Source organism: Thioalkalivibrio sp. ALJ1, from assembly GCF_000745395.1.
Lineage (GTDB): Bacteria > Pseudomonadota > Gammaproteobacteria > Ectothiorhodospirales > Ectothiorhodospiraceae > Thioalkalivibrio.
Genome location: NZ_KN050684.1, coordinates 1469214 through 1526172, shown reverse-complemented (window position 1 = coordinate 1526172; position 56959 = coordinate 1469214). Strand labels below are relative to the sequence as shown.

The 56959-nt window shown below is 63.3% G+C and carries 57 protein-coding genes and 4 tRNA genes (2 of these 61 only partly in view); 11 read left to right on the top strand and 50 right to left on the bottom strand.

Features of this window, described 5'->3' with window-relative positions; genetic code table 11:
• Nucleotides 1-370: the start of a DNA helicase RecQ gene (gene recQ, locus F462_RS09580; protein ID WP_038053646.1), read on the bottom strand. It extends 1520 nt beyond the left edge of the window; only the first 370 of its 1890 coding nucleotides appear in the window; it begins with the start codon at nucleotides 368-370; its stop codon lies beyond the left edge, outside the window.
• Nucleotides 371-617: 247 nt separating this feature from the next.
• On the opposite strand from recQ, the gene F462_RS09575 reads away from it, so the two are divergent.
• Entirely contained in the window at nucleotides 618-2438 is a 1821-nt protein-coding gene (locus F462_RS09575; protein WP_038053644.1) for an ABCB family ABC transporter ATP-binding protein/permease, read from the top strand.
• 250 nt (nucleotides 2439-2688) lie between these two features.
• On the opposite strand, the gene arfB is transcribed toward F462_RS09575, so the two are convergent.
• The 13 genes from arfB to F462_RS09510 all read right to left on the bottom strand — a co-directional run bounded on the left by arfB (nucleotide 2689) and on the right by F462_RS09510 (nucleotide 15666).
• Entirely contained in the window at nucleotides 2689-3108 is a 420-nt protein-coding gene (gene arfB / locus F462_RS09570) for an alternative ribosome rescue aminoacyl-tRNA hydrolase ArfB (RefSeq protein ID WP_038053639.1), read from the bottom strand.
• Nucleotides 3109-3114: 6 nt separating this feature from the next.
• Complete coding sequence (locus tag F462_RS09565) at nucleotides 3115-3420, bottom strand: hypothetical protein (protein WP_038053636.1); 306 nt, start codon at nucleotides 3418-3420, stop codon at nucleotides 3115-3117.
• A 166-nt stretch (nucleotides 3421-3586) separates the two neighbouring features.
• Nucleotides 3587-5182: a peptide chain release factor 3 gene (locus F462_RS09560; protein WP_038053633.1), complete on the bottom strand. Its 1596-nt coding sequence runs from the start codon at nucleotides 5180-5182 to the stop codon at nucleotides 3587-3589.
• Nucleotides 5183-5325: 143 nt separating this feature from the next.
• On the bottom strand, nucleotides 5326-6132 hold the full coding sequence (locus F462_RS09555) for a tetratricopeptide repeat protein (RefSeq protein ID WP_038053630.1): 807 nt from the start codon (nucleotides 6130-6132) through the stop codon (nucleotides 5326-5328).
• A 163-nt stretch (nucleotides 6133-6295) separates the two neighbouring features.
• A complete protein-coding gene (rimI, locus tag F462_RS09550) occupies nucleotides 6296-6775 on the bottom strand; it encodes a ribosomal protein S18-alanine N-acetyltransferase (protein WP_038053629.1) in 480 nt (159 codons plus the stop codon).
• Between the two features lie 101 nt (nucleotides 6776-6876).
• Nucleotides 6877-7593, bottom strand: coding sequence for a uracil-DNA glycosylase (locus F462_RS09545; protein WP_038053627.1), 717 nt, complete (start codon nucleotides 7591-7593; stop codon nucleotides 6877-6879).
• Between the two features lie 4 nt (nucleotides 7594-7597).
• Nucleotides 7598-8431: a CDP-diacylglycerol--serine O-phosphatidyltransferase gene (gene pssA, locus F462_RS09540; RefSeq protein WP_038053624.1), complete on the bottom strand. Its 834-nt coding sequence runs from the start codon at nucleotides 8429-8431 to the stop codon at nucleotides 7598-7600.
• Nucleotides 8428-9099: a phosphatidylserine decarboxylase gene (locus F462_RS09535; RefSeq protein ID WP_038053622.1), complete on the bottom strand. Its 672-nt coding sequence runs from the start codon at nucleotides 9097-9099 to the stop codon at nucleotides 8428-8430. The genes pssA and F462_RS09535 overlap by 4 nt, the downstream gene beginning before the upstream one ends.
• Before the next feature lie 62 nt (nucleotides 9100-9161).
• A complete protein-coding gene (ilvC, locus tag F462_RS09530; protein WP_038053620.1) occupies nucleotides 9162-10178 on the bottom strand; it encodes a ketol-acid reductoisomerase in 1017 nt (338 codons plus the stop codon).
• An 84-nt stretch (nucleotides 10179-10262) separates the two neighbouring features.
• On the bottom strand, nucleotides 10263-10757 hold the full coding sequence (gene ilvN / locus F462_RS09525; protein ID WP_038053619.1) for an acetolactate synthase small subunit: 495 nt from the start codon (nucleotides 10755-10757) through the stop codon (nucleotides 10263-10265).
• A 22-nt stretch (nucleotides 10758-10779) separates the two neighbouring features.
• Nucleotides 10780-12498, bottom strand: a complete 1719-nt coding sequence (ilvB, locus tag F462_RS09520) for a biosynthetic-type acetolactate synthase large subunit (protein WP_038053618.1) — start codon at nucleotides 12496-12498, stop codon at nucleotides 10780-10782.
• 271 nt (nucleotides 12499-12769) lie between these two features.
• Nucleotides 12770-14359 (bottom strand): endonuclease MutS2, encoded by a 1590-nt coding sequence (locus F462_RS09515; protein WP_038053617.1) that lies wholly within the window; start codon nucleotides 14357-14359, stop codon nucleotides 12770-12772.
• A 137-nt stretch (nucleotides 14360-14496) separates the two neighbouring features.
• Nucleotides 14497-15666, bottom strand: coding sequence for an aldo/keto reductase (locus F462_RS09510; protein WP_038053616.1), 1170 nt, complete (start codon nucleotides 15664-15666; stop codon nucleotides 14497-14499).
• Nucleotides 15667-15965: 299 nt separating this feature from the next.
• On the opposite strand from F462_RS09510, the gene F462_RS09505 reads away from it, so the two are divergent.
• The gene (locus F462_RS09505; protein ID WP_038053613.1) at nucleotides 15966-16463 is read left to right on the top strand and encodes a GlcG/HbpS family heme-binding protein; all 498 of its coding nucleotides are present in this window, start codon (nucleotides 15966-15968) and stop codon (nucleotides 16461-16463) included.
• Between the two features lie 426 nt (nucleotides 16464-16889).
• Here the strand turns inward: F462_RS09505 and F462_RS09500 are convergent, their stop codons facing one another.
• From F462_RS09500 to F462_RS09490, 3 genes are read right to left on the bottom strand one after another with little or no spacing between them, the layout of a single operon-like run.
• Entirely contained in the window at nucleotides 16890-18107 is a 1218-nt protein-coding gene (locus F462_RS09500; protein WP_038053611.1) for an acetoin utilization protein AcuC, read from the bottom strand.
• The gene (locus F462_RS09495; protein ID WP_038053609.1) at nucleotides 18104-20659 is read right to left on the bottom strand and encodes a nitric oxide reductase activation protein NorD; all 2556 of its coding nucleotides are present in this window, start codon (nucleotides 20657-20659) and stop codon (nucleotides 18104-18106) included. Before F462_RS09495 ends, F462_RS09500 begins: the two co-directional genes overlap by 4 nt.
• On the bottom strand, nucleotides 20656-21516 hold the full coding sequence (locus tag F462_RS09490) for a CbbQ/NirQ/NorQ/GpvN family protein (protein ID WP_038053607.1): 861 nt from the start codon (nucleotides 21514-21516) through the stop codon (nucleotides 20656-20658). The genes F462_RS09495 and F462_RS09490 overlap by 4 nt, the downstream gene beginning before the upstream one ends.
• A gap of 243 nt (nucleotides 21517-21759) precedes the next feature.
• Between F462_RS09490 and F462_RS09485 the strand changes: the two genes are divergently transcribed.
• Nucleotides 21760-22077, top strand: a complete 318-nt coding sequence (locus tag F462_RS09485; RefSeq protein WP_018140266.1) for a hypothetical protein — start codon at nucleotides 21760-21762, stop codon at nucleotides 22075-22077.
• 436 nt (nucleotides 22078-22513) lie between these two features.
• Here F462_RS09485 and F462_RS09480 read toward each other — a convergent pair whose 3' ends face one another.
• From F462_RS09480 to F462_RS09370, 23 genes are all read right to left on the bottom strand, one after another.
• Complete coding sequence (locus F462_RS09480; protein WP_018874458.1) at nucleotides 22514-23383, bottom strand: glycine betaine ABC transporter substrate-binding protein; 870 nt, start codon at nucleotides 23381-23383, stop codon at nucleotides 22514-22516.
• A 53-nt stretch (nucleotides 23384-23436) separates the two neighbouring features.
• Nucleotides 23437-24279, bottom strand: coding sequence for an ABC transporter permease (locus F462_RS09475; protein WP_038053605.1), 843 nt, complete (start codon nucleotides 24277-24279; stop codon nucleotides 23437-23439).
• A 1-nt stretch (nucleotide 24280) separates the two neighbouring features.
• Complete coding sequence (proV, locus tag F462_RS09470; RefSeq protein WP_038053603.1) at nucleotides 24281-25486, bottom strand: glycine betaine/L-proline ABC transporter ATP-binding protein ProV; 1206 nt, start codon at nucleotides 25484-25486, stop codon at nucleotides 24281-24283.
• A 57-nt stretch (nucleotides 25487-25543) separates the two neighbouring features.
• Nucleotides 25544-25927, bottom strand: a complete 384-nt coding sequence (locus tag F462_RS09465; protein WP_038053601.1) for a hypothetical protein — start codon at nucleotides 25925-25927, stop codon at nucleotides 25544-25546.
• Between the two features lie 44 nt (nucleotides 25928-25971).
• A complete protein-coding gene (locus tag F462_RS09460) occupies nucleotides 25972-27015 on the bottom strand; it encodes a lipoate--protein ligase family protein (protein ID WP_038053599.1) in 1044 nt (347 codons plus the stop codon).
• A gap of 3 nt (nucleotides 27016-27018) precedes the next feature.
• Nucleotides 27019-27447, bottom strand: a complete 429-nt coding sequence (locus F462_RS09455) for a hypothetical protein (protein ID WP_038053597.1) — start codon at nucleotides 27445-27447, stop codon at nucleotides 27019-27021.
• A 153-nt stretch (nucleotides 27448-27600) separates the two neighbouring features.
• Nucleotides 27601-28557, bottom strand: a complete 957-nt coding sequence (locus F462_RS09450) for a hypothetical protein (RefSeq protein ID WP_038053596.1) — start codon at nucleotides 28555-28557, stop codon at nucleotides 27601-27603.
• Between the two features lie 202 nt (nucleotides 28558-28759).
• Nucleotides 28760-30058, bottom strand: a complete 1299-nt coding sequence (locus F462_RS09445) for an OmpP1/FadL family transporter (RefSeq protein WP_018140274.1) — start codon at nucleotides 30056-30058, stop codon at nucleotides 28760-28762.
• A gap of 284 nt (nucleotides 30059-30342) precedes the next feature.
• Nucleotides 30343-31515 (bottom strand): radical SAM protein, encoded by a 1173-nt coding sequence (locus F462_RS09440; protein WP_038053593.1) that lies wholly within the window; start codon nucleotides 31513-31515, stop codon nucleotides 30343-30345.
• Nucleotides 31516-31570: 55 nt separating this feature from the next.
• Entirely contained in the window at nucleotides 31571-32653 is a 1083-nt protein-coding gene (locus F462_RS09435; protein ID WP_038053591.1) for a geranylgeranyl reductase family protein, read from the bottom strand.
• A 25-nt stretch (nucleotides 32654-32678) separates the two neighbouring features.
• Complete coding sequence (locus tag F462_RS09430; RefSeq protein WP_038053589.1) at nucleotides 32679-33770, bottom strand: lipoate--protein ligase family protein; 1092 nt, start codon at nucleotides 33768-33770, stop codon at nucleotides 32679-32681.
• Entirely contained in the window at nucleotides 33763-34944 is a 1182-nt protein-coding gene (locus F462_RS09425; RefSeq protein WP_038053587.1) for a radical SAM protein, read from the bottom strand. The genes F462_RS09430 and F462_RS09425 overlap by 8 nt, the downstream gene beginning before the upstream one ends.
• 106 nt (nucleotides 34945-35050) lie before the next feature.
• The gene (locus tag F462_RS09420; RefSeq protein ID WP_081911391.1) at nucleotides 35051-35488 is read right to left on the bottom strand and encodes a glycine cleavage system protein H; all 438 of its coding nucleotides are present in this window, start codon (nucleotides 35486-35488) and stop codon (nucleotides 35051-35053) included.
• A 35-nt stretch (nucleotides 35489-35523) separates the two neighbouring features.
• Nucleotides 35524-35931: a DsrE family protein gene (locus F462_RS09415; RefSeq protein ID WP_018140280.1), complete on the bottom strand. Its 408-nt coding sequence runs from the start codon at nucleotides 35929-35931 to the stop codon at nucleotides 35524-35526.
• 8 nt (nucleotides 35932-35939) lie between these two features.
• Nucleotides 35940-36386 (bottom strand): biotin/lipoyl attachment domain-containing protein, encoded by a 447-nt coding sequence (locus F462_RS09410; RefSeq protein WP_018140281.1) that lies wholly within the window; start codon nucleotides 36384-36386, stop codon nucleotides 35940-35942.
• A 110-nt stretch (nucleotides 36387-36496) separates the two neighbouring features.
• Nucleotides 36497-37408 (bottom strand): CoB--CoM heterodisulfide reductase iron-sulfur subunit B family protein, encoded by a 912-nt coding sequence (locus tag F462_RS09405; protein WP_018140282.1) that lies wholly within the window; start codon nucleotides 37406-37408, stop codon nucleotides 36497-36499.
• A complete protein-coding gene (locus F462_RS09400; RefSeq protein ID WP_018140283.1) occupies nucleotides 37401-38117 on the bottom strand; it encodes a 4Fe-4S dicluster domain-containing protein in 717 nt (238 codons plus the stop codon). The genes F462_RS09405 and F462_RS09400 overlap by 8 nt, the downstream gene beginning before the upstream one ends.
• A 49-nt stretch (nucleotides 38118-38166) precedes the next feature.
• Nucleotides 38167-39039: a hypothetical protein gene (locus F462_RS09395; RefSeq protein ID WP_208854134.1), complete on the bottom strand. Its 873-nt coding sequence runs from the start codon at nucleotides 39037-39039 to the stop codon at nucleotides 38167-38169.
• Nucleotides 38978-40006, bottom strand: a complete 1029-nt coding sequence (locus F462_RS09390; RefSeq protein ID WP_038054936.1) for an FAD-dependent oxidoreductase — start codon at nucleotides 40004-40006, stop codon at nucleotides 38978-38980. Before F462_RS09390 ends, F462_RS09395 begins: the two co-directional genes overlap by 62 nt.
• A gap of 23 nt (nucleotides 40007-40029) precedes the next feature.
• Nucleotides 40030-41436, bottom strand: coding sequence for a heterodisulfide reductase-related iron-sulfur binding cluster (locus F462_RS09385; RefSeq protein ID WP_018140286.1), 1407 nt, complete (start codon nucleotides 41434-41436; stop codon nucleotides 40030-40032).
• Between the two features lie 46 nt (nucleotides 41437-41482).
• Nucleotides 41483-42157, bottom strand: coding sequence for a 4Fe-4S dicluster domain-containing protein (locus tag F462_RS09380; RefSeq protein WP_017941141.1), 675 nt, complete (start codon nucleotides 42155-42157; stop codon nucleotides 41483-41485).
• Between the two features lie 187 nt (nucleotides 42158-42344).
• Entirely contained in the window at nucleotides 42345-42575 is a 231-nt protein-coding gene (locus F462_RS09375; protein ID WP_018144009.1) for a sulfurtransferase TusA family protein, read from the bottom strand.
• 136 nt (nucleotides 42576-42711) lie between these two features.
• A complete protein-coding gene (locus tag F462_RS09370) occupies nucleotides 42712-43041 on the bottom strand; it encodes a rhodanese-like domain-containing protein (RefSeq protein WP_038053586.1) in 330 nt (109 codons plus the stop codon).
• Nucleotides 43042-43285: 244 nt separating this feature from the next.
• Between F462_RS09370 and F462_RS09365 the strand changes: the two genes are divergently transcribed.
• The 3 genes from F462_RS09365 to soxB all read left to right on the top strand — a co-directional run bounded on the left by F462_RS09365 (nucleotide 43286) and on the right by soxB (nucleotide 47012).
• A complete protein-coding gene (locus tag F462_RS09365) occupies nucleotides 43286-43597 on the top strand; it encodes a hypothetical protein (RefSeq protein ID WP_018140289.1) in 312 nt (103 codons plus the stop codon).
• A 55-nt stretch (nucleotides 43598-43652) separates the two neighbouring features.
• Complete coding sequence (locus F462_RS09360) at nucleotides 43653-45095, top strand: M48 family metalloprotease (RefSeq protein ID WP_038053585.1); 1443 nt, start codon at nucleotides 43653-43655, stop codon at nucleotides 45093-45095.
• Between the two features lie 111 nt (nucleotides 45096-45206).
• A complete protein-coding gene (gene soxB / locus F462_RS09355) occupies nucleotides 45207-47012 on the top strand; it encodes a thiosulfohydrolase SoxB (RefSeq protein ID WP_018874467.1) in 1806 nt (601 codons plus the stop codon).
• Nucleotides 47013-47131: 119 nt separating this feature from the next.
• On the opposite strand, the gene F462_RS09350 is transcribed toward soxB, so the two are convergent.
• The 5 genes from F462_RS09350 to F462_RS09330 all read right to left on the bottom strand — a co-directional run bounded on the left by F462_RS09350 (nucleotide 47132) and on the right by F462_RS09330 (nucleotide 48178).
• Nucleotides 47132-47587 carry an RT0821/Lpp0805 family surface protein gene (locus F462_RS09350; protein ID WP_038053584.1) on the bottom strand — a complete coding sequence of 152 codons (456 nt, stop codon included), beginning with the start codon at nucleotides 47585-47587 and terminating at the stop codon, nucleotides 47132-47134.
• Nucleotides 47588-47757: 170 nt separating this feature from the next.
• Nucleotides 47758-47833: transfer RNA gene (locus tag F462_RS09345), tRNA-Lys, on the bottom strand.
• Nucleotides 47834-47852: 19 nt separating this feature from the next.
• Nucleotides 47853-47928 (bottom strand) — tRNA-His (locus F462_RS09340).
• A gap of 41 nt (nucleotides 47929-47969) precedes the next feature.
• Nucleotides 47970-48046: transfer RNA gene (locus F462_RS09335), tRNA-Arg, on the bottom strand.
• Nucleotides 48047-48101: 55 nt separating this feature from the next.
• Nucleotides 48102-48178 (bottom strand) — tRNA-Pro (locus F462_RS09330).
• 169 nt (nucleotides 48179-48347) lie between these two features.
• Between F462_RS09330 and F462_RS09325 the strand changes: the two genes are divergently transcribed.
• A complete protein-coding gene (locus F462_RS09325; RefSeq protein ID WP_038053582.1) occupies nucleotides 48348-49223 on the top strand; it encodes a GGDEF domain-containing protein in 876 nt (291 codons plus the stop codon).
• 116 nt (nucleotides 49224-49339) lie between these two features.
• The gene (gene folD / locus F462_RS09320; protein WP_018140294.1) at nucleotides 49340-50203 is read left to right on the top strand and encodes a bifunctional methylenetetrahydrofolate dehydrogenase/methenyltetrahydrofolate cyclohydrolase FolD; all 864 of its coding nucleotides are present in this window, start codon (nucleotides 49340-49342) and stop codon (nucleotides 50201-50203) included.
• A 40-nt stretch (nucleotides 50204-50243) separates the two neighbouring features.
• Here folD and gltX read toward each other — a convergent pair whose 3' ends face one another.
• The gene (gltX, locus tag F462_RS09315) at nucleotides 50244-51677 is read right to left on the bottom strand and encodes a glutamate--tRNA ligase (protein ID WP_038053580.1); all 1434 of its coding nucleotides are present in this window, start codon (nucleotides 51675-51677) and stop codon (nucleotides 50244-50246) included.
• Nucleotides 51678-51870: 193 nt separating this feature from the next.
• On the opposite strand from gltX, the gene F462_RS09310 reads away from it, so the two are divergent.
• The 3 genes from F462_RS09310 (at nucleotide 51871) to F462_RS13980 (ending at nucleotide 53783) form a co-directional block, all read left to right on the top strand.
• A complete protein-coding gene (locus tag F462_RS09310; protein ID WP_026181454.1) occupies nucleotides 51871-52386 on the top strand; it encodes a peptidylprolyl isomerase in 516 nt (171 codons plus the stop codon).
• A 7-nt stretch (nucleotides 52387-52393) separates the two neighbouring features.
• Nucleotides 52394-53149: a UDP-2,3-diacylglucosamine diphosphatase gene (locus F462_RS09305; protein ID WP_038053579.1), complete on the top strand. Its 756-nt coding sequence runs from the start codon at nucleotides 52394-52396 to the stop codon at nucleotides 53147-53149.
• A 409-nt stretch (nucleotides 53150-53558) separates the two neighbouring features.
• Nucleotides 53559-53783 carry a hypothetical protein gene (locus tag F462_RS13980; RefSeq protein WP_167549486.1) on the top strand — a complete coding sequence of 75 codons (225 nt, stop codon included), beginning with the start codon at nucleotides 53559-53561 and terminating at the stop codon, nucleotides 53781-53783.
• Nucleotides 53784-54076: 293 nt separating this feature from the next.
• Here the strand turns inward: F462_RS13980 and F462_RS09300 are convergent, their stop codons facing one another.
• The 4 genes in view from F462_RS09300 to alr are tightly spaced (at most 40 nt apart) and all read right to left on the bottom strand, a layout consistent with a single transcriptional unit that may run on beyond the window.
• On the bottom strand, nucleotides 54077-54919 hold the full coding sequence (locus tag F462_RS09300) for a ferritin-like domain-containing protein (protein ID WP_038053577.1): 843 nt from the start codon (nucleotides 54917-54919) through the stop codon (nucleotides 54077-54079).
• Nucleotides 54920-54938: 19 nt separating this feature from the next.
• Nucleotides 54939-55070: a hypothetical protein gene (locus tag F462_RS14020; protein ID WP_256378272.1), complete on the bottom strand. Its 132-nt coding sequence runs from the start codon at nucleotides 55068-55070 to the stop codon at nucleotides 54939-54941.
• A 26-nt stretch (nucleotides 55071-55096) separates the two neighbouring features.
• Entirely contained in the window at nucleotides 55097-56302 is a 1206-nt protein-coding gene (locus F462_RS09295) for an O-succinylhomoserine sulfhydrylase (protein WP_038053575.1), read from the bottom strand.
• Nucleotides 56303-56342: 40 nt separating this feature from the next.
• Nucleotides 56343-56959, bottom strand: the 3' portion of a protein-coding gene (gene alr, locus F462_RS09290) for an alanine racemase (RefSeq protein ID WP_038053572.1). 493 nt of this gene lie beyond the right edge of the window; the window shows 617 of its 1110 coding nt (coding positions 494-1110); its start codon lies beyond the right edge, outside the window; its stop codon occupies nucleotides 56343-56345.

Below are 56959 nucleotides of genomic sequence, written 5' to 3'. Positions count from 1 at the left end.
CCAGTTCACCGGCGTGCAGGGCCGCCAGAACGGAGCGCGCCTCATCCGCCTTCTGCCCGGAATCGAGGCTGGCCGCGGCCACCCCGTTCTGGCGCAGGGCCGCCACCTGATCCTGCATCAGCGCGATCAGCGGCGATATCACGATGCCACAGCCTGGACGCGCCAGGGCCGGGATCTGGAAGCAAAGCGACTTGCCGCCACCGGTGGGCATCAGCACCACAGCATCGCCACCGCCCGTCACGTGTTCGACGATGGCCTGCTGCTGGCCACGAAATTCCGTATAGCCGAAGGTCTCGCGCAAGATCTCCAGCGGCGCGGCCGCCGGAGCGCTTCCCTGCGCATGCCCGGCTGCAAGACCCGAGGGTTCCAATGGATGTACTCCCAACGAAAGGACAGGCCGGGAAGACTGCCGAATGCCCACCACCGCTGCAAGCTGCGCCAGGGCTCTTCACCGTCTGCCGCGGCGAGACCACATAATTTCAGGGCCCTACAGCGCGGCAAGGCCGGGTGCCGCACGCCTCATGGAGAGGGGTGACCGCACCCGCCGCTGACACAAGCCACACAGCAGGACCAAGGCCGAGTTACAGTAAGGCGCCATCTCAGCCCCGGATTCCTTCATGCGCGGTCACTCCAGCGTGCACGATGCGCCCGACGACGCGATCAACTGGCGCATCGTTCGCTCCCTGTTTCCCTATCTCGCGGAGTTCCGCGGCCGGCTGTTCCTGGCCCTGGGCCTGATGGGCCTGGCCAAGCTGGCCACCGTGCTGGTCCCGCTGGCGCTGAAGTACATCGTCGACCACTTCGAGGACTCCGGCACCGAGGGGCTGGTCGCGGTCCCAGTGGCGCTGGTGATCGCCTACGGCCTGCTGCGCTTCGGCAGTACCCTGTTCGGCGAACTGCGCGACGCGGTCTTCGTGAGAGTGGCCGAGCGAGCCATGCGGCGTGCGGCCCTGCGGGTATTCGAGCACCTCCACCGGCTCGAGCTGAGCTTCCACCTGGCGCGCGAGACCGGCGGCCTGGCACGCGACATCGAGCGCGGAACCAGCGGCATCAGCTTTCTGCTGCGCTTCATGGTGTTCAACATCCTGCCAACGATCATCGAGATCGCGCTGGTGGCGGTCATCCTGCTGGTGGCGGTGGGGCCGGTCTTCACTTTGACGGTGATCATCGCCGTGGCCGCCTACATCGCCTGGTCCGTGTGGATTACCGAGTGGCGCACCCGCTTCGTACGCGAGGCCAACCAGCGTGACAACGAATCCAACACCCGCGCCATCGACAGCCTGCTGAACTACGAGACGGTCAAATACTTCGGTAACGAGGGCTTCGAGGCGCAGCGCTACGACGAGGGGCTGGCCACCTGGGAACAGGCGCGCACCAAGAATGTACTGTCACTGGTCCTGCTGAACTCCGGCCAGGCCCTGATTATCGCCGCGGCCATCACCGTGATGATGCTGCTGGCCGCCAGCCGCGTCGCCTCCGGGGATATGTCCCTTGGCGACCTGGTCATGGTGAATGCCTACATGATCCAGCTGTTCATGCCGCTGAACTTCCTTGGCTTTGTCTACCGGGAGATCCGCCAGTCGCTGGCCAACATCGAGCGGCTGTTCGGCCTGTTGGAGAAGCCGGCTCAGGTCGAGGATCAACCAGACGCACCGGATCTGGAGGTCACCCGCGGTCAGGTTCGCTTCGAGAAGGTTTCGTTTCACTACCAACCGGAACGGCCTATTCTCGAAGACGTGTCGCTGGAAATTCCGGCCGGACACAAGCTTGCGGTAGTAGGCGCCAGTGGTGCCGGAAAATCCACCATCGCGCGTTTGCTATTCCGCTTCTACGACGTGACCGATGGCCGCATCACCATTGATGGTCAGGACATCCGCAAGGTCACCCAGCAGAGCCTGCGCCGCGCGATCGGGGTCGTGCCGCAGGACACGGTGCTGTTCAACGCCAGCATCCGCTACAACATCGCCTACGGCGATCCCGGTGCCTCCGAAGAGGCCATCCTGCGCACGGTACGCCTGGCGCACCTGGACGATTTCATTGCCCGCCTTCCGGACGGTCTGGACACGGTCGTCGGGGAACGCGGGCTCAAGGTCTCGGGCGGCGAGAAACAACGCATCGCGATCGCGCGCATGTTGTTGAAGGACCCGCCGATCCTGGTCTTCGACGAGGCGACCTCGTCCCTGGACTCGGGATCGGAGAAGGCGATCCTCCAGGCCTTGAACGAGGTTTCGGCCCGCCGCACCACGCTGGTCATCGCGCATCGGCTATCCACCGTCAAGGACGCCGAACAGATCGTGGTACTGGACCAGGGCCGCGTCGCCGAACACGGCACCCACCGCGAGCTCCTCGCCCACAACGGCGCCTACGCCCGCCTGTGGCAGCACCAGCAGGAACACGAGCCCGTCCCTGCCGACCCGAGCCCGAATGCCGGGGCCTGAACCCCTTGATTCACCACGAAGCACACGAAGGCACGAAGGAATTCAAGGGCGGTTAACAGGAAGGTACGAAGACGGGAAGATGATCAGGGTGCGTCTCCGAGAGCCCCTGATGCCCGGGCGCTCAGATGTGGCCAGCCGTTGCCCGGCGCCCCAACCAGAAATGCTTCCGACCTTCCCGTCTTCCTGTCCGCTTTTAAGCCGTTGACCTGGCCCTTCTTCGTGCCTTCGTGGTGAAAAAAGCCCTTAGCAATCAGTCAGGGGCGACGCGGCCGCGCAGGGCCTTCTTGCGGCCGCGGCGGGTCTTGGAGTCCAGCCGGCGGAGCTTGGAGCCACGCGTGGGGCGTGTCGGCTTGCGGGTCTTGATCGGGCGCCCAGCATCGCGTAGCAATTCCGCCAGGCGCTCGAGGGCGTCCTCGCGATTGGCCTCCTGGGTGCGGTATTGCTGCGCCTTGATCACCACGACACCATCCTTGCTGATGCGCTGGTCGCGGCGCCGCAGCAGGCGCTCCTTGTACACGTCGGGGAGACTGGAGGCACGGACATCGAAGCGCAGGTGGATCGCCGAGGCGACCTTGTTCACGTTCTGCCCACCCGCCCCCTGGGCCCGAATCGGAGTCAGCTCGATCTCCTGCTCGGGGAGGGTCACGCTATTGGAGATGCGAAGCCCCATGGACCGTCAGCGAAAGTCGCCGTCATGGATGCGGCCGTCGTCGTCCAGTTCGGCGAAGAAGCGGCTGTTATCCGTGCGGTATTCGTGGGTCGCGATGTCGCCGGGCAGCACCAGGGTCACGTCCGGATAAACGCGCTCGAACTCTTCGGGGCGGGGCCGGTTCTCCAGAAAGTGCAAAAACGGGTTCATCTGCTTGACCGTTCCCGGTCGCGGCTCCGGCCCGTCCCCGCGGGTCTCGGAATTGTGCACCGCGCAGCCGCTGACTGCCAGGGCCAGGACCACGCCGATCACAGACAAGAATCGAAACGCCATATTCTCCTCCTGCACTACACAATTGCACCGTCATTGCGAGGCGTCGCAGACGCCGTGGCAATCGCCTCAAGCTGGCATCAAGCCCGGGGCCGCTGGTTTCGGATGGAGTTCGCCACGTCGCTTCGCTCCTCGCGATGACGGTTCCAGTGCGCCCCGGAGCGGCGATCTACGCCATCGGTTGGCCGTGCTCACGAGTCGCCTCGAAGCGGATCTCCGGCCACTTCTCCTGCGCCATCTGCAGGTTCACCCGCGTCGGTGCGATGTAGACGAGATCCCCTCCGTGGTCGACCGCCAGATGGGTCGCCGCCTTCTCCTTGAACTCCTCGAACTTCTTCGGATCGCTGCTTTCGACCCAACGCGCCGTCTGGACGTTCACGTTCTCGAACTGCGCCTCGACTTTGTACTCGGTACGCAGGCGTTCGGCGACCACTTCGAACTGCAGCACGCCGACCGCGCCCAGGATCAGGTCGTTGTTGATCAAGGGCCGATAGAGCTGAGTTGCACCCTCCTCACAAAGCTCCTGCAGACCCTTCGCGAGCTGCTTCATCTTCAGTGGATCCTTCAACTGCGCGCGGCGGAACAGCTCCGGGGCAAAGTTCGGCACACCAGTAAAGGTCAGATCCTCGCCCTGGGTGAAAGTATCGCCGATGCGGATGGTGCCGTGGTTGTGGATACCGATGATATCGCCCGGATAAGCGGTCTCTACGTGCTCACGGTCGGAGGCCAGGAATGTCAGCGCGTCCGGGACCTTCACGTCGCGCCCGATGCGCACGTGGTGCAGCTTCGCACCCTTGTCGAAGGTGCCGGAGCAGATACGCATAAAGGCGATGCGGTCGCGATGCTTCGGGTCCATGTTCGCCTGGATCTTGAACACGAAGCCGGTAAACTTTTCCTCGGTCGGCTCCACCTGGCGTGAATGGGTCGGACGCGGCAGCGGGGCCGGGGCGTACTCGACAAAATCGTCTAGCAGCTCCTCAATACCGAAGTTGTTGATCGCGGAACCACAAAACACCGGTGTCTGCTCGCCCCGCATATAGGCCTCGGGGTCGAACTCGTGCGAGGCACCCTGCACCAGCTCCAGCTCCTCGCGCAGCTCCTGGGCCTGGTCACCCAGCACCTCGTCCAGGCGCGGATTGTTCAGGCCCTCAATGATCTCGCCGGTGGATTTCTTGCCGCCCTGCTCGGGGTCGTACAAGTGCACCGCATCGCGGCGGAGGTGGTACACCCCGCGAAAACGCTTGCCGGACCCAATCGGCCAGGTTACCGGAGCGCACTGAATCTTCAGCACCTCCTCGACCTCGTCCAACAGATCGATGGGATCGCGACCCTCCCGGTCCATCTTGTTGACGAAGGTCATGATCGGTGTGTCGCGCAGCCGGCAAACCTCCATCAGCTTGATGGTGCGCTCCTCCACCCCCTTGGCGGCGTCGATCACCATCAAGGCGGAGTCCACCGCTGTCAGCGTGCGGTAGGTGTCCTCGGAGAAATCGGCATGGCCTGGGGTGTCCAGAAGATTCACCATGCGTCCCTTGTAGGGGTACTGCATGACCGAGGAAGTCACGGAAATCCCGCGCGACTTCTCCATCTCCATCCAGTCGGAGGTCGCGTGACGCGAGGATTTACGCCCCTTGACCGTACCGGCGAGCTGGATCGCGCCGCCATACAGCAGGAGCTTTTCGGTCATGGTGGTCTTGCCGGCGTCCGGATGCGAGATGATCGCGAAGGTCCGGCGTCGGCGGGTTTCCTCAAGGAAAGACGACATGGATACGGGCCGCTTGGATAAGCCCGACAGTTTAACGTGAAAGCATTGGCCTTGCCCTCGTTTCCACTGCGCATCCCTCAACGCACACGGCCCTGGGGAATCCCCCGGGGCCGTGTGCGGCGACCATGGCGCGGAATACGCGCTTATCGGGCCGAGGCGGCCTGGATCGCAGCGCTTTGCTCTTCGAGGCGGCCCTTGGCCGTCACCAGATCCCGATTGTTCATCCGCGCCTCGAGGCTGGCGAGACGCTCCTGATCCTGAGCCAGGGTGTACCAGACATGCGCCTGCACCAGATCGCGCTCGACCCCGCGCCCGTTCTGGTGCAGACGTCCCATACCGACCTGGGCATGGCGGTAACCCTGCTCCGCCGCCTCGGTGTACCAACGCGCGGCCGCGGCCGGATCACGCGCCGTACCCTGGCCGTTCTCGTGCAGCAGACCGGCGTAATACTGGGCCGCGGGCAGACCCTGTTCCGCTGCCTTGACCAGCCATTTCAGGCCGGCCGCAGGGTCCTGTTCGCCACTCGCCAGATGGCTACCCAACCAGTACTGCGCTTGGGCATGGCCCAGTTCGGCGGCGCGGGTGTAGTGTTCGCGGCTACGCTCCGGGTCCGGCGCCGTGCCCTTGCCCGTCGCGAAGAGAAAACCCAGGTAGTAGTGAGCACCGGCATGGTCGGCATCCGCCGCGCGGGCGAACCAGCGAATCGACTCATCGTAGTCGACCGTGGTGCCACGACCGGAGTAGTTCGCCATGCCCACGTCGAACATCGCATCGGTATTGCCCTTCTGGGCATTGCTCTCGCGGATCTCATACCAGACTTCCAGCAATTCCTGCTGGCGATCAGCCTCGTCATAGCCGAAGGATTGCTGGGCCTGAGCCACCCCACCAGTAACCACCAACGGCAAGGCCAGAGGGAGCGAAATGAACAATGCACGCAGGGATCGGGACATGGGTTACCTCAACGGTTCCGGAACAAAGACCGGTCTTGATCATAGACCCAGGGGGTCCGCGCTACAACGCGAAGGGATCGAGGCGAGAACTGGAGGCGACAAAACCCCGCCAAAGTCCGGATTTTGCCCATATCCTGTGACCGGATTCACATCCTGGCATGGATCAGGCGCCCGCAGGTGCCGCGCAGCGGCGCGTGAGCACCCAGGCATCTTCGCGACCGCTAGGGAGCGGATAGTAGCGGGGCCGGGTACCGATATGTTCGAAACCCTCGGAACGGTAGAGCTGCACCGCCGCCACGTTCGAAGGCCGCACCTCGAGGCACACGGCCTCGGCCTCCTGCTGACAAACGTACTCGAACAATCGGCGGACCATGAACCGTCCCAGTCCGTTGCCCTGCCAGCGCGGGTCCACCGTCAGATTCAGGAGATGCGCCTCGTCCGCGGCCACGGTCAGGACGCAATGCCCCACCTGGCGCCCGTCCACCTCCAGAACCCAGCAGTCGTAACCGACCCGGATACAGTCCTCGAAAATGCGAGCGGTCCAGGGGTAGTCATAGGCCTCGCGCTCGATCCGCATCACACGCTCGACATCGGTCGCCTGCATGCGGCGCAATTCTGGCTGCACACGGGGCTCGGCACTCATGACAATGGGGTCTCCTGTGACAAGGGGGCAATTGCTCGTGGTTCCGATATTCCGAGCCTACCGGCGGCCGCGCAGTTCCCAAAACCCTAATACCAGAGGGCTTATGTCCGAAGACAAGCCCGGGCGCGCTGAAGGTCCTGCCAGGCGCGCGCCTTGTCCCCCGGCTTTCGCAGCAGGTAGGCGGGGTGGTAGGTCGCGATCAGTGGAACCCCTTGATAGCGATGTTCACTTCCCCGCAAACGGCCCAGCGGCTCCCCGGATTCGAGCAACCCCTGCGCCGCGATACGTCCCAGCGCCACGATGACCTCTGGCTGGATCAGATCAATCTGTCGATCCAGGAAGCTACGGCAGGCCCTCGCCTCCTCCGGTTTCGGGTCGCGATTTCCCGGTGGGCGGCACTTCAACACATTGGCGATAAAGACGTCGCGGGTTCGATCCAGCCCCAGCGCCGCCAGCATATTGTCCAGCAGTTGACCGGCGCGACCGACGAAAGGCTCGCCGCGGCGGTCTTCCTCGGCCCCCGGAGCCTCGCCCACGAACAGCCAGCGGGCACCACGATCTCCGACGCCGAATACGGTCTGTGTGCGTTCGCGGGCGAGTTCGGTGCAGGCGGTGCAGGTCCGGACCTGCGCTTGCAGCGCGTCCCAGTCAAGCAACGCGATCGACGCACGGGTGTCGTCCGTTGCGGACGCCGCCGCTTCATGCTCCGCCAGCGGGGCTGCTGCCGCGACGTCGGAAACCGCCGGTGCAATTCGCGAGCGCCACACCGGTATACCCATATCCGCCAGGATACGGCGCTGTCGCACCGACAGTGACACGCGACTACTCCCCCATGGGCGCGCGACGACGATGACGGCGCCAGCGCTCCAGTGTCAGCAGCGGGCCAGACAGGGCATAGATCACAAAGCCCGCCAGCAGAACCTTGGGCGGATCCAGGGCCAGCAGCATCAGGGCCACGACCACCCCGACAATCGCCAGGAAGGGCACGCGGTGTTTGAAGTCCATGTCCTTGAAGCTGAAGTAGGTCAAGTTGCTCACCATTGCGGCCCCCGCCAGCACGGTCACCACCAGGATGCCAACGACATAGGGATCGGCCAGTTCGGCCGGGATACCCCAGTCCTCCAATACCCAGACCATCCCTACCAACAACGCCGCACTCGCGGGGCTCGGCAATCCCTGGAAGAAACGCTTGTCGGTCACGGCAAGGCGGCTATTGAAACGCGCCAGGCGCAGCGCCGCCGCCGTCGCAAAGAAGAAGGCGGCCACCCAGCCAAAATTACCCAGATCGTGCAGCTGCCACAGGTAGACCACCAAGGCCGGGGCCACACCGAAAGACACGAGATCCGAAAGCGAGTCGTACTGCGCGCCAAACTCGCTCTGGGTATCGGTCATGCGCGCGACACGCCCATCCAGAGTATCCAGCACCATGGCCACAAAGATCGCGATGGACGCAGTGATGTACTCACCGTTGATCGCGGAGACGATGGCGAAAAATCCCGAGAACAGCACGCCCGTGGTAAACAGATTGGGCAGCAGGAACACCCCGCGCCGCCGACGGCGATGCGGTGACGAATCTTCCCCGAGGGCGCCCTCACCCTCGGCGGAGTCCGGATCGCGTCCCGTAGCGGCTCGCTGATCTTCGTCGCCTGCATTCATTCCAGCACCTCCACGGCACGTTCACTGTCGTTCTGCTGCCCTGCTGGGAGGCCACCCAGCAGGGTAGAACCGGCGAGAACATCCTGCCCTGGCTCCACCATCACCTGCGAACCAGCCGGCAACCATATCTCGAAGGTACCACCAAAGCCGGCGAACCCCATGCGCTTGCCGCGTCCCAGCCGGTTGCCGGGTACGTTGCTCTGCATGCGAACCATGCGCGGCCAGTGATCCACACTGAGTGCCAGGCTCAACCGGGTTCCCTCGTCCATCTCCAGCGAAAAGGCCAGGCGCCCCTCCAGCTGGACATCCGGTGGCTCGGCCGTCTCCTTCCCGGGCCAGACCCGTTCGCGGATTTCGCCCTCTTGCGGGGAATGAATGTTGTACTCGCCCAACCGCCGCTGACGTAGCCGGATACATACCGCTGGCTTGCGGGTAAAAGGATCACGGGCTTCGGTCACCGACTCGATGGTGCCGTCGGCCGGGGCAATCACACCCAAAGCCGGGGCTGGAGCCTTGCGCCGAAGATCACGGAAAACACCCATCAGGGCGACGGTGAGGATCACCATAAACAGCCCCAGCTCGGCCTCGCCCACCAACAGGGTAATCACCGCCATCCAGGCGGAGACAATGACGAAAACACGGCCTTCGGGGGCGAGCGGAAACAGCATTGGGCACTCGGGAGGGATTACGCCCCCGCAACGGGCCGAGTGGCCCGCCACGGGGAGACGAATCAGTTGCGGGACTTGTCGACCAGCTGGTTGGCCTTGATCCACGGCATCATGGAACGCAGGCGTTCGCCGACCTGCTCGATCTCGTGGGCCGCGTTCAGGCGGCGATTGGCGGTCATCGACGGATAGTTCATCGCGCCTTCCAGGATGAACTGCTTGGCGTACTCGCCATTCTGGATGTTCTTCAACGCCTCGCGCATGGCCCAGCGCGACTCTTCGTTGATGACCTGCGGGCCGGTTACGTACTCACCATACTCGGCGTTGTTGGAAATCGAGTAGTTCATGTTGGCGATGCCGCCCTCGTACATGAGATCAACAATCAGCTTCAGCTCGTGCAGGCACTCGAAATAGGCCATTTCCGGGGCGTATCCGGCCTCGGTCAGGGTCTCGAAACCGGCCTTGACCAGCTCCACCGCACCGCCACACAGCACGGCCTGCTCGCCGAACAGATCGGTCTCGGTCTCATCCTTGAAGGTGGTCTCGATGATGCCGGTGCGGCCGCCGCCGATCGCGGAGGCATAGGACATCGCGATGTCGCGCGCCTTGCCCGAGGCATCCTGCTGGATGGCGATCAGGTCGGGGATGCCACCACCGCGCACGAACTCGGAGCGCACGGTGTGACCCGGGGCCTTGGGCGCGATCATGATCACGTCCAGGTCCTTGCGCGGCTCGATCTGGTTGTAGTGGATCGCGAAACCGTGGGCAAAGGCCAGGGTCGCACCCTTCTTCAGGTTCGGCTCCAGCACGTCGCGGTACAGCGCAGCCTGGTATTCGTCCGGCGCCAGCACCATGATCAGGTCGGCAGCGGCGGTCGCGGCATCGACATCGGCCACCTTCAGGCCGGCCTCTTCGGCCTTGGCGCGGGAACCGGAGCCCTCGCGCAGGCCCACGGTCACGTCCACGCCGGAGTCCTTCAGGTTGTTCGCATGGGCGTGGCCCTGCGAGCCGTAGCCGATGATGGCCACCTTCATACCCTTGATGATGGAGAGATCGGCGTCTTTGTCGTAGTAGAGATTCATCACAATTTCCTTGATATCAGCCCCGCACGGGGCCCATGGCAAACAAACGGGTCCGGCGCAGCAGGCAGCGCCGGACCCGGGGATTCAGATTTGCAGGCTGACGTCGCCCCGAGCGATGCCCATGACGCCGGAGCGCACGACCTCCAGCACCGGGAAAGGCTGCAGCGCCTCGAGGAAGGCGTCCAGCTTGGAGCCCTCGCCGGTGATCTCGACGACATAGGTGTCGTTGGTCACGTCGATGATGCGGCCGCGGAAGATATCCGCCAGGCGCTTCGCCTCCTCGCGATCGGCGGCCTCCGGCACGCGGACCTTGACCAGCGCCATCTCGCGCTCGATATGCGGATAGGTGGTCAGGTCGATCAGCTTGATCACGTCGACCAGCTTGTTCAGCTGCTTGGTGATCTGTTCGACGATCTCGTCGGAACCACTGGTGACGATAGTCATGCGCGACAGCGACGGGTCGTCGGTCGGCGCGACCGTCAGCGACTCGATGTTGTAGCCACGCGCGGAGAACAGCCCGGCAACCCGCGAGAGGGCACCGGCTTCGTTTTCCAGCAGGACACTGATGATATGACGCATACGGCTTTTCCCTGTACCCGGTTTAGACCAGGATCATCTCGTTCTGGCCAGCACCGGCCGGGATCATCGGATAGACGTTCTCGGACTGATCGGTAATGAAGTCCAGGAACACCAGGCGCTCCTTCTGCGCCAGGGCCTCCTTGATCGCACCCTCGACGTCGCCTGGCTGAGTGATCTGGATACCGACGTGACCGTACGCCTCGGCCAGCTTCACGAAGTCCGGCAGCGCGTCCATGTAGGACATCGCATAGCGGCCCTGGTAGAAGAACTCCTGCCACTGCCGGACCATGCCCAGGTAGCGGTTGTTCAAGTTCAGGATCTTCAACGGCAACTGGTACTGGAAGCAGGTAGACAGCTCCTGGATACACATCTGGATACTAGCTTCGCCGGTAATGCAGCCGACGGTCGCATCCGGATGGGCGAACTGCACACCCATCGCAAACGGCAGGCCCACACCCATCGTCCCCAGTCCACCGGAGTTGATCCAGCGGTTCGGCTTGTCGAAACGGTAAAACTGCGCCGCCCACATCTGGTGCTGACCGACATCCGAGGTCACGAAGGCCTCGCCCTGGGTTAGCTCCCAGAACTTCTGCACCACGTACTGCGGCTTGATCAGCTCGGAGTTCTGGTCGTATTTGAGGCAGTCCTGCGCCTGCCATTCCTCGATCTGCTTCCACCAGGTCGCCAAGGCCTCGGCATCCGGCTTGCCGCCGTTCTCGTTCAGGCCCTTGATCAGCTCGCGCAGCACCGGTTCGACTTCGCCCACAATCGGCACATCCACCTTCACGTTCTTGGAGATGGAAGACGGGTCGACGTCCACGTGGACAATCTTCGCGTGCGGGCAGAATTTCTCGATATTGCCGGTCACGCGGTCATCGAAGCGCGCCCCGATCGCGATCAGCACGTCGGCGTGGTGCATGGCCATGTTGGCCTCGTAGGTCCCGTGCATACCGAGCATGCCGAGGTACTGCTTGTCCGACGCCGGATAGCCACCCAGCCCCATCAGGGTGTTGGTGATCGGGTAGCCCAACTTGCGGGTGAACTCCGTCAGCGCCTCGGAACCCTTGCCCAGGATCACGCCGCCGCCGGTGTAGATCATCGGCTGCTTGGCCGACAGGATCAGCTCGACCGCCTTGCGGATCTGCCCGGTGTGCCCCTTCGAGACCGGGTTGTAGGAGCGCATGTGGATGCTCTCCGGATACTCGAACTCGCAGGTATCCGCGGTCACATCCTTCGGGATATCCACGACCACCGGACCGGGACGGCCGGTGGTCGCCACGTAAAACGCCTTCTTGATGGTGGTCGCCAGGTCCTTCACGTCCTTGACCAGGAAGTTGTGCTTTACACAGGGACGGGTGATCCCCACGGTATCCACCTCCTGGAAGGCATCATTGCCGATCAGACTGGTCGGCACCTGGCCGGTAAAGACCACCAGCGGCACGGAATCCATATAGGCGTCGGCAATGCCGGTAATCGCGTTGGTCGCACCGGGGCCCGAGGTCACCAGCGCGACACCCGGCTTGTCCGAGGACTTGGCATAACCCTCGGCCGCGTGCACCGCACCCTGCTCATGGCGGACCAGTACGTGCGCGACCTTGTCCTGTCGGTACAGCGCATCGTAGATGTGCAGTACGGCGCCGCCGGGATACCCGAATACGACCTCGACGCCCTCGGCCTGCAGGCTGCGGCAGAAGATTTCGGCGCCGGTGATGGCGGTGGACGAACTTGAGGATTCGGACATGGTGGTCGACTTCCTTAACCAGGGGCTTGTGCGCGATCGTCAGGCGATCACACACCACAAATCAAAATAGCCCACCATCCTAATATGAAATCGCCCCCATTTCACACTGTAAAACGCTGGAACGGCCCCGTCATCGCGAGGAGCGCAGCGACGTGGCGATCTCCGTGGGCGGCTTCAGCGCCGGCCGGAACAGGCGTCGGGGTCCCACCCAAAGATTGCCACAGCCCCTGCGGGGCCTCGCAATGGCGGTGCAGCGGGGCAACCCCAAGGCTCAGCTGCGGTCGGCGTCGGCCCCGGCCTGGGCCGTGGGCAGTTCGGAGAAGTGCGCACGCGCCCGCTCGATCAATGTCGGCGGCAGGCCGTTCTTCTCGGCGATGGTGAGACCGAAAGAGACACCAGGCTCACCAACCAGCAGCCGATAGGTCGGCGACAGCGTGTCGGCATCAAACTGCATCGATGCATTCACGATCCCTGCGTGCTGCGCCGCGTAGTCCTTCAGCGGCGCGAGGTGGGTATTCACAATCCCGCGGGTACCGCGACTGCGCAGCTCGTCCAGCATCGCCATCGCCAGGGCCGCGCCCTCGTCCGGATCGGTACCAGTACCCAGTTCGTCCAGCAGGATCAGCGTCTCGGCCCCGGCATGGTCGAGGATGCGCTTCAGGACCTCGACATGCCCGGCGAAGGTGGACAAGTGATGGAACAGGCTCTGGTTGTCGCCCACGTCCACCATGACGCGATCAAAACGCCCAATGCGGCAATCCTGCTCGGCCGGGATATGCATTCCGCACCAGGCCATCGTGACCAACAGTCCCAGGGTCTTCAGCGCGACCGTCTTGCCACCGGTGTTCGGGCCGGTGATCAGCAACAGCGGCTGATCCTCGTCCAGGCGCATCGACAGCGGTACCGGCTGCGGCCCATTGCCTTCGGCAAACTGCAACAACAGCAGCGGGTGGTAGGCCTCGATTAGCTCCACCCCGGCGCTGTCCTCCAGCACCGGGGCATGGGCGTTCATCTGCGCCGAGAGCTGGGCGGCCGCCGAGGCCAGGTCAATCCAGGTCAGCGCAGTCAGCATGAGCTCGAGAGAGTCGCCGAACGAGCGCACGCTATCGGTGAGCTCGCGCAACAGCCGCTGCTGCTCGATATTGATCTGGCTATTGACGGTATCCAGTTGGTTATTCAGCGGAACCGCCTCAATGGGTTCCACGATCTGATCGCGCCCGCCCATCGCCGAGCCCCGGCGTACGCCTTTGACCGCATTGGCCATCTCGCCTCGCAGCACCATGACCGCCCGCTCCTGGTGCCACTGGACCTTCAGGGCGTCCTCGCCCTTCTGTGCCACATCGGAGGCCGCCAAGCGCCTCTTGACCACCGCCTCGACCTCCTCCCGCAAACGCCCACGCTCTCCGAAGGCCTCCACCAGCGACGGGCTGGCGTCCTCGCGCAGGGAACCCCCGGGATTCAGACAAGCGGCCAGGCGCTCTTCCAGCGCCTCGGGCGGGTAAAGCTTTTTCAGGTCCGCCGGATAGATCTCCGGCGTGTCCGCCAGCTGATCCGCCAACTCGCGAGCCTGACGCATGATCGTCTGCAGGTTGTGCAGGGCCTGAACCGGCAGCGCCGCCCCTGGGTTAGCGGCCTGACGCAGCGCCGCGCGCACATCCGGCAGCTGCCCAAGGCGCGGCAGCGTCCCTGCGTCCAGGCGTTGGCGCGCGACAGTCACCGCTTTCTGCAACGCCTGGGCCGCACCCAGGTTCGGCGCTGGCTCCAGCCCGCGCGCCGCATCGGCGCCGTAGGGCGTGGCCGTCAGGCGCTCCAGCAGGCGCTGGATCGCGGGGAATTCGAGGGCCTTCAGATCAACCTGCATTGACATACCCTTGTGCATGAAATCTTCACCCTGGCTTGGGCTTCGGGGCCTTAGTGGAAGCGTGCCTACGCGCGAAGCCCCTGCCAAAGTCGGACCCGGGCAAGGGCTGCGCCGGCAAGCCGGCTCCCACAGAGGCGTCAGTCCTCCTCGGCCTTCTTGAACATGCCGAGGAAGGCCTTCTTGTCCAGCATCGGCTCGCGCATTACCGCCAGCATGTCGTCCAGGTGCTCCGGCATGCTCATACCCACCAGCGAGGTGCCCAACCCCGGAGTGGACCGGTTGAACTGCATCGCGCGCTGCGCCGGATTGGGCAAATGCGCCAGTTGCTGATCGACCACCTCAACCGACTGCTGTGCCAGATGGCCCTTGAGCATGGAGTGCGACGCGAACATGAACACCTCCAGTTGGTGCGCGGCCTGCAATGGGCTCGCCACATTGCCCTGCCCAGTCGCGGTGTTGAAACGGGTAAAGCCCTCCAGCATCACTTGGTTGAACGGCAGCATCCCCACTTTGAAGTGATGTCGGGCGTGTTCGTCACCCGTAACCGTCTGCGCAGCACGCTCGGCCAGCCCCTGCATGGAGGTGAGTGACTGGAACACCGCGGCATCCGTCTCCTCACGAAAGCCCTCGAAGGTGGAAATCCCGTACGCGCGGATCTTCTTCTCCTGCGCCGCCCGCTCCAGCATCTCGAAGACCGGCTCCAGCTTACGATTGGTCGGCTCCTTGCCAATCTCGTGGATGTGCACCTCGGGCTGGTCGATGATGAAGGCATCCAGCGTCTCCACCCCCATCAGCGAGCGCGATAGCTCCATCTGGTAGTGAATATATTCCGGGGTCAGCAGGTGCGCGCCCTTGGCTAAGTCGTCCTTCGTGCCCATGCCCTGGGATTCGATCTCACGCTGAAACCAAGCTTCCATGTCCTCCGGCGGCCCACCGCGCAGGGTCAGAAACCCGCCCTTGGAGATCAGGAACATCGCCTCGCGCGGCACCCCGGCCTCCAACGCGGTACGCACACCCGCCCCAACCGCCGCCAGTGAACGGCCATAGCGATAATGAGCACCGGTATCGATCACGTTGATGCCCTCGGTCAGACCTCGGGCAACGATCGCGGAGATCTGCGCATCCACCTCCGCGTTGGCAGCGCCACCGAAGGTGCCTATACCGAGGCTGGACAGGCGCATCTTCGCGCGCGAGAACTCGCTGTAATGCCCTTCGGCGGCCTTGCCTTCGGACACAAACTGCTCCGCATAGCGGCGCGTGGCTTTCGCATTAGCGTAGCCAGGGATCAGTTTCTGGACGGCGTCCATGAAGCTCCTCGATCGTTTGCGGATCCTGAAATCGCGCCCTACCGGGATTGGCCACGCCAGCGCTTGGTATCACGCGGCCCGGCTCCAGCGGTCGAGCACAGGGAGACGAATCCTACTGCAGCGACAAGGATTTGCGAAAACCCGTAACAAGAGCATCGACTCGCGGGAGCCAGAATCGATGACCGGCATGACGTTTTCCCCATAAGGCCCCGAGCAACCCCGGAGAAGCCGGTTTGCCAAACCGGAGCACTGGATCTAAATAACACTAGTGAGACCCCACAAAGACAGGAGGGCTTCTCATGAAACTGCTACGACTAATTGTACCCACTGCCCTACTAGCGCTAACCGCCGGGCCCATCCAGGCCAGCGAGGGCACCTTCTCCACCCCCACCCTGATCCCGGAGATCGCCGTCAAGGCGGTGGAAGCCGCGATGGAGGCGTGCCGCGATCGCGATACACAAGTCGCCGTCGCGGTTGTGGATCGCCACGGGGTCTCGCAAGCCTTCAAACGGGATCGCTTCGCGGGCGCTCATACGGTGGACACCGCGATCAGCAAGGCCTACACCGCCGTCAGCTTCCGCACCGACACGCTCGAGCTGCGCGAAATGACCATGCCCGGCGAACTGGGCTACGGCATCCAGCACCTGCCCGGTGTCACGATCCTGGGCGGTGGCGTGCAAATCACTGCGGATGGACGCATCGTGGGTGGCATTGGTGTCTCCGGGGCACCCAGTGGCGAAGTCGACCACGAATGCGCAGCCGCGGGCATCGACGCCATCCAGGACGACTTGCTCTAGGGAGACGCTGATTTAATTGCACGTCCGCGCTCGAGTCGCTTTTGCGTGCGAACAAGGCGCGGTGACTGCCGTGCAGTCATTCTGCACAAGGGAGCCGCAACGCCGTTCCCGCGCCCGTTTTTGATAACAACGGGCGGCCGAGCCCCTGCTTTCAATGGCTTGTGGGGTTGGTGCCCCCTGTTCCCCGATCCTGCGTTGCGCCCCAATCCATCAAAAACGGGCGGGTAGAACCACTATCCGCTGCGCGACGCGCCTTGTCTCGGAAAACAGGGGGCGCCAACGCGGACGTGCAATTAAATCAGCGTCTCCCTATTCCCTGCCCGTCGATAGGACCATACCCCTTGCGGGGGATGGTCCTATCCAAGAACCAACAGACCGAAGCGTGTTCCAATCGCGCCACCCTGTGCAACTGGGCACCACCAGAGCCTAGTCGTGCAACCAGGGATGGACGGTCAGCAGCCGTTCGATCCGCTCCCACAGTTCTGCACGGACAGGCCCCGTGCGCTCGGCATCCAGCCGAGAGATAAACAGCGATTCGTACCAGTCCTCCTCCTCGTCCATGTCCCAATCGACGTCGCGCAACAGCGCCTGGCCCGAGGCGGGAACCTCGGCAGGCAGGTCGCGACCGCTGAGCATGGCCCAGACGCCGGTCCAGCAGCGGGCCAGCGCGAGGGGATGGTAGCCACCGCCGCCCAGGACCAGGAGTTTCGGTGTGCCGTCGGCGTGGCGCGGGCTGGTCTCGATCACGTCGTCGATGCACTGGAGGAAGCACTGAGTGGAGATGCCGAACTTGCCCAGCGGATCGGGCAGCAAGGCATCCGTACCGGCCTGGACGACGATGACGTCCGGCTGCCAGCGGGTGCGTACGGCATCCCAGATCGTGGTAAACGCGGCTCGGAATTCCGTGTCGTTGGTCTCTTTCGGCAACGGCATGTTGACCGCATTGCCGAGCGGACCGGTGTCTTCGATCCGCCCGCCCTCGAAGGGATAGCCGTATTCGGTATCCATGTGCAGAGAGACGGTCAGGACGTCGGGGTCGCCGACAAACGCGGCCTCGACGCCGTCGCCGTGGTGGGCATCAATGTCGAGATACAGCACGCGTTGACCGGCCTGGCGCAAGCGCAGAATCGCCAGCGCCGGGTCATTGAAGTAGCAGAAACCGCGCGCCTGGTCGGGAGCGGCGTGGTGCATGCCCCCCGCCGGGTTGAAGGCCATCTGACCACCCAACACGACCTCCGCACCCTGGATCGATCCCCAGGTCGCGGTCGCGGGCGTGAAGTAGAAGCCTGCGAAAAACGGGTTCTCGAAGTTGCCGATGTTGTGGCGGTCGCGGTAGCGCTGGAAGACCTTGCCCAGGGCCTCGGCACGCTGGATCGCGCTGACGTACTCGCGGGTGTGAAACCATTCGAGCTCGGCCGGCTGGGCCTTGCGCGACACGGCCATCTCCGCTGGTGTGATCGCGTCATAGGCCTCGATCAGGTCGATGGTCAGCGATACCCGCGGGATGCCCAGGGGGTGATTGTCGCCATAGCTGTGGCCACGATAGCGCGGGGCATGCAGCAGGGTCGCGTGGCGCCGAGCCGGGCCCCGCTCCAAGCCGTGGGCCTCGGCGTCGGTCTCGATCGCTTCAGGGGTGGCATTCACTGGCGCAGCCTCAAATAGATCTCGGGCAGACGGCGCGGCAGCTCGTCCACGTGATCGATGATGGTGTAGTGGCCAGGACCAAAGATCGCCGGCAGGTAATCGGAACCGGACGGGTCCAGGGTGATGCAGAACGGGTGCACCCCGGCGTCGATCGCCTCCTTCATCGCCATGCGCGTGTCCTCGTGCAGGTAGCGCTGGTCGCCGCCATCGTCATAGTCGGCCGGGCGGCCGTCGGACAGGATCAGCAGCAAACGGCGCTGGCTGGAGCTGCGCTTGAAGGCCTCCAGTGAGTGGCGGATGCCCGCCCCCATGCGCGAGGCGAGGCGCCCGGAGATCCCCGCAATGCGATTGCGGACAGTGTCGTCCAGGCCCTCGTTGAAGTCCTTCAGCCAGTAGTAATTGACCTGGTCACGCTGCTTGGAGGCGAAGCCAGCAATCGCGCAGGGGTCACCGACCTTGTCGATGGCCTCGATGAACAACATGATCCCCTCGCGCACGCGATCCACGATCTTGCCCTCGCCGCTCGGATGCCGCGCCATGATGGACGTGGACATGTCCGCCAGCAGCAGTACCGAGGTGTCACGGTGCTGCACCGCGCGGCGGCGATAAATGAAGGCCTTGGGCGAGAGCCCGGCCTTCTTGTCCGCGATGAAATCGATCACCGCCTCGGTATCCAGCTCGTCGCCATCCATCTGCTTGCGCAGTGGAGCCAGGCGCTGCGGCCGCTGCATCTCCAGGCCACGCTTGAGACGCTTCAGGGTGTCGCGGTTATCAGCGAGGATGCTGGCGGCCAATTCGGCGTTCTCGTCGTCCAGCACGCGCTCGTAGAGGTTCACCCACTCGGATATGTAACGCTGCTCGCGATAATCCCACTCGGGATATGCGATGCCATCCTTACGCGGCACGTAGGGTGCAGCGCGCTTGGCGACCTGGGCCGGCTGCGGGATGCCGGTACCGATGCGGCCTCCGGTCCCTGAGGTCTCCTGCTGCGGCGTCTGGATATCCGCGTCGGGATCCTTTTGCGCCTGCTCCGGAGCCTGCTGCGGCTGCTCCTCCTGCTTCTCACGCTCGAACTTGTGCTCGTCGTGCGCCTCGTGATCGCGGAAATCGGCCAGGCTGCCGTCCCGCTTTCTCTGCGGGTAGACCGGCAGCGACTGGTTCAGCGACAGTCCCGGCAGATAGGCCTCGGCACGCTCATGGATGGTGATCTCGGGGAAGGCCTCGTCCGCGAACAAGGTCTCGCCCACTGCCCAGGCGGTGACCACATCCGCGTCCGGCTCCAGCATCGGAGCCAGGCGCGGGTCCTGTTCCTCGCCATGCAGGAGCGCCTGATGGGCCTTAAGCGCAAAGTCGAAATAGACGGCGGCCGCTCCCTCCGGGCGTTCGTGCTGTTCGGCCAGCTCGACCAGACGCGGCAGAAAGTTCGGGATGCGCGTGGCGATGCGCGCGCTCACCCGCAGGTCCTCGGCCAAGTCGAACAGGACCTGGAAACGGAACATGCGTTCGGCATAGTTCGCGAACAGCGGACGCCAGGTGAAACGCGACTTGTCGTCCAGCGGCGGGTGCTCGGCCCCGGCGCGTTCAAACAGGCGCTGGACGTCGTCCTGTGCGTAGGTATCGAAGGCCAGGTGCGCGGCGGCATGCTGGGTCGCGACGATCGCCTCCTCACGCGAGTCCATCACTGCCGGCATGAACAGGCGCCGGCCGTCGGTCTCGAGCATCGGACGGCCTTCGCCCGGCTTCCAGCTGGAATCGGCCAGCGGGATGTCGGCATCCAGCCAGGCCAGCAGCACCAGCCGCAGGAAGCGCCCATTCATGCGCGGCCGGAAACCCGGCAAGGCCTCCAGCAACAGTTTCAGGCTCTCGTCACTTTCGAGACGGAAGTACGCCTCGCCACGCGAACGCCCAGCCTTCAGCAGGTCCGCGCCGCGACGCGCCCAGGACAACAGGCCCTGGTCACCGACCAGATTGCGGGCAATCGGCGCACCCTCGAGGTAGGCATCCAAGGTCAGGCCGCGCTCGTCGAACAGCGTCTCCGCCGGCTCGATCAGGGCGCGCAGGCCCTCGATGCCACGCCCGCCCGCCAGCTTCTCGAAATCGGTCTCGAAGTAGGCACGAGCATCCGGCAGGCTGCGCGCGCACCAGCGCAGGCCGATCTCGGCCCACTCGCGCTCACCGTCCTCGCCCCAGGTGGCATAGACCCGGTCGGCCTGGGCCATGAAGCCTTCCAGCGCGTAGTTGGAGTTGACCCATTCCTTGAAGCGAGCCGCCTGCTCCAGCCACAGTTCCACCGTCTGCATGTGCTCGGCCAGGCGCGCGGAGTGACGCATAAAGCTCTTGCCGGACTCGCGATCATGAAAGAACAGGCCGCGCGCGGTCTCGATCCAGCGCCGCGCGACGGTGGCGCCGAACGGGCGGATCGCCGGCAGTGCCTCCTTTGTGTCGCGATGGGCGACGAAGCTGATGTCCTCCAGGTGCTGGAGGATCTCCTCGATCTCGACGAGTTCTTCGGCCTCGGGCTTCGCGTCGCCGTTGGTCGTGGTATCGTTCACGCGGCTTCGGACTCGGGGAAGTGGGCGTCGAAGATCTCCTCCAGGGCCTGGATCAGCTCGGGGTCATCGGTGATCGGCGCAATCATCGCCGCGCGGCAGGCGACGCGCGGGCTCAGGCCCGCCTGCATCAGCTCGCCCGCGTAGGCCAGCGCGCGGGTCGAAGTGGCCTCTTCCAGACCGTGGTCCTTCAGTGCGCGTGCCTTGCGCCCGGCGGCGACCAGTTTCTCCACGCGGTCGGCGTCCAGGCCACCGGATTCCTTGGCCACGATCTCGCGCTCGACGTCTTCCGCCGGGTAGTCGAAGTGGATACCGACGAAGCGCTGCTTGGTGGAGGGCTTCAGGTCCTTCAGCACCGTCTGGTAACCGGGGTTGTAGGAGATCACCAGCATGAAGTCCTCGTGCGCATCGATGATCTGGGACTTCTTGTCCAGCGGCAGCTGGCGGCGATGGTCCGTCAGCGGGTGGATGACCACCGTGGTATCGGTGCGCGCCTCGACGATCTCGTCGAGGTAGCAGATCGCGCCCTCCTTCACCGAGCGGGTCAGCGGGCCGTCCTGCCAGACGGTCTCCTCGCCTTCCAGAAGGAAGCGGCCGACCAGGTCGGAACTGGTCAGGTCCTCGTGGCAGGACACGGTCACCAGCGGCTGGTCCAGGACATGGGCAATGTGCTCCAGGAAACGGGTCTTGCCGCAACCGGTCGGGCCCTTGAGCATCACCGGAAGACGCTTGGAATACGCCGCCCTGAAGATCTCGACCTCGTCGCCCTGGGGCTTGTAGAACGGGGCATCGCCTGCATCCCCCGGTTTCTCAATGACGTCGCGTTCCACACCGCGGATGCGGTTGATCAGGTTCTTCATGGGATCTCCGATGCCGGCCACTCGGGCCAGGGCTGGTGTATGCGCGGATGCGGCGTTAGGCTGCGCCGGTTCGAGCGGACTGTGCTTCTGGGTCCGTCGTGTTCCCGCAGGCTTTGTTGTATCATTCGCTGTTTATATTCTATCGAACCTGCGCCGTTGCATGAACCGAACGCCCGCTGGCGGCGGGGTTGTACGTGCGAAGGCGCGATCACTCGGATTCAGCGCGTTAATAGAGGACCCGGTATGAAACTTGTCAAGCTCGTCAAGCTGAACAACCTGCAGTACAACCCGAACCGCGACCCGGATTTCTACCGCCGCCCGATCAATGAGGAATTCCGGGTGCAGGCCGTGCTGAACGGATCCGGCACCGCCCAGTGCACCTTCTCGGTGGAAGGCGAGACCCTATGCGAGGGCAGCGTGTCCCTACCGGGCACCTTCGACTGCAAGTTCAGCTACGACACCGCCGGCACTCGCATTGGCGACCTGGTGATCGAGGGCAACGGCGAGACCTTCCACGAGAAGGTCCGTATCGACGTCCTGGAGCACGCCTGGATCGGCTGATCCTGGAGATTGCCCCACCCCGCGGCTTCGTCCCGGGGCGCACCACTCGAAGGCCCCGCGGCGACTCGCCCGGGGCCTTTCGCGTTTCCGGACCGGCCACAGCAGCGGCCCGCTCAAAACACCCGCCCCCCACCATCCCGAACGTGCACCCCTCCTCGTCATCCCGGCCGCTGCGCGGTTTCAGGGATGACGACGATTGGCGGGCGAATCTTCATCGTGACCGGAGAATGCCGGCAACGTGTTTCATTCGCCCCGTCGTCCGCCCCTGAACCGAACGTCTCCGCGCTGTTCGTGAACCCCGCTCCCTCCGTGGTGCCATCGCCCTTGCCCTTCTTCGTGCCTTCGTGCGCTTCGTGGTGAACAAGGAATCGCTGGCCTGAACGAAGAAAGCCCCGCGAGGGCGGGGCTTTCGGGTGCTGCGGGTAGTCCGCGCTGATCAGTCGATCACGCCGGTCACCCAGTACTGCACGTATTGCGGGTGATCTTCGATGAAGCGGTCCACGGCCTCGGCGTAGGAGTTCTCCTGGGCGTAGAACATCGCCTCTTCCAGCACGTCCAGGTTCAGATGCATGCGCGAGATCATCATCGCGACATCGTGATACTCCTCGGCGAAGCCCTCGCGGGCCAGAGCATGGATACGCTCGAAGCCACCCAAGGCCTCTTCCGGATCTTCCAGATAGCGCAGGTCATAGGCCCCAAACTTCCAGTGCGGGCTCCAGCCGGTAACTACGATCCATTCGTCGCGACGGATCGCGCGATCCAGGGCAGAGGTCATGCCGGCGCCGGAGGAGATCTGCAGGTCATAGCCGTCCAGGCCGTACGTCTCGATCGCATCTTCCGACAGACGCGTCAGGCCCGCACCCGGGTCAATGCCGGTAATGCGGCCATCCAGTTTATCCCGCACCGAATCTTTCTTGAGGTCCTCGATCGAACCCAGCTCGTCTTCGGGCACGTAGTTCGGGACGACCCAGCCGAGGCGGGCGTCACCGTACAAGGGCCCCAGATTGACGATGTCCTGGCCCACGCGCTCCATATAATCCTCGTGCGTACCCGGCAACCAGGCCATCAGCATCAGGTCGATGTCGCCAGCGGCCAGACCCTGGTACTGCGGAGCAATGTCGGTTTGAATCAGCTCGACCGAGTATCCCATTTCGTCCTCGATCACGCGTTCGGCCAGCTTGGTCACGAACTCGGCGTCGGACCACGCGGTCCAGCCAATCTGGATGTCGTCGGCCTGAACGGTCGACACAGTCATCGAGGCGGCCAGCACGCCACCCAACAGGGTTGAGGTCAGTGTCTTGTTCATCGTGCTACTCCTTGCTTCGAGTGAAATCGATGGCGCGACGCCCAAACCGGAGGTCAATGACTCCCCTTGCGCCGCCGCCCCACGCTCTGAGTAATGCGGTCGAGCAGGATGGCGAGGATCACGACCCCCAGGCCGCCTTCGAAACCCAGCCCGACATCAAGCCGCTGGATACCGGTGAGCACGGTGTTGCCCAGCCCGCCGGCCCCAATCATCGACGCGATCACCACCATGGAAAGTGCCAGCATGATGGTCTGGTTGATGCCGGCCATGATGGACGGCATTGCCAAGGGTAATTGAATCTTGGTCAGAAGCTGGCGTCGATTGCAACCGAAGGCCAGCCCGGCCTCGATCTGCTCGCGGTTCACCTGACGGATACCCAGATTGGTCAGACGCACGACCGGCGGCATACAGAAGACTACCGTGGCAATGGCGCCCGGGACGGTTCCCAGACCGAAGAAGATCGCCGCCGGGATCAGGTAGACGAAAGGCGGCATGGTCTGCATCAGATCAAGCACCGGGCGGATCGAGGCTTCGACCCAGTCACTGCGCGCCATCGCAACCCCAACCGGCATGCCGATCGCCAGGGCCACCGCAGTGGCGGCCAGCACCAGCGAGAGTGTCTTGATGGTGGGTTCCCAAAGGTCCATGCCGAGAATCAGACCGAGCGCCACGATCGCGAAGATCCCGAAGCGCCAGCTCACCCGCCACCAGCTAAGCCCCACCAGGATCAGCACCAACAACCAGGCGGGAATCGCCAGCAACGCGCCCTCGAAGGAGTTGGTCAACAGACCCAGGAACCAGGCGATGCCGTCCAGGCCCGGCTCGAGGTTGTCGAGGATCCAGTCGACCGCCGTCTCGATCCAATCGCCCACGGGGATATTGATGCGTCCTTCCATGTCAGCGATCTCCGTTCATGGCGGCCGCGGTCCGACTGCGATCCAGCGCTTCGACCAGTCGCGGCAACGTCACCAGACCACGGAAGCGGCCCTCAGAATCCACCACCGGGATGGATACCGGGCTTCGCGCAGCACGGGATGGAAGCTCCGCCAGAGCCATGTCCTCACCGACCGGCTCCAAGGTCACGGCCACCTCGCTGGCCGGGCGATCCACTGTCAGTTCGTTCAGACGCTTGGCCTGGACAATAGACCGAAAACGTCCTTCGGCATTGAGGATCACGGCCTCGCTACCCGGGACATGGGCGATGCGATTGCGTGCTTCGCCGGCGGTGGTGTCGGCATCCAGCACCGGGATATTCTCGCTATCCATGATGTCGCCGGCCTGAAACACCTGGGTGATGTCCACGCCGTGGAAGAACGAGCGGACGTACTCGTTGGCCGGGGCGGTGATGATCTCCTTCGGCGTACCGACCTGTACGACCTCGCCACCTTGCATGATGGCAATGCGGTCGCCGATACGAATGGCCTCGTCGAGGTCATGCGAGATAAACACCACGGTCCGGCGATGCTCGCGCTGCAGATCCAGGAGCCGATCCTGCATATCCGTGCGTATCAGCGGATCCAGCGCCGAGAAGGCCTCGTCCATCAGCATGATGGAGGGATCGGTCGCCAGCGCCCGGGCGAGACCCACACGCTGCTGCATCCCGCCCGACAGCTCGTCGGGATAGCTGCGGGCGTGCGCCTTCAGGCCCACCTGGTCCAGCGCCTCCAACGCCCGCTCGCGGCGCCGGGCACGGCCGACCCCGGCGATTTCCAACCCCAGTGCCGCATTGTCGATCACGGTCTTGTGCGGCATCAAAGCGAAGGATTGGAAGACCATTGCCAAATCCTCGCTGCGTAACCGGATCAGCTCGCGCTGGCTCATCCGCGTAACGTCGCGCCCGCGGACCTCCACCGTACCCGCAGTGGGCTCGATCAAGCGGTTCAGCAGCCGCACCAGGGTCGACTTGCCGGACCCGGACAGCCCCATCACCACGAAGATCTCGCCCTCGGCGATATCAAGATTGCAGGCCTTCACGCCCACCGTATTGCCGGTGCGCTCGAAGATGGTGTCCTTGTCCAGCCCGTCCTCGATCAGCCTCAGGCCTTCCTGCGGGTTCGGCCCGAACACCTTGTACAGCTCGCACACCCGGATGATGGGTTCCATTCCACGCTCTCCCTGCAATAACGCACCAGGTTGCCGAACTCCGGCGCAGGCAGCCGATTACCAGTCGTACTGGCGGATGAACTCGGGAAGCTTGGCGACCATTTCGTCCCGCCCGAAAAAGCGGTCGGCACGCGCCAGGCGCATTTCGTCCTGGATATCCTGGTCACCACCGAAACAGAATACCGGAAGATTGATCTGGTATTCCATGCGCAACATCCGAATGACATCCAGGGGGTCGAAGGCCTCGATCTCGTCCAGATCCAGCAACAGGAAGCGATACAGCAAGATCTCGTTCCAGGGCCCGAGGTCTTCGAGATCGGTCACTTGGTGCAAGTTCCAATCTGGCGTCAGTGGAGACTGGAGCCGCGCAATCATGTCCGCATCTTGCGTCATCAGGATGATGCGTTTCTCCAGGCGGCGCGCGATGGTCGGTTCAGACATAAAGGATCTCCGGGGTTTCGAAAAACGGACAGGCGCGGACGCTATCAGGCCGCCGCGATCCCGCGGTAGAGCCCGTCGATACGGGCACTGATCTCGTCCACTACCTGCGGCTCCAGTTGGCCATTCAAGCGCGACCGAACGCGCAGGCGCTCCGGTGACTCGCCGACCAGGCGCGCCTCGAGGATCGCGGTGGTCTCAGGGTCCTCGCACCAGACGCGAGCAATATGCGAGCCCTCTACATGCAGGCGCAGACGGCCACAGGGCCCTCGCGTCTCGAACACGTGATTGTCGCGATTCACCCGAATACCGTCGCGCACGGCCGGGGATCCCAGCCCGTCCGCCAGGTCCGCAAGTTCCTCGCGCCCCACCGCCAGCCACTGTTCGATGGTGGCCGAATCCGGTGACAGATTCCGAGCCGGCACACCAAAACGGCGTTCCAGAACCGTGCGTAGTGCACTTTCGATCTGAACCGGTTCGGGCACCTGCTGGCACTGGCGTGCACAGTCCGTCATACCCGTCTCCAGCGCCGGGCGCAGCCAATCCCGATACCCCTCACTGGGGGCATTCACACAGGCGAGAAAACGCTCGACCGGAAAATGGCGCAGGAAGCTCGCACCAAACACACAGCCTTCATCAAGCGTGGCCGCGCCGGTACCCATGATCTTGCGCCCCTGAACCCAGACATCCTGCCCCCGCGCCTCTACACCCTTGATTCCTAGCTCGCGCAGCACATCCATCGCAATCCCCAGGCCCATCGCGAACAGGTGGCGGTGGCCCTGAGCAAGGACATGGCGCGGCTGAATCAGGAAGAAACAGGCCTGGTCGGCATCCACCCATACGGAACCGCCCCCCAGGGGTCGGCGCACCACCGGAACACCCTGGGCGGCACAGGCCGCCAGGTCGAGGTCGGCTTCCGCATCCTGGCTGGCACCGATCGAGATGTGCGCCTCACGGGCATGCGCCCAGAGCAGACGCGGGGGAGCATCCGGCGAGGTAGTACCCGCCAGACCTGCGTAGAGCGCGTGGAGTTCTTCTGCGGAGCGGGCCCCGGCGTCGATCCACTCCGGGGTAACCGTCGATGCGACCAAATTTCAGCCCTCGGTATGATCCTGACCGGAACCGGCGTCACCGCCCTTGTCGTCCGCGCCGGGCTGGTAGAAGTAACGGAAGTAGAAGTCACTACGCGAGAGATCCTCGTACAGCTTGGCGCGTTCCTCAACCCCGCTACGCATGATCTCGACCATCGCCATGGCCTGCTCGCCATCAATGATGTGGATCCCCCCGGTCAACTCCTGATCGGTATCAAGGAAATGAGCGGCCAACTCCTCGGGCTCCTGGATGTACACCAGGAAGGACTTGCATTCGGGGTCCTCAAGGTCCAACGGCTGCATCACGATCTTGCCAAGCCACGCCAGACGCGCGACCTGGTTGAACTGGTGGATATCGAGCTTCTTGCCCTTCTTGTACTTGTTAAGTTCGTTGCGGATCTCGCCAATATTGGCGATCTTCATCGATTTCATGAGTGTGCATCCTGCCGCGGGTGTTGCGGGAGCATAAACAACTCCGCACCCCGGTCGTAAAAAAACCCCGGCGGACCGGGGTTCTTGAGTGGGGTACGCGGGAATTCCGCGCCCCTATTGCACCGTTCCCTGGCGCGTCCGATTTCTACCGGATTACCAGTCGAAGCCGTCGTCTTCCTCTTCTTCAAAGCCCCCGACTTCCCTCAGGGTCTCTTCCAGTGCCCCGGGAGAACTGCGCAGGCGCATGAAGCTGTGATCCCCCAGCATGCGCAGGTCCGGGAAGTGCACTGCCTTGCGGAAGCGCATGTGCAGCGCCTCGATCTCGCCGCCTCGGACCAGGATCTCGATCGGAACCGTTGCGGTATGACGAAACTCGCCAACATCGACAATCCCCAGCTGGTGAAGGTCCGCCGAATCCTGCGCCGCCCCGTCCTCTTCTCTGACCGCCACACCAATCACCGTGACGTCCTGGCCGGGAATATCCACCCGGTAAACCTCGCTAACTCCGGCCACCCGACTACTCAGGTTGCGGTCCAGCTCGTCGAGCGCGGCCTGCCGCGACCCGTGGCTACCCAACTCGTACGGCGCGTCAAAGCGCTCCATACCGAAGGTATAACGGTATCGGTTAAGGTCACGCTCGCTGAGGCCCTCCTCGGACCCGAAGTCACGCTCAGCACCCAGCGTGTTCGCCAAACGATTCGTCACATTGTCGACCGAGCTGTCCAGCCGGTAGGCGTGACGGAAATACTCCGGGTTGTTATAGCTCACCTGCAGTCCGCCATCGACGGCCGTCACGGCCACACGGATCGGGGCGATGTAACCGCCGCGTTCCTCGGAGCCGGCCACCGACAGCAGATCATCGTGGGTCACGACGACCACATGCCGGTCGTCACTGACCGGGTATTCGCCCAAGAACCGGAAATCGGCCCCCTCCAGACGCTCCCGCACACTGGCGGCCTCGGCGGAGACATCCGTCCCCGATTCGGTGTAGGCCAGCACGAACGGCCGGTAATTATCCGCCGCCACGGTCTGACTCGCCGCGAACAGCGCAACCACTGCGACCATTCCGGCCGCACGTACATAGCCGCGCAAAGCATGAATCGCTCGCATGGCATCCTCCTTTGATTCTTGATGATTTCGAACGCAACGCTCGACGGTCTAGAAGGGCCCGGAACGCGCCCCCTGCGCGTTACGACCTCCGAAGTCACGGCCCTTCCGGGGCCAACCGGCCTTCCCCCGAAGGCCGGCACGCCATCCGTGGCGCACGACTCCGAAGCCTGTAGCGGTCAACCGACCGCCCCGGGCCACCCCATCAGAAGCGGTACGCGTACCCGATCTCGAGCTCGTACTGACGCATCTCGATCTCAACATCTTGGCCGGGATCGAAAGCATTCGGGCCAGATACGCTCTGCCTCGGTGCATACATGGCAGCGAAGTTGATCTCGTGCTGCCCGAACTCCCGGGTGAATCCGGCTGTAAAGTGATCAGTCATCACGGCAGGCGCCAAGATATTCAGGGTCACTTCATTCGAGCTGATCGGATTCTCGCCGCGGTTATAGCCCACTCTCCAAACCCAGCCATTACCGCCGTCAATCTGAGCGCCGAACTTGAAGATATTCACATCATCCCAGCCGAAGCCTGCACCGCCATCGGCACCTAGCATACCGGCCGTATTCGAATTAGAGACCGCGTCAATCTCCGAATACCGAATCTTCTGGTAATCGGCCGACAATGTGACGTTCGGTGTGACATCCAAAGAAAAGCCGAGTCCGTAGGTAGACGGGATATCAAATTCCCCACCATTGGCGAATAACCCTGCGTACTCGTCGAAGTCTCCAGCACGGATCTTGGAGCGATAACTCGCCCCGACACGCGCGCCCTCTGCGAGCTCCGCTTGAAATCCGATCTGCGCGCCATAACCCCAGCTGGAATCCGTACGTCCACTGCTAAGGTTTTCAGGATCGTCGCTCATCCCTCCAAAGGTACTAATGCCCTCAGCGCTGAAACGCTGGTAGCTAATGATCGGGCTAAACCCAACGCTGACCCTTCCATCCGCAAATTTTTGCGCGTAAGTCGGGATGATGGCGATCTGCTCAAGGTTAATCCCCGCAGAACCATCACAGAATGGACCCGTGTTGGATGGAGTATTCGGGTCCATCTGGCAAACCTCATTCGAGAACGCCGGATAATCCGTATTCATGCCTCCGTTCCCAAGCAGGGCGATACCCCATGAACGGTTCTCATCAATCTGCTGGACAAACCCTAGCGAAGGGACAAAGAAGTCTTCGCTACCGCTGTCGACTTTCCCCGGTGCCAGGCCAAACGTACCCGGCTGGCCGGAAGGCATCCCCGAAACCTCGTACGAACGCTCGGGGCGGAAATAGGCGACAGATGCGTCAAATCGAGTTTCCATGCCGGCGATGCCAGCGGGGTTGATGCCCGGTGCGTAGGCGTCCTGGGAGATCGCCATACCGACGCCTCCCATACCCTTTGCCTTGGTGCCATAGCCGTGCGCGAAATAGCCGTTGGTGGCTTGCGCGACGCCAGCGGAACCCATCGCCAGGCCGACCGCGGCCGTCACCAGGCTGCGGCGAATGATGCGTGCTTCCATGTTGTATCTCCTTTGGTGGTCTTCTTGTTGTGATATGCGGACACCCCGGTTACGTGCGGCCCCCTTGTATATGCCGCCGGTCCGGTTTGTGCGGTGTCCCCACTACCCGCGTCACAGTGACCGACCGTGTCGCGAGTCTTTTCGGCAGGCGTGCTCACGGACACTCGGGCGAATGACCGTAAAAACCCTGCTCGAAACCTGAATATTCAAAACGCCTTATTGACCCCCTGACATACGAAAGCCCCGGGGGTGCCGGGGCTTTCGCGATACTACCACTATTAATTTCAGGCTGTCTTCTCGTCTTCCGCCTCGTCGGCGTCGAAGTCGAAGGTGCCGACATCCTCCCCGGCCATTTGCCGTTTGACGAACCCGACATCGGTCGAATTCAGTGCGAACGGGAAGGAGAGGATATCGGTCGGGCTAGAATCGCCATAGGGGCGGTTACAGGCCGAGACCTCCTCGTCCGACTTGCCCGGGCAGCCGGAGGTCTGGAACGGCTTGCCGGAGGCGATCAGCTCCTCGACTTCCGACTTCGGCAGACCGAAGTCCACCACCTGGCCATCCGCGTTGAACTTCATGTCGTCGATACGCCCCCCGGCGTAGTCGATCACGAAGCGGCCCAGCTGCACGCGGCGCCACTGGTCCCGCGGGACCGGATTCCAGTCTTCCATCAGCGAGCCTTCTTCCGGGAAGAAGGCGAACATGTGGTTGTGGCCGCCCAGATCACGAATGCGCTGGCAGACCTGCAGGATCTCTTCCTCGGTCTCGCCCATGCCGCAGATCAGGTGCGCGCCAAACTTCTCGGGACCGAAGATCTCGGCGGCCCACTCGATGGACTGCCAGTACTTGTCCCAGCTATGCGGACTTTCGACCGCCTTGCCACGGGTGCGCTCGAAGATCTCCGGGGTGACCGCGTCCAGCGCGACGGTGAAGATATCGGCACCCTTGTCGCGCAGGAGCTGGAGGTCTTCGTAGCTCATGGTGGTCGGGTTGGACAGGATCGACACCGGGATGTGGTTGACCTCGGCGACCCAGCGCTCCAGAAGCTCGACGGTGTCGGCATCGGAATTCGGGTGCGTGATCATGGAGATGCACATGCGTTCGAACTGGCCGGCATCGGCGTGGTTCTTCACGCGCTCGATCACCTCGTCGTACTTGGCTGTGGGCCAATCCACACGGATGAAATTGCGGTCGGCGTAGTCACGCGATTCCTCGCGATGACGCGCCAACCCGCAGTAGGAGCAGTTCGCACGGCAGCCTTCCGGATACGTAACCAGGAGGTTCAGGCAGTGCGTGCAGGAGGTGCGATGCATGGTCCCCGGTACCAGACCCAACGTGATCGCGGCGGCGGTGGACATCTGCACGTACTCCGGCGAACGCATGTCCGGGGTCTTGATGTGATAGTCCGGCCGATAAAAGTTGATCGGCGCGACCATCTCTTCTGCGCTTGCACTCATGAAAATTCCTCCAGCGTTGTCTCGGGGATGCCGGGCATCCGTCGACCGTGGCCGCCTACGCGGCCCGGTCACCATCGTTGAAATACTCGGAAAATGCAATCCATCCACGGCGCTGAGTGGCATCTTCCTGCGCCCGCGGGGTTCGCCAGTGTTCGTTGAGAAAGGCGCGGCGCTCGCAGGCCCGTTCCAGGGCCGGGCCATACTGGTCGCGCATCTCTTCGTCGTAGTCGGGAAAGGCCTCGTCGTCTCCTTCCAGATGAGCGATCGCAGCCTCACCCGCCGCCTCGCCCGAGACAACCGCCGCGGCAATACCCGCACCGGTGATGGGGTGCGTCAGGCCCGCCGCATCGCCCACGAACAGGACGTCGCCGGCCACCAGGGAATCCCTCAAACCGCCCACCGGGATCGCGCCCCCGGTACGGTAGCGGATCTCCTCGCCCAGCAGTCCCTGCTCCACCAACTGGGCGTGCAGCGATTCCAGGGGAGCCTTCAGGTCGCCCGCAATGTCCTTGTCTGCACCTAGCCCCAGATTGGCCCACTCCCCCTTGGGAAACAGCCAAGCGTAGCCGCCTGGGTAGTCGTCCGACAACCAGACGTCGGTCGCGGTGTAGGACTGTTTCAGGGGCACGGTGTATTGCCGCGTCTGGACCACCGGCAGCGCCGGCAGGCCCAGCGACTCGGCCACCGGGGAATGAGGACCATCGGCCGCGATCAACACGCGATACGCCACCTCGTGTTCACGGCCCGCATGCTTCACCCAGGCCATGTGCTTTTCAGCATCCACGGAAACCAGCGGAGTAGAGGTGACCAGTTGCGCCCCGTTGGCCTCGGCGGCGCGAATGATGGCACGGTCAAACTCGCCGCGGTCGACCATCAAACCCGGGAAATCCGAATGTTCTACCGCCCCGGACGGCAGGAAGCTCTGCATCGAATCGATGCGTTGCAGCAAGACTCCGTCGGGCCGTGCATAGGCGCCCATCGGATTGGGGATGAATTCGGCACACTGTACTGGCTCGCCGAAGGCTTTGTTGCGCTCGACCGCGAGCACAGAGAGGCCCGCCTCCGCGCAGACCCGCGCAGCGGATGCGCCGCCCGGACCCAGCCCCACAACCAGCACGTCGACAGAAGCGGGCAGCATCAGTAAAGGTTCCTGTCACGAATCATTATTGCGCCGCCTGCTCGACCTCGGCCTGCGCCAGGGCCGACTGGATCGCCGCGACAAAATCGTCTGCGGTCAGCTGCAGCATCTCGACGTCCCGCTCGGCGAAAAACGCCCGCACGCGGTCTTCCATCTCGGCTTGTGGCGTATCGCGCATGGCCGCTTCCAGATCGGCAATCGTGCGGGCCGGCTTCACGAAAACATCGCCGGTAATCCACAGCTGCTTGATGCGCCGACGCTCGGGGTCCAGCGCTACACCAACCCGCATCAGGCCACCGTCCGACTTGTAGATACTTTCGAGCATCGGGGCATCGGTCGCCGGACGGTTGCGCTGGTACACCCATTCCTCGGTATCGATCTCCGCCAGGGCTTCATCGAAGGCGCGCCGCTCTTCCGGCAACAGGTCGGCGGCCTCGGTGCGCACACCGAATTCCTCCGCGAAGGCGCGTGCGATGGCGTCCTTCACCACATCCAGGGCCGGCATGTCTTCCAACAGCGTCGCCAGGTTGACGACCCGGTCCCGCGCGGACTCGATTGCCTTGTTGGAGAGCTTCTCGGCCGGAATGCGCAGGATGCGCAGCATGTCCTCGACATCGAATTCGATCAGCAGCGTTCCCTGATACATGATCGACTCGCCATCGAAGGCGCCACCGGTACCGGATATCTTGCGGCCATCGACCTCGATGTCGTTACGCGGGCGGAATTGCGCGTCCACGCCCAGCGATCGCATGCCCGCGGCCGCCGCGTTGCAGATGCGCGAGGCGATTTGGCCCATCTCCGCCGTGCCGAGGAAGCGCCTGTCCAGGTACAGTTCCCAGCCGAGCTGCGTAGCATCGAAATAGATCGCGCCGCCGCCGGTAATGCGGCGCTGGATCGCGATCCCGTTCTCTTTGCAATACTCGGTGTTGATCTCCTGATCCACGTTCTGGTGGAAACCCACCAATGCGCAGGGCTGGAACTGAAGGAAACGCAGGGTATGCGGCGACACCCCCTCCTGATGACACTCCAGCAGGGAACGATTGAAGGCCATGTTCTCGGCAGCCGGACGCAGCCCGGTATCCAGGACGCGCAGGGTCGCTTGATCGCGCTCAGGCATGACAACCACCTCCCGCCGCAACCTCACCCCCTTCGGTGACGATCCGGATCCCACCGAGGCCCTGGCGCGCCTTGCGCTCCTGCTCGCGCCGCCGGGCCTCTTCCGCCACGATGGTGTCCAGATCCAGTTCGACGCCACTGCCAACGCCGGCATCCTCGGCCATCACTTCGTCGCCGACCGCGATAGAGCAGCAGGCCGGGGTCACACGAACCTTCTTGCCTAGCCGGGCCGCCAGCTCTACGACCCCCTCGGCCGGGTGCGCGATACCGGACAACCCGGCCATCACGGCGTAGCTGTCGATCTGACTCTTGGCCTGACCCGGCGGACGCGCACAGCCCAACAACAGCGAGGTGTCGCCGAGCCGCTCGCGCGCATCGTGGAAGAAGCGTCCCACTGCGTGCACGTCCGGGGTTTCGAACGGACGACTGGCCGGCGCATAGAACGGCATGACCACCACCAGAACCACGGCATCGGGCAAGTGCCGCGCCAGCATCTCCAGCGCGTTCCACTCGCCCAGCAACTTCCCGTAGTGCAGACCGATAACGATGTGCGGCACCACCTTCATGTTGGTGTTCACGAGACTCTCGAGGGTCTGCTCGAAGTCATCGACACTCCGGCGCAGGTGGTACACCTGCGTGATGGTGTCCTGGGCTCCGATCACATCCATCATCGCCGCATCGATCCCGGCCTGCTCCATGGACAACGCGATGTTGTCATCCACCAGGGCGGTGTGCATTGCGATACGGAACTCCGGAAACTCGTCCTTGATTCGACGAATGGTGGAGTAGTAGGGGTCGTACTCCACCTCGTTCCTGTGGTTCGAGCCACCCGTCAACAACATGCCCTGGGCGCCCGACTCGATGACGCTGTTCACCTGTCGCCAGAGATCGTCCGGGGTGCGCACGGCAATCATCGGCTCTAGGATCTTCGCCTTGCAGTGATCGCAGGCCAATTTGCAGTCGCCACCGGTAATCGACATCGCTGGCCAGGCGCTCTTGCCACAATCGGCCAATTCGCTGGACTGATAGGACTTGAAGGTCGGGGTGTAAAAGTGCACCGAACCCGGATCCGTCGGGTTTCGCAGGCTGTGCTGGAGGTCATCAACCAGCGACGGATCGACAGGGACGTCCTCGAGGGGCTCTACCCGCTGGATTACATCATTCCAGCTCGACATGGGCGTTCTCCGGGGTCGGCAGATTTCTTGAAGGTTTTACTCGGGTATTGCCGAAAAAAAGGGGCCGCCCACCTCGACAAGGCGGCGGCCCTTGCAGCAACGGGTATCAGCAGCCGCCGAAACCGTCCGCTTCCATCTTCGCTTCGAAGGCCGACATGGCATCGGAGCCGGCCTTCAGATCGCCGGCTTCGCCGTCCCAGTCTTCCGGCTTCAGCTTGATCAGCCAGCCTTCGCCGTAGGGATCTTCATTAATCAGGCCCGGATTGGCCGCGACCTTGTCGTTGGTCTCGGTGACTTCCCCGGTGACCGGGGTCTTCGCCGGACCCACCCACTTGCCGGATTCGACAGTGGTGCAGGACTTGTCCTTCTTGACCGTCTTGCCAACCTTCTTCGGGGTGTAGGACACGATCGTGCCCGCGAGCGAACAAGCGTAGGAAGTCAGGCCAACGGTGGCAGTACCGTCGCTTTCCTTGCGCACCCAAACGTTGTTTTCAACGTTGTACATCAGATCTTCCGGAATATCACAACCCCGTACTGCACCCATGTCTTCCTCCAGGAATAATCAAATAAAGCGGGAAATTAAAACGTTATCGTTTTGTCACTGCGTAGTATCAGGTCAGCGAGCTCGCTTGCCCGATTGACTGCATCGACTTCGTCGATGAGATCCGAAGACGCATCGATTCTATACCCCGGCAAAGCGGGCTGGCAAACGTGCAGCCGCACACCTGCGCGTTTTGCGTCCTGGATAAAATCCTTGATCAGCTTGCCATCCTCCATGGCACGCAAATCGTCCGCCACACCCTTCTCCATCAGGCGCACGCCCTCCATGGTGAAGAAGATGTAGACATCCACATCCATCGATGCCATCACCGCGCCCAAATAGAACGGCGTGGCACAGCGTCCCGGCGTGGACGGGCCGGAGGTCATGATGATCACGACCGTCTGCTCGTCGTTATCCAGGTAGTAATCGTCGTTGGAGTCGCCCATACAATCGCTCACCGCAGCTTGCGCTGGCACTGGATGTCGTCATCCTTGGCCCGTTTGCAGTAGCCCTCTTCCGCCTTGTCGCCGGTCACAAACGCCTCAAGCGCGGACTCGATACCGTTGGTGGGCTCGACCCGGGCGATCCAGGCATTGTAGGGATCGGAATTCAGAAGCACCGGGTTCTCCAGCACCTCTTCGTTCCCCTCCACAATCTTGCAGTCAATGAAGTTGGGGATCGGGCCGGCCCACTTGCCGCTCTCGATCGTCGCGACCGGCTTGCCGGGTGGTCGGCGGGTACCTGGTCGCCGCACCCGCACGTGGATGATCTTCCCCGCGATGGTCTGCGATAAATCGGTCATCCCCACGGTTAGGGTGTCGTCGTCCTCACGGCGCAGCCAGATCTGGAACTCGTCGTCGTAGAACAGCTCAGGGTGAAACTCGCAACCGTTGCAATCCATGTTTCGCCTCGTTCCCGGGACCGAGCGGACCCTTGCCTCCACAAAAAACGGGCGCCTCGCGCCCGTCTTCTGAACTCATCAATGGGCCATGCTGGGCATGGGTCCGGGGATCAGATGACCCCCTTCTCCTTCAGCAGACCAATCGAGTCACTCACATTCTCGTGAATGCCCAGCTTGCGCGGGGACAGACCCATGGCCAACCCAAGCAGCTGGGTGAAGTACAGCACCTTCACGTCCGTCTTGATCCCGAATTCGGTCTCGGCACGAACCTGGTGCATCTCCAGGCCAGAGTGGCAGGTCGGGCATTCGGTGGCAATCACTTCCGCACCGGAATCCTCGGCCGACTGCAGCAGGTTCAGCACCAGCTGGGTCGAGGTATCGGAATCGGACAGCGTATGCGCACCGCCACAGCAGGACGTCTTCAACGGATACTCGACATTCACGGCGCCGGCGGCACCCAGAAGGTCATCCATGAAGTGCGGCTGATAGCTGGACTCGGAGCCCGGGCCATTGTCCTTCTCGGGGAAGATCTGGCGCGGACGCGTGTACATACAGCCGTAGTAGTTGGCGACCTTGATGCCGTTCAGGCTCTTGGTCATCTTCTGCTTGATCCCTTCGGGACCCAGCTCTTCCATCAACCACTCGAGCAGATGCAGCGTGCGCACGTCACCGCTGTAGACCGGATCGTCCGACTTGCGCGCCAGATCCTGGACGGTGTTCATCGCGTCTTCAGAGGTGGCGGTTTCGAACTCGGCCTTCTTCAGGTTGTGGTAACAGCCGTTACACGGCGCCATCACGGTATCCATGCCCATCTGCTCGGAGGCAATCGCCATGTTTCGGGCGGAGAGATAGGTCTGCAGCATCGGATGGATGTTCTTCACCTCCATCGCGCCGCAGCAGTTGTAGTCGCGCAGGTTTTCCATCTCAAGCCCAAGCGCCTTGACCAGTACGCGGGTCGAGCGGTCGTACGGACCACCGGACCCTTCAAGTGCGCAACCCGGATAGTAAGCAACCTTAGCCATGAGCGGCCTCCTTCTGTTCGCGCACGTAATTCTTCAGCACATCCCCGGTCTTACCCCAGGACTTGGTACGCGGCGTATGAATCGTATTGAAGCCCATTGCCATCAGATGCTTCACCGGCAGGTGCTTCATCATGCGGAAGATGAATACCTTCAGCCATTCCTGAACCAGCGGCTGACCGGTCTTCTTGAAGAAATTCTGCATGACCTTGCCGTCTTCAATGCGGCCGGTCTTGTAGATCTGATCGGCGAACTCTTCGTCGAAGTGCGTGGACGGGGCCTTTTCGGTGATCCCTTCCTCTTCCATCCAGTGCGCGAGTGCCTTCATCACGCCCTCAGGCTTCACATCCTTCGGGCAGATATTGGTGCACTTGTTGCAGGACACGCACTGCCAGATGATGTCCTTGTCCTTGACCAGCTCTTCCTTCATGCCCAGGCGGGTCAGGTAGATCCAGTAGCGCGGATTGAACTGAACATTCTGCGCGTACATCGTGCAGGAGTTGGTGCAAGACCCGCACTGCCAGCAACGGTGAACGTTCTCACCGCCGGCAAAACCCTGGATCTTCGTCTCGAAATCGTCGTCGTAGTCGCGGACGGTGCGCGGGGAAATCATCGTGTTCCAGTGACCGGACACATCCACCCCATCCACCACCAGCTCGTCGTGCTGCTGGAGGCGCTCGTCCTCGATCAGTGCCTTTTCATGTATTGCCATGACGTCTCTCCGAAAACCTGTGTAGCCAGGCTCAAGTTCGTTCCGTTATTCAATGCAGCGACGCATCGGTTCCTTTCAGGCGACCTTCCGGGGAATCAATCCCCAGCATCTTCACCGCAAGCTCCAGCGGGTCCTGCTTGGTGCCAAACTGGTTGTCGATCATGCCAAGACTCATCGACAGGGCCCGGGCATAGTCCGAGTAGGCCTGCACCCAGACCAGATCCGTGACAAACGGCAAGTCCCGGTAAAACCCCTCCTCGGCCAACGCATCATAAAACCACCGACGCGCCCCTTCGATCGCCCCCACCGACTCCCCAATGGGAATGGATCGGAGCGTGTCATTGCCGCGGATGAACTCCCGCAATGAACCGGTCGTCGTCGACGTGTCCCAAACCCAACGACAGGCCATCGGCACTGCCTCCGGGTCCGCGAAGTGCAGGATTTCGGCTCCGAAATCCCACATCGCACGACGCAACTTCTTGTCGTCGGCTGCCAGATCGGCGAACGCCGCCAGGCGGGTATTCACGTCGACATCCGGCCGAACCAGCGCCCGTACACCATCCACCAAGGCCCCTTGGCGCTCGGCCATCAGGGTGGTGAGCTTCCGGCGAACCGAAAACACGAGACCACCGAGGGTTCGGACATCTTCCGCCTCGATGGCATCGCCTTTGGCCACCACTCCCGCAAACACCTCGTGCTTGGAGCGCAATGCTTCGATAAAGGTCTCCAGCCCGTCGACCCCACCCGCTTCGGCGATGGCCTCTCTCAGACTGGAAAGCTTCGTCGCGAGGATCTCCTTGTCAAAGGTGACCTCAAGCGGCTCCGGGGCGTGCCCCGACGCCACTTCGTCGCTGACGACCTCAGCCGGCTTTTTGAACCAGCGCATGCAGATCCGCAACCGCGCGGCCACCAGCGGCGGCACCCTGGGCGATCGAATCGTCGATCGTTTCGGGACCGTAGGCCGCACCGCAGGAGTAGATGCCCTTGCGGGTGGTTCCACAGGTGTTGGTGTACTGCTCGGCGCGCTCCAGGAAGCCGTGCTTCTCGAGACCCACCCCGAAGACCTGTGAGATCTCAGGGTTGTCGGCGTTCGGGTCCATGCCAATGGCATGCACGACGATGTCGAACGGAATCACGATAGGACGCTTGACCAGAGTGTCTTCGCCCTTAACCAACAGACGGCCATCGCCGGAGGCAGTGACTTCCGCGATACGGGCTTTGACGAACTTGGTCTTAAACTCTTCCTGGGACTTCCAGTAGAACTTGTCTTCGTAGAGGCCGAAGGTACGGATGTCCATGTAGTAGATGAACACATCCGTCTCGGGCGAGATCTCCTTGATCTCCATGGCCAGGTTCGCGGAAACGGTGCAGCAGATCTTGGAGCACCATTCGCGACCGATCTGGCGGTCACGGGAACCGACGCATAGCAGGATACAGACCCGTTCCGGCACTCGGCCATCGGACGGGCAGGCGATCTTGCCGCTGGCGACCATCTGTTCCATCTGGGTAGTGGTCAGGACGTCTTCATAGGTCCCGAAGCCCCACTCCGGCTTGTTGATGGAATCGAAATGGGTAAAGCCCGTGGCCAGCACGACGGCACCGGCCTGGACCGATTCGCCGTTGGTCAGGGTCGCGGTGAAGTTCCCCGCTTCGCCTTCCAGCTTCTCGACCTTGGCACCCTTGTGCACGGTGGAGTTGGCATCGTCTTCGACACGCTTGACCATACGGCCGATGGCGTCCTTCGCCCACTCGCCGGACGGTACCAGTTTGGCGTAGCCCGACAGGATCGGGGCGCCACCCAGGACGTCTTCCTTCTCGACGACCACCGCCTTGTAACCGGCGGAGTTCACATTCGCGGCGGCAGCCAGACCGGACGGGCCACCCCCCACTACTAGAACGGTATCTTGCTGCATCAGACCTTGCCCCCGTAAGCGAGTTCAGGATTGTAGAGGTATTCGATATTGCCGGCCTCGACCTCCTTCAGGTACTCCTGGAAGGTCTTCTTGGCCTCGGACCAGGACATGCCCATCTTCTCGACCAGGTCCTCGCAGGGCGAAGCGTGCCACTGCAGCTGGACGATCTTGAACGGGTCCGCACCGCAGGCCAGGGCCGCGAACTGGACTTCCGCCATGATCGGAATCTGGAAGTTCTGATTGTGGGCCTTGCCGATCCACTGGTTCTTGTCCATCGTCGTGACGCAGCCGGTGTCATTGGCGAGCATCACGTCGGCGTTGGCTTCTTCACGAGCCACACGAATCTTGCGGTCCATCGTGAACGAGCGGGTGAACTCGCGCTCGGAGATGATGTGACGGAAGCCGAAGCCGCAGCAGTCGTACCAGGTCGAGTAATCGATCACCTGGGCACCCAGCGCCTGGGCGGTGGAGGTGATGATCGCGGTACGGTTGCCACCGAGAACGGACGGATCGTAGACCGCATCTTCGTGGACCATCTTGTAGTAATGGCAGGCCACGTGAGCGGTGGTACGGATGTTGGACACGTCGATGGTCTGCAGCTCGGAAGCGATGCGGTTACGCATCACGTGTACCCACTCGGAGTAGTGGATGATCTCTTCCGGGATGACCAGCTTGCCGTCGACCAGGCGCCCTAGCTTGCCGAGGATCTTGGTGACCTTCTCGCGCAGCTCGGCGGATTCGACCAGATACTTGCGGATCTCCTTGTAGTTACCGAAGGAGGTGCCGCAATGCACCAGCGGGAAGAAGTGACCTAGCTCGTGACCGTGCTGCTTGCCGGAGACATAGGACTGGTGGAAGTTGCGCAGGAACACCGCCGCCAGCGACTCGACGTTGCCGATGCCCGAGCCGTGGTAGTTCCACGCGGTGCAGGACGTCTGGTCCGTCTCGTCGAGGTAGTCCTTGCCCGGTTCGAAGCCGAACTTGTTCATGAACCACAGCAGCGAAGTCGGGTAGCCCGGGATGTTGCCGCACTGACCACAGGACTTGTGGTGCCACAGCTGCTTGGTCGGGACCTTCTTCTCCCAGCCGAACAGGGTGTTCACCGAGATCGGCTCGTGCTGGTCCTCGATGCGGTGAATGATGATCTGGCCGTCTTTCTCGAGCTCGTACATATGCTCGCGGACGTCATCCATGCGATCACCAAGATCGATGGTGCGGCGGTCGACGTGCTTACGCACCCAGTCGGTAGCCTTGACGGCGTCTTCCTTCGACAGATCGGTCGACTGGAAGAAAGAACCGTGACCGGCAATGCCCTGGCCGTCGGTGTTGTGGTAGCCGGGCTTCATGGTGCCGGCACCGGCACCTTCACCATTCTGGTTGTGGTTGCCTGGGGTCTGTTCACTCATAACGCTTCTCCTGATGTCTTGGATGCGGGATTCGGGCGACGACGAATTACTCGTCGTCTTCCTCTTCCTGCTCCTCGAGCCAGTCTTCGTAGTCCTCGCGCTTCTCGTCGATGAAGTCTTCGATCACGTCGAAGAGGTTCTCGTCCATCAGCTCGAGGGACTTCAAGACGCCGGTCATTTCCCAGATGGTGTACATCTCGACCGAGGTCTTCAGGGACACCTCCCAGGCGGTCTCGACCGTCTGCAGCGTCTTCACCGGAATCGCCTTGCGCAGGATGCGCAGGTCGCCTTCCACCTTCTGGATGTTGGGGCCCCAGTCGGGGAAGTGATCGGGCTGGATCATGTCGGGAGACAGCTGGTTACCCGTGGTGATCAGCTTGAGCATCACGCGGCCGAACGGACGCAGAACGTCCTTGGCCGACTGCATCTCGTGCTTGATGGCCACTTCGCGCATAATCGCGACTAGGCCACCAGGAGAGTTCTTGAACGGGCAGCGCGCCGCGCAGGTCATGCACTGGGCGCAGGCCCAGATCTTTTCCTGCATCGCGTCGTAGATCTGTTCGACGTTTTCGGTCCAGAGCAGCTGGACGATCTCGCGCGGCGAGTAATCGTAGAACTGAGCGGACGGGCACGTTGCCGTGCAAATCCCGCAGTTCAGGCAGCCGTTGAGCTCGTGGTCGTAGCGAAAATCTCCACGGATATCGTCGAAGATTTGCTGCATCTCAGCGTATGTCGCCATATCTCACACCTCTTCGCTTTTGGCGATGCAGGTTTCTTGTGAACCTTGCGCAGCCAGCCTAGACCTCGTCCAGGCACCAATCCAGTTACCGCATGGCAACCATCGTTATTTAGGATTCGGGGCGGCAACCCTTGCGAATTGCCGCCCCGAATCAAGCACTTGAAGCGCCTTAGCCCTTCTTAATCAGGAAGTAGAACTTGCCGCCTTCTTCCTTGTGCTCCATCAGCTCGTTGCCGGTCTGCTTGGAAAACGCCTGGAAGTCCTTCACGGCGCCCGGGTCGGTCGCGATGATGTGCAGAACCTGGCCGGCGTCCATCGCGGCCAGCGCCTTCTTGGCGCGCAGGATCGGCAGCGGGCAGTTCAGGCCGGAAGCATCGAGTTCTTGGTCAAAGTTGGCCATCGTTTCTCTCCTTTGAGTGCGTTTTATCAGTCGTGTACTGCGGTCCGGTTGGGCCCCGTGCGCTGCAGCCATTACCGAACGGTAATCAACCGAATTCCCCCTTATAGGCGAATCGGCATCGGAATACAACCGAATTCTAATCTGGACTTACCACCGGTTTGCCGGTCTGGGCCCAGCCCACAATGCCACCACGAAGACTGCTCGCGCCCCCAATACCCTGCTGCGCGAGAAAGGCACAGGCCTGGGCCGAACGTGCTCCACTCTGGCAATAAATCACCAGAGGCATATCGGTACCGGACAGCTCATCCTTACGCATCGGCAAAGTGACCAGCGGCACCAGTTCCGCCCCGGGGATCACGCCGCGCCCGGTCTCACCGGGGGAGCGCACGTCGATCAGGCGAAACGCCTTGCCTTCGTTGCGCCACTGCTCCAGTTCATCCGGGGTGATCTCGCTAAATCCGTACACACTGTGCTCCGGGGTCGTTACAGGGAATCGAACTCTCAGCGCGAGCGTCACAATTTGAACGGACTCACGGAGGAGTGGGCGCGGAGCATAGCGAAACCCAGCGGAAATGCAAATCCGGGTTTCTCCAACCGGACAAGCGGTGGGTGGGTGGTCGCCCACGGCAAAAAGTTCTGCTATGGTCGCCCCCGCTTTAGAAAACGCTGATGCATAATGTCAGCTTCATTGCTTCGCGGAGGATACCCCGGTGGACAAGAGCGAATTCGAAGTGGACGGCCACTACGCCGTCACGCTGAAAGACGAAAATGGCAAGCTGCGCCCGGCCAACATTTACGTGCACGACATGCAGGACGGCTACATGATCGTGCGCCGGACCTCGGGCGGTGACGTTGGCCTGCTGTTCAAGCTGGGCTACGAAGACGTCATCAAGAAGGTCCGCACCCACAAGGTGCTGGATCGCAAGAAGTTCATGATCCCGGCTGCGATGCTCAAGCCAAAGCTGTGGGAAACCCGTGACAGCATGCGCACGTATTCATCGGCTCCGGGGCTTGGCAAGTAAGAGCCCCTCTCGGCATGTCCGCAGACGGGGGCTGGCGCCCGCCAGCCCCCGCGGCATGCCCTCCTTTGTCTGGTTTTTCCTCGCTGCATTCCTGGTCTTTGCCAGCGTAGGCGCTGGGCCCGCCCAGGGTAGCGGAGTCTCCCTGCCCGATCTTGGTGAGGCCTCCGGTGGGGTCCTCACCCCTGCGGAAGAACGCGAACTCGGCCGTTCGCTGTTACGCGAGGTCCGCCGTACCGCCCCGTTGGTGACCGATCCCGAGATCGTGTTCTATGTCGACTCGCTCGGGCGGCAGCTGCTGACCAATGCAGCCAATGCCGATGGCCCCTTCTATTTCCTGACGATCGACAACAGCCAGGTCAACGCCTTCGCCATGCCCGGCGGCATTATTGGCGTGCATGCAGGCCTGATGCTCGAAGTCCGCGACGAGGCGGAACTGGCAGCCGTCCTTGCGCACGAGATTGCCCACGTCACCCAACGTCACCTCGCACGCATGTTCGCGCGCGGACGCGATATCAACTTCACCACTGGGCTTGCGATCCTCGCCGGCATTCTCGCCTCCGCGGTAGACCCCACGCTGGGCTCCGCGGTCATCACCGGCGGTGTCGCCGGCGGCATCCAGCAACAGATTAACTTTACCCGCGCGAACGAAGCCGAAGCCGACCGTGCAGGGATGCAGATTTTGCAGGGTACCGGCTTCGACCCTCACGCCATGGCCGATTTCTTCGAACGCCTGCAGGAGCTCTCCCGCGGTGTCGGGACCCAGGTACCCGAATATCTGCGCACCCACCCGGTCACCCTTGACCGGATCACCGATGCCCGCAACCGCGCCAGCCAGATGGCAGCCAGCGACACCCGTGATCGGGGCCCCGAATTTAGCTGGATGCAGGCGCGCATGAAGGCCCTGAAAGATCCGCGGCGCGCGCTGGAACGTTTCCGCGCGACGAGCGAGCCCTCCGCAGCTCAACGCTATGGGGCGGCGGTGGCGTTTCTGGAACGCGGCGACCCCGGCGCAGCCCGCGAACAACTGGAACGCATTGAGACCTCGGAAGCCCCAAGCCTGACCCTGGAGCTGGCCTTCATCGCCGTGCTTCGCGCGGAGAGCGAACATAATGACGCACTCGAACGGCTTCAGGATCTGGATACGGTATACCCCGGCCACCCGGTCATTCGAGAGCAACTGGCGCGGGTTCATCGGGATCTGGACCAATCCGACCGCGCGATCCGCCTCCTGTCCGACATGATCCGACAGGAGTCTGCTCCCAATCCCGAGCTCCTGCGCCTGCAAGCCGACATTGCGGACGCAGCGGGGTATATTGCGATCAGCCGCGAGGCCATGGCCGAATACTTCTTCCACCGCGCACAGTACGAAGAGGCCGTACGCCAGTTCGAAGCCGCCATGGATGCCTCGGACGCCAGCGAGCGCGACCGTCAACGGATTGAGCACAAGCGCAATTCGGCCCGCGAGACCGCACGCGAGGCGCGTGAAGGAAGAAGATAAAAATACCCGCCCCCGGGAATGTTCCCGTGTGGCGGTCCGTCTTAAGCAGCGCCAAGATTACGGCTTCAAACCCACCGACGATCAATCCGGAATAGAGAGGTAGTCTTCCTCATGCACATCTCACGTCGAGAATTCATGCAGTTGCTGGCCGCCGCCAGCGCCGCTGGTTTCCCCCTGGCCACAGCTGCCTGCAGCAACAACAAGGCCGGTACTGCGGGCGACCCCTACGACACTCTGGATCGCTTCGGGAATGTGCATCTGCTGCATTACACCGACTGCCACGCTCAGTTGAAACCAATCTATTTCCGCGAGCCGAACGTGAATCTCGGTGTGGCCGATATGCGCAACCGCCCGCCCCATATCGTTAGTGAGCACTTCCTCAAGCACTACGATATCGAGCGCGACAGCATCTACGCGCACGCCTTCACCAATCTGAACTTCATGGAAGCCGCCGAACAATACGGGCGGGTGGGTGGTTTTGCACACCTGATGACCCTGATCAAGAAGCTGCGTGACTCGCGCCCCAACTCGCTACTGCTGGACGGCGGCGACACCTGGGGCGGCGGTTCCGGTTCCGCGCTGTGGACCAACGCGCAAGACATGGTCGATGCACAGAAAATGCTGGGCATCGACATCATGACCGGCCACTGGGAGTTCACCTACGGCGCCGACCGTGTCGAAGAGGTCGTCAATGGTGACTTCGCCAATGCCGGGATCGACTTCGTCGCCCAGAACGTACGCGATGTGGACTGGGGTGATCGCGTCTTCAAACCCTATGTGATCCGCGAGCTGAACGGCGTCAACGTCGCCGTGATCGGCCAGGCCTTCCCCTACACCCCGATTGCCAACCCGCGCTGGATGGTCGAGCAGTGGTCCTTCGGCATCCGTCCGGACGACATGCAGGAGCAGGTCACCGCGGCCCGTGCCGAGGGCGCCGAGATCGTGGTCGCTCTGTCGCACAACGGCATGGACGTGGACATCAAGATGGCCGGCATGGTCGAGGGTCTGGACGCCATTATGGGCGGCCACACGCACGACGCCGTCCCGCAGCCGCTGCCCGTGGATCGCCCCGACGGCGGGACTTGCCTGGTCACTAACGCCGGCTCCAACGCCAAGTTCGTCGGCGTGCTGGACTTCGACTTCCGCGACGGCGAGATCAAGGACTGGGAATACCGCCTGGTCCCGGTGTTTTCCGAACTGCTGCGGGAAGACCCGGGCATGGCGACTTACATCCACAACATGCGCAACAGCGAAGTCCGATACAACGGCGAGACCTTCAACATGGAGGAGAAGCTGTCGGAAGAACTGGCGGTTGCCGAGGACCTGCTGTTCCGCCGCGGCAACTTCAACGGCACCTTCGACCAGCTGATCTGCGATGCCCTGATGGACGTCCACGACGCCCAGATCGCATTCTCCCCGGGCTTCCGCTGGGGTACGACCGTGCTGCCGGGCATGCCGATCACCTTCGAGCACATCATGGACCAAACCGGCCTGACCTACCCGGAGACCACACGCAACGCGATGACCGGCTCCCAGATCAAGGACATTCTGGAAGACGTGGCCGACAACCTGTACAACGCCGACCCGTTCTACCAGCAAGGCGGTGACATGGTGCGTGTGGGTGGCCTGAAGTACGCCATCGAGCCCGAGGCCGAGATCGGTAACCGCATCTCCGAGATGGAGTTGGACGGCAAGAAGATCGACCCCGACAAGGAATACGTCGTGGTCGGCTGGGCGAGCGTTCAACGCGAGCCCGCGGGCGGCACCGGCGCCAACATCTGGGACAGCGTTGCGGACTACCTCCGGTCCAAGGACAGCGTCCGCATCAGCGACCTCAATGAGCCGAAGGTCAAGGGTATTAGCGAGGACAATCTTGGCTACGTCCCGACCACCGAAGACATGTACCGCAAGTCCTAATCAGCGGATAGCACCACCCTTCCGGGTCCGCCCGGAACGAGAAAGCCCCGCAATGCGGGGCTTTTTTGTGGCCACGTCACGAGAACCGCAGCCAGGTTTGGTCTTCAAACAGACGCTGATCAAACGTTCACCCAGCGTCCACTCGCATCACGGCAGGCGGTACCCGTGATGGTCTCGGGATATCCGTCCATCGTGGCCTCGACCTGGTACTCACGGCAATCCTGTCCGGAGGAACGATAGGTCCGGGTGGGCGTGGCCTGGTACTGATGCCCGGAATTCGGATTACGCCAGGTCGAACTCTGGCGATCCGGGACCGTCTCCAGCGTACGCGAGACACGCATCCGGTCGACATCATCCATGCTGCGCCCGACCGAGCCACCGACCGCAGCGCCGGCCAACGTACCGGCGATGATCGCCGCAGTCCGTCCGCGCCCACCGCCAATCTGGCTACCAATCGCGCCACCGGCCGCCCCGCCGATCAGGGCCCCGGTCTGCTGGTTGCTGATCGTCTGGCAGCCCGCCAGAAGAGCCACCGCACCCGCCAGCACCAGCGTCATCAGGATTCTGCCTGCCATTTCGAACCTCCTGACGGACACAACCGTCTTGATCGAAAACACGCAAACAGCTTATGCCCGCACGTATGAACGGCAGGTGAAGGAAGGGACGCACGGAGGGACCGGGGCACGATGCAGAAAGACGCCCGCAGCAAAAGCAGGGCACCAAGGCAGGATTAACGAATAGAAAATGGTGGGCCGTGTAGGAATCGAACCTACAACCAATGGATTAAGAGTCCACTGCTCTACCAATTGAGCTAACGGCCCCCGGTACAGAAAAGGGGGATGGGGTGACCGATGGGACTCGAACCCACGACAACCGGAGTCACAATCCGGGACTCTACCAACTGAGCTACGGTCACCACCGTGTCACTGTTCAGGCACTTGTTCGGAGCACGGGCTATGGCGCGCCCGGCAGGACTCGAACCTGCAACCGTCGGCTTAGAAGGCCGATGCTCTATCCGGTTGAGCTACGAGCGCGTTACCGCCGAGCATTAGGGCCATGGCACTTGGTTCGGGCATTGCTCGGGAGCCATGGTCGGGGTAGAGGGATTCGAACCCCCGACATCCTGCTCCCAAAGCAGGCGCGCTACCAGACTGCGCTATACCCCGTTGAGCCGTCCCCACTAAAGGGCCTACACAGCGAGCGCCGAATGTTAGCCCCGCTGACGGCTCCCGGTCAAGGTGAAACGCGAAATTGCGCCCCGGGTCAAGCCCACGCGGCGAACGCTCGTGGTACTGTTCACAAGGTCGCGCGAGGCTCTCGTCAAGGAGGACATGGATGCTCAACTGGGTCGCCAACACGGCCATCGTATTCGGGGCTGTGGGCCTCCTTTATGCTCAGTGGAAGCTCGCCCTGCTTTTGCGCGAACTCCCAGAAAGCCGAGTCCGGACCGGCTGGAAGATGATGTTCTTCTTAGTCCCAGTGTTTGCGCTGGGCTACTTCGGCTATATCCCGCTGAACTGGGGCCTATATCAGCGCCTTCCGGATCTACTTGTCCCCGCGATCTTTCTCCTGGGCGGCTGCTTCGTCTGCACCGTGGTGGCGCTGACCCACAGCTCGGTGGAAAAAATTCGGCACATCACGCGCCTGGAACACGAATCCATTACCGACCCACTGACCGGCTTATTCAATCGCCGACACATGGATCGCCGCCTAGAGGAGGAAGTCTCCCGTGCGCGCCGTTATGAGCAGCCGCTATCGGCGGTGATGCTGGACATCGACGGATTCAAGCCGATTAATGACCGCCTCGGGCACCTCGTGGGCGACTACATCCTGACCACCATCGCCCAGCGTCTACAGAAGGTATTGCGGCGCTCCGACCTCCCTGCGCGCTTCGGTGGCGAGGAGTTCGTTGTTATTGCGCCCCATACCGACCTTGACGCCGCGTTGACTCTGGGCGAGAAGCTTCGCGACGCCATCTCCAGCACCCCGATCACCCTAGCCGGACGCCAGGCCGCTCCGCCCTGCGCACCGGACGAACTGACCGTGACCGTCAGCGCCGGCATTGCCACCCTGGACACGCACCCACAATCCCGTGATACGGGCGAGACCCTGATTGGACGCGCTGACGACGCGCTCTATCGCGCCAAGCAGGACGGCCGCAACCGCTGCGAGGCCAGCCCCGCCGCTTCGGGTCTTTCGGCCGCCCTGTAGGCCAACTGGACGGCTCCGCAGTCACCCGCGCCGGGAACGATTGTCCGCCAACCCCGGCTTGAGCACCCGCCCCTGGCGTGGGAAGATCGCGGGCATTCCTTCCAAGGCGAGACCCCATGACGGCCCAGATCATCGACGGACGCGCAATTGGCCAGACTCATCGCGCCCGTATCGCGACCGAGATCGAATCCATGACGGCGCGGGATCTGCGGCCGCCGGGTCTAGCGGTGGTTCTGGTCGGGACCAACCCGGCCTCCGAGGTCTACGTGCGCAACAAGCGCAAGGCCTGCGAACAGGTGGGTGTCGTCTCGCACTCCTACGACCTGCCCGCCGGCACGCCCCAAACCGACCTGCTGGCGCTGATCGACCAGCTCAATGCCGACCGCACCATCGACGGCATCCTGGTCCAGCTTCCACTACCGGATCACATCGATCCCGAGACGGTGATCGAGCGCATCTCCCCGGCCAAGGACGTAGACGGCTTCCATCCGTACAACGTCGGCCGTCTGGTCGCCCGTGTGCCGCGCCTACGCCCCTGCACGCCCTGGGGCGTGATCCAGCTACTGCGACATATCGAGGAACCGTTCAAGGGGCGTACCGCCTGCGTGATCGGGGCCTCCAACATCGTCGGCCGCCCCATGGCCCTCGAGCTGTTGCTCGCTGGCGCCACGCCGACCATCTGCCACCGCTTCACCCCGGACACGGCGGCTATTGCCCGGCAGTCCGACATCATCGTGGCGGCCGTGGGCAAACCGGGGCTGGTCAAGGGGGACTGGATCAAGGAAGGTGCCACGGTGATCGACATCGGCATCAACCGCCGGGACGACGGCACGCTGACGGGCGACGTGGAATTCGATGCCGCGGCGGAAAAGGCCGCGTGGATCACGCCCGTGCCGGGCGGCGTGGGGCCCATGACTGTGGCCATGCTACTGGACAACACCCTGCGCGCCCGCGCCTTCGGGACCCACGAGGCCGCGTAACCGCGGCCCGCAGCGCCCACTCCGTTCAAGCCCGGCCGGTTTACACCTCTGCGGCGGCCTCCGCGGCCTGCTGCAGGCGGGCCCGAACCCGCTCACGCCCCAGATACTCCCAGATCCGCGGCAGCTCAGGCCCAAAAGTCTGGCCCGACAGCGCGGCCCGCAGCGGCATGAACAGCTTGCGCCCCTTACGTTCCGTGGCCTGCCCCACGGCCTTGGCCAGGGACGGAAACTCCTCCGCCGCGTCCAGTGCCTCCAAGGCCGCGCGGAAGAAAGCCTCCCCGGCATCCGCCAGCTCCGCTCGAGCACTGTCGCTGTAAGGGACCGGATCGTCCGCAAACGCGGCAACCCACAACGGGGCCTCCTCGGCGCGGGTGATGTTATCCCGCAGCAAGCGCGCCAGCACAGGCCGCTGCTCGGCCGCGACCACTTCCAGAACCCCGGCCTCTTCCAGGTACGTCTGCATCTCGGCATCTGTCAGTTCCCGCAAGGCCTCCGACTGCCAGTGGTCCAGCTGCTGCGGATCATGGCGTGCCGCGCTGTGGCCGATGCGCTCGGAACTGAACCCCGAGGCCAGGGCCTCCGCCGACATCAGTCCCTCGCTCTCGTAGCGATGACCCAGCCGGGCCAGATGATTCAGTATCGCGACCGTAAGATAGCCCTTCGTCCGCAACTCCTCGACACTGGCGGAGCCATTGCGCTTGGACAGCGGCGCCCCGTCCTGTCCCATTACCAGAGGCAAATGGTGGTAGGCCGGCGCCTCCAGCCCCAGCGCCTTCAGCAACAGCATCTGCCGGGGGGTATTGGCGATATGGTCCTCACCACGTACCACGTCGGTAACCCCCATCAGGGCATCGTCGATCGCGTTGGAGAAGAAAAAGGCCGGAGTCCCATCGGAACGACGGATCACAAAGTCCCCGATCTCGTCCGTACGAAAGCTGACCGGGCCGCGCACCCCATCCTCGAAGCGAATGGTCCGGCCCAGCGGAACTCGAAAACGCAGGGTGGGCTTTTGGCCCTCGGCCTCGCGGGCGGCGGCCTCTTCCCGACTCAGCCGCGCACAGGTTCCTGGATACCGCGGCGGCTTACCCTGTGCCCGCATGCGCTTGCGCCCACGCTCCAATTCCGCCGCCGAACAGAAACAGGGATAGGCGCGCTCGGCGTCGATCAGTTGCCGGTAATACCCGGCGTAGAGATCCGCACGTTCGGACTGGGCGTAAGGGCCGGCATCGCCCCCGGCACCAAAGCCTTCGTCCCAGTCCAGCCCCAGCCAGCGTAAATCGCGCTGCAGGGCATCGACGAACTCCGCGCGCGACCGCTCGGCGTCGGTATCCTCGATACGCAAGAGAAAGTGGCCGCCCCGGGACCGGGCGAGCAGAGCACTGAACAGGGCCGTGCGGACATTGCCCAGGTGCAGCAGGCCGGTCGGGCTGGGGGCGAAACGGGTTCGAGTCTTCATATTGCTCATCGCGCGCATGGTAGCGGAGCGCCCGCATGCTCACCAGCACCTCGCCCCCACACACGTTCGGTGCGCTGGCAGCCCCCGTCGGTGGCGGGTACCATTGTCGATCGTTTTTCCTCTGGAGGTCAGCCCCATGCAGCGCATCCGTATCCGCCTCGGCATCGTGCTGGCCACCCTGCTTGTTACCCTTTCTTTGTCAGGAGCCCTCATGGCCGATACCCACCCACAGGTCGCAATCGAAACCAACCATGGCCGCATCGTGCTGGAGCTGAATGCCGACGCCGCCCCGGAAACGGTCGCCAACTTCCTCTCCTATGTGGATGACGGCTTCTACGACGGCACCATCTTCCATCGCGTAATCCCCGGCTTCATGGTCCAGGGCGGCGGCTTCGACAAGGACATGAACCAGAAGTCCTCCGGCGAGCCGATTCGCAACGAGGCTGACAACGGCCTGAAGAACGAGGTCGGCGCGATCTCCATGGCCCGCACCCAGGATCCACACTCGGCCACCGCGCAGTTCTTCATCAACGTGAACGACAACGACTTCCTCAACCACACCGCGCCGAATGCGCAGGGCTGGGGCTACGCCGTGTTCGGCAAGGTCGCCGAAGGCATGGATGTCGTGCGCGAAATCGAGGGCGTTCAAACCGGTCGCGCCGGAATGCACCAGGACGTCCCCCAGGAACCCGTCGTAATGGAAAGCGTCAAGCGCGTCGAGGACTGACTCACCCGTGAGTGCCCGCGCACCGGCACTGGTCATATCTGACCTGCACCTGGATCGCGAGCCCGGCCCTCTGCTGGACGCCGTGCTCACCTTCCTCAAGGGGCCCGTGCGCAACGCCTCGGCGCTCTACATCCTGGGTGACCTGTTCGAATACTGGGTCGGCGACGACGCCGGATTCCCGGCCGCCGAACAGCTGGCCACTGCCCTGAAATCCCTGGAAATCCCGGTCGCCTTCATCCATGGCAACCGGGATTTTCTCGTGGGTCCCGACTTTGCGGCCCGCGCTGGGATGCAGATCGCCCCGGAGCCGCTGCACACCGCCCTCCCCTGTGGTCCGGCGGTGCTGTTGCACGGGGATTCGCTGTGCACCGACGACACCGAGCACATGGCCTTTCGCCAGCAGGTGCGTAGCGGGGAATGGCAGCGCGGGTTCCTGGCCCATCCACTGGAGGAGCGCATACGGCAGGCGGAGTCCATGCGCGCCACGAGCCGTGACAGCAGCCGGATGAAGGCCGACGCGATCATGGACGTGAATGCCGGCGCCGTGGCTGACACCTTCCGCGATGCCGATGTCCCGCTGATGATCCACGGCCATACCCACCGCCCCGCGATCCACGACCTGACGGTCGACAGCCAGCCCCGCCAGCGCTGCGTCCTCCCGGCCTGGGACGAGCATCCTGGCTATCTGGAGGTAGCGACGACCGGCCCCGTCCTGCGCGAGCTGGACGGCTCGCCCTACCCCGCGCACCTGCTGCACGCCTGAACCACATCCTTCGCGCTGTTGCCCGGCTCGCTCCGGTTCGGTGTCGGTGTTTCCGGTGGATTCGTTCGACCGCCAGCCTTGTTGTGGCTGGGCCTGGTTCTGCATCTGGTGTTTACGGTGCCTCCGGTCCACATACTGCCAGGCGCTGACTCGCCAGCGCACCCCGAGTGACTTCTTTGCTCGTGCAAAGAAGTTGCCAAGAAACACGCCCGACTGCCGCGACCCCGGCCCGCTGTGCGGGCCGGGGTTTCCCTCGCTCCGAGGGTTTTCGCGGGCGGCGCTGAACTCGCTACGCCTACGGCTTCGCTCAGACATCCAGCGCCTTTTCCCCCGCGAAAACCCTCTCCACTCGGCGCGACGACAACGGGGGGTCAAGGTCAAGACAACGGCGGTTCTGACCTTTGTACCAATGGATGGGGGCTGGGTCTTCCGACACCTGGGCACGCTCGGCCTTCGGCCGTTGCGTGCCGCGCCCGCGAGCGGGCGCCGGGGGCTTTCAGGCGGCAGGGCGCGTTGTAGTGCTTTAGGGGCGGCAACACCTTCTGTTTTGACCTTCGCTTCCCGTATGGAGCCCCTCGCGGAGGGCGTGATGGGCCGGCCCGTTTTCCATAAATTCGGGGCGCTGGATGTCTGAGCGGAGCCGAAGGCGCAGCGAGTTCAGCGCCGCCGGCCCAGCGCGTCCGGAGCGAGGTTCCCGGGCGAAATCCGGGTGCCTTTCTTTGGGTACTTTCTTGGGCAAGCAAGAAAGTGCCTCGGGGCGCGCTGGCGAGTCAGCGCCTGGCAGTATGTGGACCGGAGGCACCGTAAACACCAGATGCAGAACCAGGCCCAGCCACAGCAAGGCAAGCGGCTAAGCGAAGGCACCGCAAACACGAAAGCAGGTGAAAGGCCTGACCACAAAACGGCGCAGAGCCGATCAGATCGGGGCTATGGCGACGAATCGGCGGTGGCCTGGGCCTCCAGTTGCGCCATCTCGGAGTCGGTGAAGCCGGCGGCGCGGCGGGCCTCGTGGGCGAAAGGCGGGCGTACGCGGCCCGGCATGTACTCGGCCAGCAGCTCGAGGAACAGCGGCTCGGGGTCGAGTCCGCGCGCATGGGCCAGCTCGCGGAACCAGCGCGTGCCGATCGCCACGTGGGCGACCTCCTCGCGCTGGATGATCTCCAGCAGCGCGACGGTCGCGTGATCGCCCGCCGCCGTCAGGCGCTCGATCATGCCGGGGGTCACGTCCAGCCCGCGCGCCTCCAGCACACGCGGCACCAGAGCCATACGGATCATCACGTCGTGGTCAGTCGCAAGTGCGGCCTCCCACAGCCCATTGTGGGCCGGCAGGTCTCCGTAGTCCGCGCCCAGCTCGTTGAGCCGCGCGCGCAGCAGTTGGAAATGGCGCGCCTCCTCGGCCGCCACCTGCAGCCAGTCGCTGACAAAGGGCGCCGACATGTCGCGAAAGCGATAGACCGCATCCAGCGCCAGGTTGATCGCGTTGAACTCGATATGCGCGACCGCGTGCACCAGCGCCACCCGCCCGGCCGTCGTGCGCAATCCGCGCCGCGGCAGATCCTTCGGGTGCACCAGCACCGGCCGTTCCGGACGTCCGGGTATCTCCATACGCTCCGGACCGGAGCTGGCGACAGCCTCCACCTCATCGGCCCACCAGGCCTGCATCAGGCCCAGCACACGCTCGCACTTGGTCTCGGGATCGCACTCGCGCAGCGCCATTTCGGCCGCACGATAGAGATCGGGACCCCCAGGATTGTTGATCGGCTGGCTCATGGCGGCCAAGGATACCCGTTCATCGCTCGCCGGTCGGCAAGCTGCGGCGTAGCAGGATGGAGTTTCCGATCACCGAGAGCGAGCTGGCGGTCATCGCGATCACGCCGATCATTAGGTGCAGCAGGCCAACCGCGGCGGTGGTACTGGACATCCCCGAATGACCCTGAAGACGTCGAGTCAGAGCGCGTCCAGGCCACGGGCCAGGTCGCCCTGGATGTCGGCGATGGCCTCGAGCCCGACGGCGATACGCACCAGGCTTTCGGTAATGCCCTGGGCCTCGCGCTTGTCCGGGTCCACGCGGCTGTGAGTGGTGGTGGCCGGGTGGGTAATCGTCGTCTTGGTATCACCCAGATTTGCGGTGATCGAGAGAAAGCGCGTGGCATCGATCACCGACCAGGCGGCCTCGCGCCCGCCGGCAACCTCGAAGCTCAGCACGCCGCCAAAGCCGCTTTGCTGGCGCTTCGCGGTCGCGTGCTGCGGGTGGGATTCGAGCCCCGGGTAATGCACGGCGGTGACCTTCGGGTGGGCTTGCAGCCACTGCGCCAGGACCAGGGCGTTGTCGCTGTGGGCCCGCATGCGCAGGGCCAGCGTCTCCAGCCCCTTCAGGAAGACCCAGGCATTGAACGGTGAAAGCGTTGGTCCGGCGGTGCGCAGGAAGCCGTAGACGTCCTTGCCGACGCGCTCGGCATCGCCGACGACCGCGCCGCCCAGGCAGCGCCCCTGGCCATCGAGGAACTTGGTCGCCGAGTGGATGATGATGTCAGCCCCGAGATCCAGCGGGCGCTGAAGGATCGGGGTGCAAAAGCAGTTGTCCACGGCCAGCAAGACATCATGGCGATGCGCGATCTCGGCCAGCGCCGCGATGTCGACCACCTCACCCAGCGGGTTCGACGGCGTCTCGCAGAAGTACAGCCGCGTGTTTGGCTGCGTGGCCGCTTCCCAGGCCTCGAGATTCGACAGCTCGACGTAGGTCACCTCGACCCCAAAGCGCCCGAGGTAGTTGTTGAACAGCACCGTGGTGGTACCGAACACCGAGCGCGAACAGACCACGTGATCCCCGGCCTTCAGAAGCCCCATCATCGTGGCGAGGATCGCGGACATGCCCGAAGCGGTGGCCACGCACGCCTCCCCCCCCTCCAGTGCCGCCAGCCGATCCTGGAAGGTGCGCACGGTGGGGTTGGTAAAGCGCGAGTAGATGTTGCCCGGGCTCTCGCCGCCAAAACGGGCTGCGGCCTCCGCGGCCGAGCCAAACACGAAGCTGGAGGTCGGGAAAATGGCCTCGGAGTGCTCGCCCTCCGGCGTGCGCTGATAGCCATGACGGATGGCTACGGTCTGCGGGTCGTACTCGCCGGGGTTGAAGTCGCGTGGGTCAAAATCGGTCATCGGGACATCCTGAGCTGCGCAATACCACAGTGTACCGGGCTCAGCCGATTAACTGCAGGCGATCCGCGACGCGCGTCAGGAGCTCGTAGCTGATGGTCCCTGCCGCGCGCGCCACCCGCTCTACGGGCAGACCTCGACCCCACAGGGTCACCCAATCTCCAACCGCCGCCGAGGGGCAGTCGGTCAGGTCCACCGCGAGCATATCCATGGACACGCGCCCAACCAGGGGGCACAGAGTGCCGTTGACCAATACCGGCGTACCGGACGGGGCATGACGGGGATAACCATCGGCATAGCCCATCGCGACGATCCCGACCCGCCCAGGGCGCTCGGCACTCCACGTGGCCCCATAGCCAACGGTGCTACCCGGTTCCAGGGGCTGGGTCGCGACCAGGGGCGCCTGCACCGTCATCGCGGGATGCAGATCGGCATCCGGACCTTCCGGGGGTTGGACGGCCGGCACCGTCGCGGGATGGGCGCCGTACAGCATGATGCCCGGACGGGCCCAGCACTGCAGCGTCGGGCCGAGCCCATCGCCCTGCCCCCAGCCGGCGAACAATGCGGCTGAATTGGCCACACTCGCCTGCCCCGAGCGGCCGGCTACGGCCCCTCGGAAGGCGGTCAGTTGAAGGGCGTTCTGTGGATGGTCCGGCTCGT

Coding starts and splice junctions, on each gene's coding strand:
- F462_RS09575 (WP_038053644.1), top strand. CDS start 618: ATGCGCGGTCACTCCAGCGTGCACGATGCGCCCGACGACGCGATCAAC.
- arfB (WP_038053639.1), bottom strand. CDS start 3,108: ATGGGGCTTCGCATCTCCAATAGCGTGACCCTCCCCGAGCAGGAGATC.
- F462_RS09565 (WP_038053636.1), bottom strand. CDS start 3,420: ATGGCGTTTCGATTCTTGTCTGTGATCGGCGTGGTCCTGGCCCTGGCA.
- F462_RS09560 (WP_038053633.1), bottom strand. CDS start 5,182: ATGTCGTCTTTCCTTGAGGAAACCCGCCGACGCCGGACCTTCGCGATC.
- F462_RS09555 (WP_038053630.1), bottom strand. CDS start 6,132: ATGTCCCGATCCCTGCGTGCATTGTTCATTTCGCTCCCTCTGGCCTTG.
- rimI (WP_038053629.1), bottom strand. CDS start 6,775: ATGAGTGCCGAGCCCCGTGTGCAGCCAGAATTGCGCCGCATGCAGGCG.
- pssA (WP_038053624.1), bottom strand. CDS start 8,431: ATGAATGCAGGCGACGAAGATCAGCGAGCCGCTACGGGACGCGATCCG.
- F462_RS09535 (WP_038053622.1), bottom strand. CDS start 9,099: ATGCTGTTTCCGCTCGCCCCCGAAGGCCGTGTTTTCGTCATTGTCTCC.
- ilvC (WP_038053620.1), bottom strand. CDS start 10,178: ATGAATCTCTACTACGACAAAGACGCCGATCTCTCCATCATCAAGGGT.
- ilvN (WP_038053619.1), bottom strand. CDS start 10,757: ATGCGTCATATCATCAGTGTCCTGCTGGAAAACGAAGCCGGTGCCCTC.
- ilvB (WP_038053618.1), bottom strand. CDS start 12,498: ATGTCCGAATCCTCAAGTTCGTCCACCGCCATCACCGGCGCCGAAATC.
- F462_RS09515 (WP_038053617.1), bottom strand. CDS start 14,359: ATGCAGGTTGATCTGAAGGCCCTCGAATTCCCCGCGATCCAGCGCCTG.
- F462_RS09510 (WP_038053616.1), bottom strand. CDS start 15,666: ATGGACGCCGTCCAGAAACTGATCCCTGGCTACGCTAATGCGAAAGCC.
- F462_RS09505 (WP_038053613.1), top strand. CDS start 15,966: ATGAAACTGCTACGACTAATTGTACCCACTGCCCTACTAGCGCTAACC.
- F462_RS09490 (WP_038053607.1), bottom strand. CDS start 21,516: ATGAAGAACCTGATCAACCGCATCCGCGGTGTGGAACGCGACGTCATT.
- F462_RS09485 (WP_018140266.1), top strand. CDS start 21,760: ATGAAACTTGTCAAGCTCGTCAAGCTGAACAACCTGCAGTACAACCCG.
- F462_RS09480 (WP_018874458.1), bottom strand. CDS start 23,383: ATGAACAAGACACTGACCTCAACCCTGTTGGGTGGCGTGCTGGCCGCC.
- F462_RS09475 (WP_038053605.1), bottom strand. CDS start 24,279: ATGGAAGGACGCATCAATATCCCCGTGGGCGATTGGATCGAGACGGCG.
- proV (WP_038053603.1), bottom strand. CDS start 25,486: ATGGAACCCATCATCCGGGTGTGCGAGCTGTACAAGGTGTTCGGGCCG.
- F462_RS09465 (WP_038053601.1), bottom strand. CDS start 25,927: ATGTCTGAACCGACCATCGCGCGCCGCCTGGAGAAACGCATCATCCTG.
- F462_RS09455 (WP_038053597.1), bottom strand. CDS start 27,447: ATGAAATCGATGAAGATCGCCAATATTGGCGAGATCCGCAACGAACTT.
- F462_RS09450 (WP_038053596.1), bottom strand. CDS start 28,557: ATGCGAGCGATTCATGCTTTGCGCGGCTATGTACGTGCGGCCGGAATG.
- F462_RS09445 (WP_018140274.1), bottom strand. CDS start 30,058: ATGGAAGCACGCATCATTCGCCGCAGCCTGGTGACGGCCGCGGTCGGC.
- F462_RS09440 (WP_038053593.1), bottom strand. CDS start 31,515: ATGAGTGCAAGCGCAGAAGAGATGGTCGCGCCGATCAACTTTTATCGG.
- F462_RS09435 (WP_038053591.1), bottom strand. CDS start 32,653: ATGCTGCCCGCTTCTGTCGACGTGCTGGTTGTGGGGCTGGGTCCGGGC.
- F462_RS09430 (WP_038053589.1), bottom strand. CDS start 33,770: ATGCCTGAGCGCGATCAAGCGACCCTGCGCGTCCTGGATACCGGGCTG.
- F462_RS09425 (WP_038053587.1), bottom strand. CDS start 34,944: ATGTCGAGCTGGAATGATGTAATCCAGCGGGTAGAGCCCCTCGAGGAC.
- F462_RS09420 (WP_081911391.1), bottom strand. CDS start 35,488: ATGGGTGCAGTACGGGGTTGTGATATTCCGGAAGATCTGATGTACAAC.
- F462_RS09415 (WP_018140280.1), bottom strand. CDS start 35,931: ATGGGCGACTCCAACGACGATTACTACCTGGATAACGACGAGCAGACG.
- F462_RS09410 (WP_018140281.1), bottom strand. CDS start 36,386: ATGGATTGCAACGGTTGCGAGTTTCACCCTGAGCTGTTCTACGACGAC.
- F462_RS09405 (WP_018140282.1), bottom strand. CDS start 37,408: ATGGCTAAGGTTGCTTACTATCCGGGTTGCGCACTTGAAGGGTCCGGT.
- F462_RS09400 (WP_018140283.1), bottom strand. CDS start 38,117: ATGGCAATACATGAAAAGGCACTGATCGAGGACGAGCGCCTCCAGCAG.
- F462_RS09385 (WP_018140286.1), bottom strand. CDS start 41,436: ATGAGTGAACAGACCCCAGGCAACCACAACCAGAATGGTGAAGGTGCC.
- F462_RS09380 (WP_017941141.1), bottom strand. CDS start 42,157: ATGCAGCAAATCTTCGACGATATCCGTGGAGATTTTCGCTACGACCAC.
- F462_RS09375 (WP_018144009.1), bottom strand. CDS start 42,575: ATGGCCAACTTTGACCAAGAACTCGATGCTTCCGGCCTGAACTGCCCG.
- F462_RS09360 (WP_038053585.1), top strand. CDS start 43,653: ATGCCCTCCTTTGTCTGGTTTTTCCTCGCTGCATTCCTGGTCTTTGCC.
- soxB (WP_018874467.1), top strand. CDS start 45,207: ATGCACATCTCACGTCGAGAATTCATGCAGTTGCTGGCCGCCGCCAGC.
- F462_RS09350 (WP_038053584.1), bottom strand. CDS start 47,587: ATGGCAGGCAGAATCCTGATGACGCTGGTGCTGGCGGGTGCGGTGGCT.
- F462_RS09325 (WP_038053582.1), top strand. CDS start 48,348: ATGCTCAACTGGGTCGCCAACACGGCCATCGTATTCGGGGCTGTGGGC.
- folD (WP_018140294.1), top strand. CDS start 49,340: ATGACGGCCCAGATCATCGACGGACGCGCAATTGGCCAGACTCATCGC.
- gltX (WP_038053580.1), bottom strand. CDS start 51,677: ATGCGCGCGATGAGCAATATGAAGACTCGAACCCGTTTCGCCCCCAGC.
- F462_RS09310 (WP_026181454.1), top strand. CDS start 51,871: ATGGCCGATACCCACCCACAGGTCGCAATCGAAACCAACCATGGCCGC.
- F462_RS13980 (WP_167549486.1), top strand. CDS start 53,559: ATGGATGGGGGCTGGGTCTTCCGACACCTGGGCACGCTCGGCCTTCGG.
- F462_RS09300 (WP_038053577.1), bottom strand. CDS start 54,919: ATGAGCCAGCCGATCAACAATCCTGGGGGTCCCGATCTCTATCGTGCG.
- F462_RS14020 (WP_256378272.1), bottom strand. CDS start 55,070: ATGTCCAGTACCACCGCCGCGGTTGGCCTGCTGCACCTAATGATCGGC.
- F462_RS09295 (WP_038053575.1), bottom strand. CDS start 56,302: ATGACCGATTTTGACCCACGCGACTTCAACCCCGGCGAGTACGACCCG.